The sequence below is a fragment of the Bradyrhizobium sp. S69 genome, assembly GCF_009766005.1.
GTDB lineage: Bacteria > Pseudomonadota > Alphaproteobacteria > Rhizobiales > Xanthobacteraceae > Bradyrhizobium.
Map to the genome: position 1 here is coordinate 20,001 of NZ_LMUK01000012.1, position 56,893 is coordinate 76,893.

Annotated in this window: 52 protein-coding genes and 1 tRNA gene (2 of these 53 only partly in view); 33 read left to right on the forward strand and 20 right to left on the reverse strand. The window is 62.3% G+C overall.

Annotation, left to right across the window (positions count from 1 at the left end; translation table 11 throughout):
• Positions 1-514, reverse strand: partial view of a phytanoyl-CoA dioxygenase family protein gene (locus GSQ88_RS04305; RefSeq protein ID WP_159006155.1) — the 5' portion only. Its footprint begins 287 nt before the window's first position; only the first 514 of its 801 coding nucleotides appear in the window; its start codon is at positions 512-514; its stop codon lies off the left edge, out of view.
• Positions 515-648: 134 nt separating this feature from the next.
• Positions 649-1,323, reverse strand: a complete 675-nt coding sequence (locus GSQ88_RS04310; protein WP_159006156.1) for a GntR family transcriptional regulator — start codon at positions 1,321-1,323, stop codon at positions 649-651.
• Between the two features lie 178 nt (positions 1,324-1,501).
• On the opposite strand from GSQ88_RS04310, the gene GSQ88_RS04315 reads away from it, so the two are divergent.
• Entirely contained in the window at positions 1,502-1,927 is a 426-nt protein-coding gene (locus GSQ88_RS04315) for a cupin domain-containing protein (protein WP_159006157.1), read from the forward strand.
• Positions 1,928-1,943: 16 nt separating this feature from the next.
• Here the strand turns inward: GSQ88_RS04315 and GSQ88_RS04320 are convergent, their stop codons facing one another.
• Positions 1,944-2,756, reverse strand: coding sequence for an alpha/beta fold hydrolase (locus GSQ88_RS04320; RefSeq protein WP_159006158.1), 813 nt, complete (start codon positions 2,754-2,756; stop codon positions 1,944-1,946).
• 21 nt (positions 2,757-2,777) lie between these two features.
• Positions 2,778-3,590: an alpha/beta fold hydrolase gene (locus tag GSQ88_RS04325; protein ID WP_159006159.1), complete on the reverse strand. Its 813-nt coding sequence runs from the start codon at positions 3,588-3,590 to the stop codon at positions 2,778-2,780.
• A gap of 139 nt (positions 3,591-3,729) precedes the next feature.
• On the opposite strand from GSQ88_RS04325, the gene GSQ88_RS04330 reads away from it, so the two are divergent.
• On the forward strand, positions 3,730-4,272 hold the full coding sequence (locus tag GSQ88_RS04330) for a methylated-DNA--[protein]-cysteine S-methyltransferase (protein ID WP_159006160.1): 543 nt from the start codon (positions 3,730-3,732) through the stop codon (positions 4,270-4,272).
• Positions 4,273-4,288: 16 nt separating this feature from the next.
• Here GSQ88_RS04330 and GSQ88_RS04335 read toward each other — a convergent pair whose 3' ends face one another.
• From GSQ88_RS04335 to GSQ88_RS04350, 4 genes are all read right to left on the reverse strand, one after another.
• A complete protein-coding gene (locus tag GSQ88_RS04335) occupies positions 4,289-5,158 on the reverse strand; it encodes an MBL fold metallo-hydrolase (protein WP_159006161.1) in 870 nt (289 codons plus the stop codon).
• Between the two features lie 16 nt (positions 5,159-5,174).
• Positions 5,175-5,789, reverse strand: a complete 615-nt coding sequence (locus GSQ88_RS04340) for a glutathione S-transferase family protein (RefSeq protein ID WP_159006162.1) — start codon at positions 5,787-5,789, stop codon at positions 5,175-5,177.
• Between the two features lie 138 nt (positions 5,790-5,927).
• On the reverse strand, positions 5,928-6,770 hold the full coding sequence (locus GSQ88_RS04345; protein WP_159006163.1) for a fumarylacetoacetate hydrolase family protein: 843 nt from the start codon (positions 6,768-6,770) through the stop codon (positions 5,928-5,930).
• Between the two features lie 65 nt (positions 6,771-6,835).
• Positions 6,836-7,687 (reverse strand): MBL fold metallo-hydrolase, encoded by an 852-nt coding sequence (locus GSQ88_RS04350; RefSeq protein WP_159006164.1) that lies wholly within the window; start codon positions 7,685-7,687, stop codon positions 6,836-6,838.
• A gap of 296 nt (positions 7,688-7,983) precedes the next feature.
• On the opposite strand from GSQ88_RS04350, the gene GSQ88_RS04355 reads away from it, so the two are divergent.
• The 5 genes from GSQ88_RS04355 to GSQ88_RS04375 all read left to right on the forward strand — a co-directional run bounded on the left by GSQ88_RS04355 (position 7,984) and on the right by GSQ88_RS04375 (position 12,906).
• Complete coding sequence (locus GSQ88_RS04355) at positions 7,984-9,018, forward strand: ABC transporter ATP-binding protein (protein ID WP_159006206.1); 1,035 nt, start codon at positions 7,984-7,986, stop codon at positions 9,016-9,018.
• Between the two features lie 17 nt (positions 9,019-9,035).
• Positions 9,036-10,328: an ABC transporter substrate-binding protein gene (locus GSQ88_RS04360; RefSeq protein ID WP_159006165.1), complete on the forward strand. Its 1,293-nt coding sequence runs from the start codon at positions 9,036-9,038 to the stop codon at positions 10,326-10,328.
• 72 nt (positions 10,329-10,400) lie between these two features.
• Entirely contained in the window at positions 10,401-11,282 is an 882-nt protein-coding gene (locus tag GSQ88_RS04365) for an ABC transporter permease (RefSeq protein WP_159006166.1), read from the forward strand.
• 1 nt (position 11,283) lies between these two features.
• A complete protein-coding gene (locus tag GSQ88_RS04370) occupies positions 11,284-12,162 on the forward strand; it encodes an ABC transporter permease (protein WP_159006167.1) in 879 nt (292 codons plus the stop codon).
• Positions 12,163-12,171: 9 nt separating this feature from the next.
• Positions 12,172-12,906 carry an aspartate/glutamate racemase family protein gene (locus GSQ88_RS04375; protein ID WP_159006168.1) on the forward strand — a complete coding sequence of 245 codons (735 nt, stop codon included), beginning with the start codon at positions 12,172-12,174 and terminating at the stop codon, positions 12,904-12,906.
• A gap of 214 nt (positions 12,907-13,120) precedes the next feature.
• Here GSQ88_RS04375 and GSQ88_RS04380 read toward each other — a convergent pair whose 3' ends face one another.
• From GSQ88_RS04380 to GSQ88_RS04395, 4 genes are all read right to left on the reverse strand, one after another.
• Positions 13,121-14,110: an NADPH:quinone reductase gene (locus GSQ88_RS04380; protein WP_159006169.1), complete on the reverse strand. Its 990-nt coding sequence runs from the start codon at positions 14,108-14,110 to the stop codon at positions 13,121-13,123.
• 32 nt (positions 14,111-14,142) lie between these two features.
• Positions 14,143-14,928 carry an SDR family oxidoreductase gene (locus tag GSQ88_RS04385; protein WP_159006170.1) on the reverse strand — a complete coding sequence of 262 codons (786 nt, stop codon included), beginning with the start codon at positions 14,926-14,928 and terminating at the stop codon, positions 14,143-14,145.
• A 311-nt stretch (positions 14,929-15,239) separates the two neighbouring features.
• Positions 15,240-16,847, reverse strand: coding sequence for a GMC family oxidoreductase (locus tag GSQ88_RS04390; protein ID WP_174247912.1), 1,608 nt, complete (start codon positions 16,845-16,847; stop codon positions 15,240-15,242).
• 130 nt (positions 16,848-16,977) lie between these two features.
• The gene (locus tag GSQ88_RS04395) at positions 16,978-18,429 is read right to left on the reverse strand and encodes a coniferyl aldehyde dehydrogenase (protein ID WP_283810665.1); all 1,452 of its coding nucleotides are present in this window, start codon (positions 18,427-18,429) and stop codon (positions 16,978-16,980) included.
• A 350-nt stretch (positions 18,430-18,779) separates the two neighbouring features.
• Here GSQ88_RS04395 and GSQ88_RS04400 point away from each other — a divergent pair.
• Positions 18,780-18,856, forward strand: a tRNA-Met gene (locus GSQ88_RS04400).
• 644 nt (positions 18,857-19,500) lie between these two features.
• Here GSQ88_RS04400 and GSQ88_RS04405 read toward each other — a convergent pair.
• Positions 19,501-20,007, reverse strand: coding sequence for a helix-turn-helix transcriptional regulator (locus tag GSQ88_RS04405; RefSeq protein WP_159006173.1), 507 nt, complete (start codon positions 20,005-20,007; stop codon positions 19,501-19,503).
• Positions 20,008-20,035: 28 nt separating this feature from the next.
• Positions 20,036-23,092, reverse strand: coding sequence for an AAA family ATPase (locus GSQ88_RS04410; protein ID WP_159006174.1), 3,057 nt, complete (start codon positions 23,090-23,092; stop codon positions 20,036-20,038).
• A gap of 503 nt (positions 23,093-23,595) precedes the next feature.
• Between GSQ88_RS04410 and GSQ88_RS04415 the strand changes: the two genes are divergently transcribed.
• From GSQ88_RS04415 to GSQ88_RS04425, 3 genes are read left to right on the forward strand one after another with little or no spacing between them, the layout of a single operon-like run.
• Positions 23,596-23,784 carry a hypothetical protein gene (locus tag GSQ88_RS04415; protein ID WP_159006175.1) on the forward strand — a complete coding sequence of 63 codons (189 nt, stop codon included), beginning with the start codon at positions 23,596-23,598 and terminating at the stop codon, positions 23,782-23,784.
• Between the two features lie 46 nt (positions 23,785-23,830).
• Positions 23,831-24,559 (forward strand): sulfite exporter TauE/SafE family protein, encoded by a 729-nt coding sequence (locus GSQ88_RS04420; RefSeq protein WP_159006176.1) that lies wholly within the window; start codon positions 23,831-23,833, stop codon positions 24,557-24,559.
• Positions 24,450-26,285, forward strand: a complete 1,836-nt coding sequence (locus GSQ88_RS04425; protein WP_210253744.1) for a sugar porter family MFS transporter — start codon at positions 24,450-24,452, stop codon at positions 26,283-26,285. The genes GSQ88_RS04420 and GSQ88_RS04425 overlap by 110 nt, the downstream gene beginning before the upstream one ends.
• A gap of 4 nt (positions 26,286-26,289) precedes the next feature.
• Here GSQ88_RS04425 and GSQ88_RS04430 read toward each other — a convergent pair whose 3' ends face one another.
• Entirely contained in the window at positions 26,290-27,210 is a 921-nt protein-coding gene (locus tag GSQ88_RS04430) for a LysR family transcriptional regulator (protein WP_159006177.1), read from the reverse strand.
• A 154-nt stretch (positions 27,211-27,364) separates the two neighbouring features.
• Here GSQ88_RS04430 and GSQ88_RS04435 point away from each other — a divergent pair, with 154 nt between their 5' ends.
• The 9 genes from GSQ88_RS04435 to GSQ88_RS04475 all read left to right on the forward strand — a co-directional run bounded on the left by GSQ88_RS04435 (position 27,365) and on the right by GSQ88_RS04475 (position 38,669).
• Entirely contained in the window at positions 27,365-27,988 is a 624-nt protein-coding gene (locus GSQ88_RS04435; protein ID WP_159006178.1) for a UbiX family flavin prenyltransferase, read from the forward strand.
• A 43-nt stretch (positions 27,989-28,031) separates the two neighbouring features.
• The gene (locus tag GSQ88_RS04440; RefSeq protein ID WP_159006179.1) at positions 28,032-29,447 is read left to right on the forward strand and encodes a UbiD family decarboxylase; all 1,416 of its coding nucleotides are present in this window, start codon (positions 28,032-28,034) and stop codon (positions 29,445-29,447) included.
• Positions 29,448-29,648: 201 nt separating this feature from the next.
• The gene (locus tag GSQ88_RS04445; RefSeq protein ID WP_159006180.1) at positions 29,649-30,491 is read left to right on the forward strand and encodes an AraC family transcriptional regulator; all 843 of its coding nucleotides are present in this window, start codon (positions 29,649-29,651) and stop codon (positions 30,489-30,491) included.
• Between the two features lie 127 nt (positions 30,492-30,618).
• A complete protein-coding gene (locus tag GSQ88_RS04450) occupies positions 30,619-33,612 on the forward strand; it encodes a xanthine dehydrogenase family protein molybdopterin-binding subunit (protein WP_159006181.1) in 2,994 nt (997 codons plus the stop codon).
• Positions 33,609-34,421 carry an FAD binding domain-containing protein gene (locus GSQ88_RS04455; RefSeq protein ID WP_159006182.1) on the forward strand — a complete coding sequence of 271 codons (813 nt, stop codon included), beginning with the start codon at positions 33,609-33,611 and terminating at the stop codon, positions 34,419-34,421. Before GSQ88_RS04450 ends, GSQ88_RS04455 begins: the two co-directional genes overlap by 4 nt.
• On the forward strand, positions 34,418-34,939 hold the full coding sequence (locus GSQ88_RS04460) for a (2Fe-2S)-binding protein (RefSeq protein ID WP_159006183.1): 522 nt from the start codon (positions 34,418-34,420) through the stop codon (positions 34,937-34,939). The genes GSQ88_RS04455 and GSQ88_RS04460 overlap by 4 nt, the downstream gene beginning before the upstream one ends.
• Positions 34,932-36,479, forward strand: coding sequence for an AMP-binding protein (locus GSQ88_RS04465; protein WP_159006184.1), 1,548 nt, complete (start codon positions 34,932-34,934; stop codon positions 36,477-36,479). Before GSQ88_RS04460 ends, GSQ88_RS04465 begins: the two co-directional genes overlap by 8 nt.
• Positions 36,480-36,498: 19 nt before the next feature.
• The gene (locus GSQ88_RS04470) at positions 36,499-37,305 is read left to right on the forward strand and encodes an enoyl-CoA hydratase/isomerase family protein (RefSeq protein ID WP_159006185.1); all 807 of its coding nucleotides are present in this window, start codon (positions 36,499-36,501) and stop codon (positions 37,303-37,305) included.
• A 32-nt stretch (positions 37,306-37,337) separates the two neighbouring features.
• A complete protein-coding gene (locus tag GSQ88_RS04475; protein ID WP_159006186.1) occupies positions 37,338-38,669 on the forward strand; it encodes an MFS transporter in 1,332 nt (443 codons plus the stop codon).
• A gap of 63 nt (positions 38,670-38,732) precedes the next feature.
• On the opposite strand, the gene GSQ88_RS04480 is transcribed toward GSQ88_RS04475, so the two are convergent.
• Positions 38,733-39,170, reverse strand: coding sequence for a MarR family winged helix-turn-helix transcriptional regulator (locus GSQ88_RS04480; RefSeq protein ID WP_159006187.1), 438 nt, complete (start codon positions 39,168-39,170; stop codon positions 38,733-38,735).
• Positions 39,171-39,386: 216 nt separating this feature from the next.
• On the opposite strand from GSQ88_RS04480, the gene GSQ88_RS04485 reads away from it, so the two are divergent.
• From GSQ88_RS04485 to GSQ88_RS04515, 7 genes are all read left to right on the forward strand, one after another.
• Entirely contained in the window at positions 39,387-40,523 is a 1,137-nt protein-coding gene (locus GSQ88_RS04485) for a substrate-binding domain-containing protein (RefSeq protein ID WP_159006208.1), read from the forward strand.
• 303 nt (positions 40,524-40,826) lie between these two features.
• Positions 40,827-42,344, forward strand: a complete 1,518-nt coding sequence (locus GSQ88_RS04490; protein WP_502706693.1) for an amidase — start codon at positions 40,827-40,829, stop codon at positions 42,342-42,344.
• Between the two features lie 28 nt (positions 42,345-42,372).
• Entirely contained in the window at positions 42,373-43,230 is an 858-nt protein-coding gene (locus GSQ88_RS04495) for a branched-chain amino acid ABC transporter permease (RefSeq protein WP_159006189.1), read from the forward strand.
• A 4-nt stretch (positions 43,231-43,234) separates the two neighbouring features.
• Entirely contained in the window at positions 43,235-44,455 is a 1,221-nt protein-coding gene (locus GSQ88_RS04500) for a substrate-binding protein (protein ID WP_159006190.1), read from the forward strand.
• Positions 44,456-44,674: 219 nt separating this feature from the next.
• Entirely contained in the window at positions 44,675-45,625 is a 951-nt protein-coding gene (locus tag GSQ88_RS04505; protein ID WP_502706694.1) for a branched-chain amino acid ABC transporter permease, read from the forward strand.
• Positions 45,626-45,629: 4 nt separating this feature from the next.
• Positions 45,630-46,364 (forward strand): ABC transporter ATP-binding protein, encoded by a 735-nt coding sequence (locus GSQ88_RS04510; RefSeq protein ID WP_159006192.1) that lies wholly within the window; start codon positions 45,630-45,632, stop codon positions 46,362-46,364.
• Complete coding sequence (locus tag GSQ88_RS04515; protein WP_159006193.1) at positions 46,357-47,058, forward strand: ABC transporter ATP-binding protein; 702 nt, start codon at positions 46,357-46,359, stop codon at positions 47,056-47,058. The genes GSQ88_RS04510 and GSQ88_RS04515 overlap by 8 nt, the downstream gene beginning before the upstream one ends.
• A 213-nt stretch (positions 47,059-47,271) precedes the next feature.
• Here GSQ88_RS04515 and GSQ88_RS04520 read toward each other — a convergent pair whose 3' ends face one another.
• Positions 47,272-47,814 carry a hypothetical protein gene (locus GSQ88_RS04520; RefSeq protein ID WP_210253745.1) on the reverse strand — a complete coding sequence of 181 codons (543 nt, stop codon included), beginning with the start codon at positions 47,812-47,814 and terminating at the stop codon, positions 47,272-47,274.
• Positions 47,815-47,960: 146 nt separating this feature from the next.
• Positions 47,961-48,689, reverse strand: coding sequence for a maleate cis-trans isomerase family protein (locus tag GSQ88_RS04525; RefSeq protein WP_210253746.1), 729 nt, complete (start codon positions 48,687-48,689; stop codon positions 47,961-47,963).
• A 120-nt stretch (positions 48,690-48,809) separates the two neighbouring features.
• Here GSQ88_RS04525 and GSQ88_RS04530 point away from each other — a divergent pair, with 120 nt between their 5' ends.
• The 5 genes from GSQ88_RS04530 (at position 48,810) to GSQ88_RS04550 (ending at position 55,507) form a co-directional block, all read left to right on the forward strand.
• Positions 48,810-49,613: an MBL fold metallo-hydrolase gene (locus tag GSQ88_RS04530; RefSeq protein WP_159006195.1), complete on the forward strand. Its 804-nt coding sequence runs from the start codon at positions 48,810-48,812 to the stop codon at positions 49,611-49,613.
• 202 nt (positions 49,614-49,815) lie between these two features.
• Positions 49,816-50,826: a TRAP transporter substrate-binding protein gene (locus GSQ88_RS04535; RefSeq protein WP_159006196.1), complete on the forward strand. Its 1,011-nt coding sequence runs from the start codon at positions 49,816-49,818 to the stop codon at positions 50,824-50,826.
• Complete coding sequence (locus GSQ88_RS04540) at positions 50,819-52,771, forward strand: TRAP transporter large permease (RefSeq protein WP_174247913.1); 1,953 nt, start codon at positions 50,819-50,821, stop codon at positions 52,769-52,771. Before GSQ88_RS04535 ends, GSQ88_RS04540 begins: the two co-directional genes overlap by 8 nt.
• Before the next feature lie 331 nt (positions 52,772-53,102).
• The gene (locus tag GSQ88_RS04545) at positions 53,103-54,674 is read left to right on the forward strand and encodes a putative bifunctional diguanylate cyclase/phosphodiesterase (RefSeq protein ID WP_159006197.1); all 1,572 of its coding nucleotides are present in this window, start codon (positions 53,103-53,105) and stop codon (positions 54,672-54,674) included.
• The gene (locus GSQ88_RS04550; protein ID WP_159006198.1) at positions 54,674-55,507 is read left to right on the forward strand and encodes a hypothetical protein; all 834 of its coding nucleotides are present in this window, start codon (positions 54,674-54,676) and stop codon (positions 55,505-55,507) included. The genes GSQ88_RS04545 and GSQ88_RS04550 overlap by 1 nt, the downstream gene beginning before the upstream one ends.
• A 71-nt stretch (positions 55,508-55,578) precedes the next feature.
• Here the strand turns inward: GSQ88_RS04550 and GSQ88_RS04555 are convergent, their stop codons facing one another.
• Together GSQ88_RS04555 and GSQ88_RS04560 are read right to left on the reverse strand one after the other, a co-directional pair.
• Complete coding sequence (locus GSQ88_RS04555; protein ID WP_159006199.1) at positions 55,579-55,773, reverse strand: hypothetical protein; 195 nt, start codon at positions 55,771-55,773, stop codon at positions 55,579-55,581.
• Positions 55,770-56,576, reverse strand: a complete 807-nt coding sequence (locus GSQ88_RS04560; protein ID WP_159006200.1) for a transglutaminase-like domain-containing protein — start codon at positions 56,574-56,576, stop codon at positions 55,770-55,772. The genes GSQ88_RS04555 and GSQ88_RS04560 overlap by 4 nt, the downstream gene beginning before the upstream one ends.
• Before the next feature lie 201 nt (positions 56,577-56,777).
• Between GSQ88_RS04560 and GSQ88_RS04565 the strand changes: the two genes are divergently transcribed.
• Positions 56,778-56,893: the start of a hypothetical protein gene (locus GSQ88_RS04565; protein ID WP_159006201.1), read on the forward strand. 154 nt of this gene lie beyond the right edge of the window; only the first 116 of its 270 coding nucleotides appear in the window; it begins with the start codon at positions 56,778-56,780; the stop codon falls past the right edge of the window.

Below are 56,893 nucleotides of genomic sequence, written 5' to 3' on the forward strand. Positions count from 1 at the left end.
CCAGCGTCCACAGCGGATAAGAGGTGGTCGAGAGGTCGTGCGCGGCCTTGAGATCGCCGGCGTGATGGCTCTTCGGCACCAGCATCAGCGGCCCGTTGATCGGCATCACCTCATCGAGGAAGATCGCGATGTTCATCGCCCGCGGCTGCGGCATGCCGTCGTCGCGTTTCCAGGTGCCGTAGTCCTGGTGCCACTGCCAGACGTCGCCGGTGAAGGCCGATTTGGCGTTGATCTTGTACTGGTGCATGTAGACCTTCTCGCCGAACACCTGCTCGACCGGATCGATCATGCGCGGGTGAGCGCCGAGCAGGCCGAACGCCTCGTTGTAGAGATGCGCGGCAAAGGCGGTGCGCGGCGCGCCGCTCTTCTCGCGCCATACCTCGGGGCGCTTGGTGTCGTAGATCCCCTCGGCTTCGCGGGCCAAGAGGTCGACTTCCTCGCGTGAAAACAGCTCCGGCAGAAACAGCCAGCCGTCGCGGTCGAAATCCTCGATCTGTTTTGGGGTCAGTTCCATGCTCGTTCCTCCTTTGGTTTTGCTTCTCTTCCTCATGGTGGGGCGCGCATCTTTGTGCGTCACGAACCATGGGCCGCTTGGTTCACCCTTCGAGACGCCGCTTCGTGGCTTCGCGAGGTGAGGACGTCTATTCGCTATGCCGCTTCGTCAACGCGCTTCAGTCGCTCTTCCGTCATTCGTCCCGCGGCGATCGCATGCGCCAGCGCGGCCTCTTCGGCGGCGTTCGCGTCGCTCGCGAAAATCTTCGCGGCGATGCTCTCATGTTCGGCCCAGGCGTTGGCGCGGTAATCGAGTTCGGCCAGCACGGTCGCCATCGAGCGGCGCATATGCGGCCATTGCGGGCCGATCATCTCTTCGATCGCCGGATTGTCCGCCAGATGATAGATCGCGCGGTGAAAGTCGACGTCGAGCGCGATCAGCTCCTCCAGCGGCGTGCGCTGGTCGATCGCCCGCCCGGCATGCAGCGCCGCCTCGAGTTGCGCGCGTCCCGACGCGTCGGCCTTGGCGCGTTGCGCGGCAAGCCGCGCCGCGAGCGCGTCGATGGCGCCGCGCACCTCATAAAGCTGGCGGATCCGCTGCGGATCGAGCCGCGTCACCTCAAATCCCTTACGACCGCTTTCGGCGACCAGGCCCTGTCGGTGCAACAGATGCAGCGCATGCGAGACCGGCTGGCGGGATACCCCGAGCTTTTCGGCCAGCTCGTTCTGGCGAATGCGATGCCCCGGCGGCAGGCTGCGGTCGGTAATTCCGGCCAGAATCCGCTCGTAGACTTGGTCGATCAGGTTGGGAAGCTGATCCAGGGGCGTCATGGGCCTATCCGGTTAGAATACGGAATTCAGAATTCAAAACCTACCAAATTTACGGATATGGTCAAGCAGCCCGGTTTGACTCCATTCCAGAGATGCCGGCGTTTGCGAATCTGGTCTGGGGGCGCCAGTCTGCGGCGAGGAGGGCCGCGCCGATGCGGCCGAGACGGAGTTCAGGCAGATGAGCGCAAATGACCGGCCCTTGGTCACTAGGCAGGGCCTTGAGGACGGCAACACCGCCCAGTCCGGCGGATTGAAGCTGATCACGGGCGTCGGGCCGCAACATACGCCGGCAACGAAACTCTGGTTCGGAAAGGCTTCCAATCCGCCCGGCTTTCGGTCGTTGCCGCACCATCACGGAGAGGCCGAAACCGGTGCCTATCTGTTGTCCGGCCGCGCCCGGATTTATTTCGGCAAAAACTACAGCGAATATGTCGAGCTGGCGGAGGGCGATTTCATGTTCGTCCCGCCGTTCCTGCCGCATCTCGAAGCCAACATGAGCATCACCGAGGAACTGTGGTGGCTGGCCTGCCGCACGCCTGAAAACATCGTGGTCAACCTGCCCGACGTCGAGGATAGTTCGCTTCCGGGCTATCGCCGGGCATGACGGTGGGGCGCTGCCGTCACCCCTTCAGGAATTCGATCACGATCTCGCAAAATTCCTGCGGCGCCTGCTCGAACATCCAATGTCCGGCGCCTTCGATCATCGCGGTCTTGGCGCCGGGTACCTGGGCTGCGAGCGCGCGCAGCACGGCGGGCAGGCTTCCCTTGGTCGCGGTACCGCCGATGAACAAGGTCGGAACCTTGATCGATTGCGCTTCGGTCTTTGCATAGGGCTTCCGGTTCTCGCCGGCCTGCCCGATCAAGGTGAAGACATTGTCGCGCAACTGCTGCTTGGGCGCGGCGGCAAGACGGCCCCACGCCCCGTCGCCCTCGATCGTCTCGAAGAACAGCTTTAGCGCGCCCTCGACGTCGCCATCGGCCACTTTCGCCGCCCCGGCCGCGAACCGCGCCGCCCGTTGCGCGGCGCCATCGGGAGCCGCGGTTGGATCGAGCGTGGCGTCGAGCTCGCCGCCGGGTTCGGCCAACACCAGCCTGCGCAACAGATCGGGGCGTTGCTGGGCAACCCGAAACGAAATGTGGCCGCCGCGGGAATGCCCCATCAGATCCACTGGCCCGTCGCCCAGCCTTTCGAGGAAACCGATCATATCGGCGACATGCTGCGCCATCAGATAATCGTTGCCGACGCCATCCCAGTGCTCAGGGAAGAAGTGCCGCAGGCTGACCGCGATCACGCGATGTTTTTTCGATAGCGGGCCCATTACTGCCGACCAGGTCCGGAAATCACCCAGCGTGCCATGCACGCAGACCAGCGGCCGGCCTCTCCCGATTTCGAGATAGGCCATGTCGTATCCGTTGACGGGCAAGGTTTGCATCGGATTTTCCGCTAGGCTTCCCTATGACGCGCCGAGAAATTCGAGCACGACCTCGCAAAACTTCTGCGGCGCCTGTTCGAACATCGGGTGCGTGGTGTTGGGGATCATCACGGTTCTGGAGTTGCGAACATGGGTTGCGAGCCCGTGCAGCACCTGCGGCAGCGTTCCCTTGGTTCGGGCGCCGCCGATGAACAGCGTCGGCATTTCGATCGCCTCCGCGTCCGCCTTTGAGAACGGCGGTCGGCGGTCGCGGGCCTGCCCGATCAAGGTGACCGCGTTATCCAGCAATTGCTGTTTCGGCGCCGCCGGCAGCCGGGTCCAGGCGCCGGGCCCTTCGATCGCATCGAAGAAGAATTTCAGCCCGCCCTCGACATCGCCGGCGGCGATCTTTTCGGCCGCGGTCGCGATCCTCGCGGCGAGCGGAGAGGGACCGGGCTTATGGTCCGGATCGAGCGTGGCATCGAGTTCGCCGCCGGGCTCGGCCAGGATAAGCTTGCGCAATAGATCAGGCCGCTGCTGCGCCACCCGAAACGCGATATGGCCGCCGCGGGAATGCCCCATCAGGTCCACCGGGCCGACCTTCAGGTGCTCGATGAAGGCAATGACATCGGCGACGTGCTGCGCGATCGAATAGCTGTCGCCGCTTCCGTCCCACAGCTCGGGAAAGAAGTGCCGCAGGGACACCGCGATGACCCGATGCTGCCCGGATAATGGCCCGAGCACGCAAGACCAGATGCGGAAGTCGCACAGCGAGCCGTGCACGCACAGCAAGGGCGGCCCTTCGCCGACCTCGAGATAGGCCATGTCGTAACCGTTGACGGGAAGGGTTTGCATGGCGGGCGCGGCGTTCGATCCGGGGATTTCACAGGCTTGTTGCGGCCAAATTGCCCCGGAATCCGGGTGGACCGCAACCGCTTTGATACTTAGATTCTAGCGAGGGAAGACCGGCTCAAATCAGGTTTTGGAGCTCGCCATGAACGGGCAATATTTTGCGATTTTCGACACCGCGCTCGGCCGCTGCGGCCTCGCCTGGAGCGAACGCGGTATCAACGCGGTGCAACTGCCGATGGGCGCCGAGGACAAGACCCGCGCCCGGATTCGGCAGCGCTATGGCGACATCACGGAATCGCCGCCCCCCGCCGAGGTGCAGGCGGCGATCGAGGGGATCGTCGAGTTGCTGGCCGGCAAGCCGAAAGACCTGACGGCCGTCGTCCTCGATCTCGACGGCGTTCCCGAATTCAACCGCGGCGTCTACGATATCGCGCGCGCTATACCGCCGGGCAAGACCTTGACCTATGGCGATATCGCCAAGAAACTCGGTGGCGTTGAGCTGTCGCGCGACGTCGGCCAGGCGCTCGGGCGCAATCCCTGTCCGATCGTGGTGCCGTGTCACCGCGTGCTGGCCGCCGGTGGCAAGCCCGGCGGCTTCTCCGCCAATGGCGGCGTGGTGACAAAACTCAAGATGCTGGAGATTGAGGGCGCGGTGGTCAATTACACGCCGAGCCTGTTCGATTAAGCCGCTCCCGGCCTGCCTAGATCGCCTCGCATGAAAATCCGTTGCCCTTGCGACGGATTTTGCCGGTCGAGGGCGAGGGGAAATGCGCGGTGCAGCACAGCGTATCGGTGTCGCAATAGCGATCGAGGAAGCTGCGTCGCGTCGCGGCGGCTTCCGCCTGATCGACGTCGAACTTGGCCGACAATTCCGGGTGATGCGTCTGCAAAGGCGAATGCATCAAATCGCCGGCGAACACGGCGTCATCCTTGCCCTTGCCGAAAGCAAAGGCGACATGGCCGGGCGTGTGACCTGGCGTCGGCAGGATACGGACGTGATCGCCGATCGCGTAGTCGTTGCGCACGATCTCGGCCTTGTTGGCGTTGACGATCGGCAACACGCTGTCGGCGAACGGCGGCACTTCGGCCTTGGCGTTCTGTTCGGTCCAGTAATCGAACTCGCCCTTGCCGAACACGTAACGAGCGTTGGGAAAGGTCGGCACCCAGCGGCCGTTTTCCAGCCGCGTGTTCCAGCCGACATGGTCGACATGCAAATGCGTGCACATCACGAAGTCGATGTCGCCGACCGAAAAGCCGGCGGTCGCCAGCGCGCGCATATAGGTGTCGTCGGTCTTCATATTCCAATTCGGGCGTAGCGGCCGCGGCTTGTCATTGCCGATGCAGCTGTCGATCAGAATGGTGTGATGCGGCGTCTTCACGATGTAGGACTGGAAACAAAGGATCGTCACGTCATTGGCGTCGAGCGCGCCGGCCTTTTGCATCCAGGAGCGGTTTTCCGCCAACAGCTCCGGCGTCAGCGCGGGCAGCATATCCAGCGCCGGTAGGAACGTGGTTTCCTGCTCGATGATGCGATGGATGGTGAAGTCGCCGGCGGTGAGTTTCAGGCTCATGGTAAACTCCTACAATTCAGGCGGCGGGCGGCACCGAGATATTCACCGACGGCCGTTCCAGCATCTTCTGATGGAAGGCGTCGAGTTTTGGATAGGCCTTGTGCCAGCCGCAATCGGGAAAGCGGAAATCGGCATAGCCGAGCACGCAAACCAGGGCGATCTGCGCGATGTCGAACGGCCGCGCCAGCATGTCCGGATGGTTCTCGAAGCGCGCCATGCCCTTCCAGGCCCGGTTCCAGTGATCGTCGGACCAGGCCTGCCACTGCAGGCCCTGCGGCCGCACCATCCGCTCGTAACGGCAGAGCAGCATCGAATCGAGCATGCCCTGCAGCAAGGAGTGATCGCTTTTCACCTTCCAGCGCGTCGGACCGGACGCCGGGATCAGCTTGCCGCCACCGGCGAGTTCGTCGAGATATTCGACGATGACGTAGGAATCCAGCACCACATCGCCATTGTCGAGGATCAGCGCCGGCAGTTTCTTCACCGGATTGATCAGCGAATATTCCTCGTTGGGCTGGCCCGGCGCCACGCTTGCCGGCACGAATTCGATTTTATCGATCAGCCCAAGCTCGATCGCGGCAATGCGCACCTTGCGGGCGAACGGCGAGGCCTGGGAGAAGGTGAGTTTCATGGCGAATGTCCTTGAACTGGCTTTCAACCGTCATTGCGAGGAGCGAAGCGACGAAGCAATCCATTCTTTGTAGCCCAATGGATTGCTTCGCTTCGCTCGCAATGACGTGGCTGGCGTCGAAGCCCGACGCCAGGAGGCTTACGCCTCGATGATCTGCTGGCGCTGTTCGCCGAGACCTTCGATGCCGAGCGTGACGACGTCGCCGACGTTGAGGTATTTCGGCGGCTTCATGCCGGTGCCGACGCCGGGAGGCGTGCCGGTGGTGACGATGTCGCCGGGCAGCAGGGTCATGAACTGCGAGACGTAGGAAATGCACTTCGCCATCGTGAAGATCATGGTCGAGGTCGATCCGGTCTGGCAGCGCTTGCCGTTGACGTCGAGCCACAACGACAGCTTCTGCACGTCGGCGATCTCATCCTTGGTCACGAGCCACGGGCCGAGCGGGCCGAAGGTGTCATGCGACTTGCCCTTGGTCCATTGGCCCAAACGCTCGATCTGGAAGTTGCGCTCGGAGACGTCGTTGCAGACGCAATAGCCGGCGACATGATTGAGCGCGTCGGCCTCGCTGACGTATTTGGCACGGGTGCCGATAATGGCGGCGATTTCGACTTCCCAGTCGAGCTTGGTCGAGCCGCGCGGCTTTTCGACATTGTCGTACGGGCCGCTCAGCGCGGTATTGGCCTTCAGGAAAAAGATCGGCTCTGCCGGGATCGGATTGCCGGTTTCCTTGGCATGGTCGACATAGTTCAGCCCGATCGCGACGAATTTCGAGATGCCGGTGACCGGTGCGCCGATCCGCGGCTTGCCGTCGACGGCAGGAAGCTTGGAGGCGTCGAGGCCGGCCAGCTTGGCCAGCGAGGCCGGTGCATAGGCCTCGCCATTGAGGTCCTTCACATGCGCGGACAAGTCGCGCAATTGACCCGATTTATCGATCAGGCCGGGCTTTTCCTGGCCAAGGTTGCCATAACGTACAAGCTTCATTTTAATCACTCCCTTCGAGGGTTTTCGTTACTTTCGATGCTTCATGGAACAGGGCGGGACGAAATTCAACTGCCCAAAACGACGTATTTGAAGGCGCTGCCGTCACGCTGGATGCGGCCGGCGTTGAAATGGCCGCCGATCACCAGGGTCGGGGTGTCGGCGAAGCGGGCGAACAATTCGCGCCGTGTCACAGCGGATTGAACCGGATCGGAATCGGCGGTGGACGACCAGTCGAGATGGGCCATCTGACAAGGGTGGTGGGCGACATCGCCGGTCAGCAAGCCCTGTTCGCCGTCCGACGTGATGTGAAGGCTCACATGGCCCGGGCTGTGGCCGGGCGTCGATATCAGGGTGATTTCATCGCAGATCCTGGCATCGCCGGCGACCAGGTCAGCCTTGCCGGCATCGACGATCGGCTTCACGGAATCGTTAAATACCGCTGATTTATCGTCCTCGTCGCTGTGGTCGCGCCAGTGCTCATATTCGGTCCTGCCGAAGACATAGCGGGCATTGACAAAAGTCGGCACCCATTTGCCGGCCTCCAGTCTGGTGTTCCAGCCGACATGGTCGACATGCAGATGGGTGCAAAGCACGGTGTCGATGCTGTCGGGTGCAAAGCCCGCCGCGGTCAGCGTATCCAGGAATGGATCCTTCCGGTTATTCCAGGTCGGCACCTTGCGGCCTTCCTTGTCATTGCCGAGCCCGGTATCGACCACGATCCGGCGTGAGGGCGTCTCGATCACCAGCGAATGGATCGACATCTTGAGGCGACCTTCTTCGGTGGCGAAATGCGGAATCAGCCAGGGCAGCCGCTGGATTTCCTCATTGCTGGCGAGCGGCAGGATAAATCGCGTGCTGCCGACCGTCTCCAACTCGACGATCTTGGTGATCCTGACCCTGCCGACATTCCAGTGCATCCGGCGTTTTCCCTGAAGCTTGGTTTGTTGGGGCGGAAGATGCTGGTTTCCGACGCCTCGCGCAATGGATCAGCCCGCGCTCTGGCGCATTGACGGGCATGCAAAACAGGGGTGCTGCGATGCAGAAGCAGCTTTTCAACATCGCCTCAAACACTTCAACTAATCGGCACTGACGAGGTCCTTTTTTGGATCGTCTGGCGCATTCTTTGGCACATCTGTTGCATCTATTTCGCGACGAGTTGCAAGGCGCCAAGATCGCCCGGGCGCTTGGAAAAAGGCATTGCGGATTGGTGCAGATGACGATCAAGGCGGCGCTAGAACTGGTGAAACTGACCAAGAAATACGGCACCGTGACCGCCGTGGATGCTATCGACCTCAAGATACCAGCGGGCTCCTATTGTTGCCTGCTCGGGCCTTCCGGCTGCGGCAAGACATCCACGCTGCGCATGATTGCCGGCCACGAATCCGCGACATCCGGCGATATCATTGTCGGACCGAAGAATGTGACGGACCTGCCGCCCGCTCAGCGAAGCACGGCAATGATGTTCCAGTCCTACGCTCTATTTCCGCATCTGTCCGTCATCGACAACGTTGCCTTTGCCCTGAAAATGAAAGGCGTCGCCAAAGCCGAGCGCCATGCCGAGGCTGGAAAATTGCTGGAACTGGTCGACATGCAGGCCTATTCGGCGCGACTCCCGGGGCAGCTCTCCGGTGGCCAGCAACAGCGGGTGGCGCTTGCACGCGCCTTGATTACCTCACCCCAGATTCTGCTGCTCGACGAGCCGCTTTCGGCGCTCGATCCATTTTTGCGGCTGAGGATGCGAGCCGAACTCAAGAAACTGCAGCGCGAGCTCGGGATTTCCTTCATCCATGTCACGCACGGCCAGGACGAGGCGATGGCGCTGGCCGACATTGTGGTTCTGATGAATAGCGGCCGGATCGAGCAGCAGGGCTCACCGCGAGAAATCTTCAACCATCCCCGAACCGCGTTCACCGCGAAATTCATCGGCGGCCACAACGTCATCGCTATCGGCAACGAGACCTTCGCGGTTCGCGATGATCGTCTCAACCTGAGAAGGCCGGGCGAAGCCGTCAATGGTCCGTCGATCGCCGGCACCGTCAGCGAGATCGAATACCAGGGGACCTATATCCGCGTCGCGATTGCCGCTGACGACGGGACGGATATCTCGGCCCAACTCACTGAAAGTCAGTTCGACGCGACCAACTACGCCGTTGGCGAGCATGTTCTCGCCAGCTGGGACCCGGCGCAGGCGAGCCCCCTGAAGACCAGCAGTTCTGTAGCTATCCCGCCGTCCGACAAGGCGGCTTGACCCCCGAGGAGACGATTATGAGCAATCCTTCGAAATCAAACAGCGGCGTCAGCCGTCGCGCCTTGCTGAAGGGCACCGCCGGAGCGGTGGGTCTCGCGGCGGGTTCGGGTGCCATCACCGGTTTCCCTTATGTCCACTCGGCCGAGCCGAAAGTGTTGCGTTATCTCGGGACCGCGGTGAACGAGGGCGATGAAATCTCGAAGAAATGCCTGGAAGATACCGGCATCAAGATCGAGTACATCACCGCGACAACCGACGACGTGACCAAGCGCGTGATCACCCAGCCAAATTCGTTCGATGTGCTCGATACGGAATATTTCACACTGAAGAAGCTGGTACCATCGGGCAATATTTTTGCGCTCGATGCCAAGAAGATCAAGCAGTTCGACAATATCACCCCGGTCTTCACCAAGGGTCAGTTGCCCAACGGCAAGAAGATCGGCGGCCAGGGCACCGCGCCCTGGAAGGTGCTTTATCTGGAGGGTGCGAACTCCAAGAAGTTCTCGACGACACCGACCGAATTCGTGACGCTGATTCCGACGGTCTACAACGCCGATACGCTCGGTATCCGGCCGGATCTGATCAAGCGGCCGATTACGTCCTGGACCGAACTGCTCAATCCCGAATTCAAGGGCAAGGCCTCGATCCTGAACATCCCCTCGATCGGTATCATGGATGCCGCGATGGTGGTCGAAGCTACCGGCCAGCATACATATGCCGACAAGGGCAACATGACGAAGGCCGAGATTGATCTCACCATGAAGATCATGACCGAAGCCAAGCAGGCCGGCCAGTTCCGCGCGTTCTGGAAGGATTTCAACGAATCCGTCAACCTGATGGCGTCAGGCGAAACCGTGATCCAGTCGATGTGGTCGCCTGCGGTCACCAAAGTGCGCTCGATGGGAATCGCCTGCAAGTTTCAGCCGCTCAAGGAAGGCTATCGCTCGTGGGCATCGGGATTCTGCGTATCAAAGGCAGCTTCGGGTCCGAAGCTCGACTGGGCCTATGAATTCGTGAACTGGTATCTTTCTGGCTGGGCGGGCGCCTATCTCAATCGTCAGGGCTACTACTCGGCTGTTCTTTCCACCGCCAAGGCCAACATGACGGCTGACGAATGGGGCTACTGGATGGAGGGCAAGGCCGCCATCGGCGATATCAAGGCGCCGGACGGCACCATCCTCGAGAAAGCCGGCGCCACGCGTGACGGAGGTTCCTATGACGACCGCATGGGCGCGGTCGCCTGCTGGAACGCTGTCATGGACGAGAACGATTACATGGTGCGCAAGTGGAATGAATTCATCGCCGCTTGATGCGATCTCGGGACTTGCCGGGCCGACGCGCCCGGCAAGTCATGCTCCGATTTGACAGAGATCGGCCTTTTCATGGTTCAAGACCGCAAATCCTTGGTTGCGTGGCTTCAGGCCGCGCCGATGATGCTGATCTTCACGTTGTTTTTTCTGCTGCCGTTGCTGTTCGTGACGATTGTCAGCGCGTGGGACTACAATGAATATGAAATGATCCCCGCCTTTAGTCTGCGCGGCTATACCGATACGTTCGAGGGATGCATCGCCGGGTTGCCGGATCTGTGCACCATCCTGAAGACCTACCTGAAGACATTGAAATTGTGCCTGCTGACCTGGAGCCTGACGCTTCTGATCGGCTTCACGGTGGCGTATTTCCTCGCGTTCCACGTGCGATCCAAAACCTGGCAGATTGTGCTCACTTTGCTCTGCACCATTCCATTCTGGACCTCGAATGTGATCCGCATGATCGCATGGATTCCGCTGCTCGGCCGCAACGGACTGGTCAACAAGGGGCTTGAGGGCATCGGGCTGATCCAGCAACCGGTCGAATGGCTGCTGTTCTCCGAATTCTCCGTCGTGCTGGCCCTTGTGCACCTCTTCACCTTTTTCATGGTGGTGCCGATCTTCAATTCGATGATCCGGATCGACAAGCGGCTGATCGAAGCCGCCTACGACGCCGGGGCCACCGGCTGGCAGACCCTCGTGAACATCATCATTCCGCTGGCAAAGCCGGGAATCGTGATCGGTTCGATCTTCGTGATCACCATCGTGATGGGTGATTTTGTCACCGTCGGCGTGATGGGCGGCGAACAAATCGCATCCGCCGGCAAGATCATCGAGACGCGCCTCAGCGCCTTGCAGTTTCCCGCCGCCGCCGCCAACGCCGTCATCCTGCTCGGCATCACGATCCTGATCATTTCATCGCTGACCCGGATCGTCGATATCCGCAAGGAATTGTGAAATGGGCGAGAAACGGTCCAGATCGTTTTATGTGCTGGCGGCGTTCTTCGGCGCTTACGTGCTGTTTCTCTACGGACCGATGATCGCGATCTACATCCTGTCGTTCCAGGGCCCGGACGGCGGCCTCACTTTCCCGATGAATGGCGTCTCGCTGGTATGGTTCGGCAAGGTGTTCTCGGGGTCGGGCATCGTCGACATCGGCGCGGCTTTCAAGCGATCGCTCGAACTCGGCCTGGTCGTCATGGTGCTGACGGTCGTGCTTTCGGTTTCGGCCGGCATGGCCTTCCGCAAATCCTTCCGTGGCGCGACCTTCCTGTTTTATGTGGCCATTGCGAGCCTGATCATGCCGTCGATCATCACCTCGCTCGGCATCGCGCTGGAATTCCGGTTGCTCGACGATTTCATCATCAAGAGCGGCGCCGACAACTGGACGACGGCGATGGGACTTTTCACGTCAGGCCTCGGCGCGCATCTGACCTGGACCTTGCCGTTCGGGCTTTTGATCATGTTTGCCATCTTCAACCGGTTCGATGGCCGGCTTGAAGAGGCGGCGCGCGATCTCGGCGCCACACCCTGGCAGACATTTCGCCACGTCGTGCTGCCGATCATATTGCCGTCTGTCGTGGGTATCGGCCTGTTCGGCTTTACGTTGTCGTGGGACGAACTCGCGCGTTCCAGCCAGGCCATCGGATCGGTCAATACCTTGCCGCTTGAATTGCAGGGCCTGACCACAACCGTGACCAAGCCGGACATCTATGCACTGGGAACATTGACGAGCGGCGTATCCTTCCTCGTCATTTTCGCAGCATTGGTCGTCATTCTCGCGCTGCAGGCGCGGCAGCGACGCCATGGGTCTGACGCGGGCAAGGGAATGGTGTAGAACCGCTTCATGCGCATTCTCATCGTCAACCCGAATACGACCGCCGCCATGACTGAGAAGATCGGCCGCGCGGCACGCGCCGCCGCGGCCGTGGGCACCGAGATCATCGCAGTCAATCCGCCGGACGGGCCGGTCTCGATCGAAGGCTATTATGACGAGGCGTTTTCGGTGCCTGGGCTACTGGCCGAAATCGCGAAGGGCGACATCTCAGGGGTTTCCGCCCACATCATCGCCTGCTTCGATGACACGGGTCTCGAGGCGGCGCGATGTATTTCGCCGGTGCCCGTCATCGGTATCGGCGAGGCGGCGTTTCATCTGGCCTCGATGCTGGGCCACCGCTTCTCGGTCGTGACGACGCTCTCGCGCTCGATCGCGGCCATCGAGAACAACCTGCTGAAATACGGGTTGGCCGGCCGCTGCGCCAAAGTGCGGGCGTGCGAGGTGCCGGTGCTGTCGCTCGACGATCCCGCGTCGGATGCCGCCGCGCGGATCGGTGCGGAAATCGAGCTCGCCAAACAAGAGGACCGGGCCGAAGCGATCGTTCTGGGGTGTGCCGGCATGGCCGATTTGGCCGCACGTCTGTCGCAGCGTCATGGTCTGCCCGTGCTCGATGGGGTCGCGAGCGCCGTCAAGCTGGCGGAAGCCTTCGGCGCGCTGGGCCTCAAGACCTCAAAGATCGGCGCCTATGCGCCCCCGCGACCGAAACCCTATCTCGGATCGGTTGCATCGTTCTCACCGCGCTAGAGCACGATGATTGTTGATTGAATCGGCCGCGATTTCCCTTCACCTCTCCCGTTGGGAGAGGTCGGCGCATAGCGCCGGGTGAGGGGTTAGGCCTCTCGCTTGGTTAAGAAGCCCTCACCCGATTTGCTTCGCAAATCGACCTCTCCCCGCCGGGGAGAGGTGAAGAAAAGTGCGCGGACAGCGCTAGCTCAATCCGATCTCATCCCGCGCTAGGCTACCGCGCGCAGTCGACAACGACGGTGCCGAGCTTGTCGCCTTTTTCGACCGCCAAGTGCGCCTGCGCGGTGTCCGAGAGCGCGAATTGCGCGGCGATATTGTGGATGCGCGGGCCGCCCGCCAGCCATTTCGAGATATCGGCCTGGGCTGCGGCCAAAAGCTCGGGCGGCAGCGCATAGAGCACCAGGGTCCGCAGGGCGATGCATTTTTCCATCAAGTCACGCATCGCAATCATCGGCGTGCGATTGCCGTTGGTGGCATAGACGGCGATGGTCGAATTCATCGCCATGATCTTCAGCGTGGTGGCGAGATTGCCGCCGAAATCGACGTCGACGACGCGATCGACGCCACGGGTTTCGGTGAACGCCATCACCTTGGCGACGACGTCCTCGGTCCGGTAATTGACGACGAGATCGGCGCCGGCCAGGCGTGCCTCGATATCCTTGGCCGGCGAGCTCACGGTCGCGATCACGCGGGCGCCGCCCCATTTCGCCAGTTGCACGGCATAGTGTCCGACCGCGCCGGCGCCGCCGGTGACCAGAACGGTCTGGCCGGTGATCGGCCCATCGCTGAACAGGCTGCACCACGCCGTCATGCAGGGAATGCCGAGCGTCGCGCCCGCGGCGAAGGAAAGCTCTTCGGGCAGCGGCGTCACTAGATTTTCGGCCAGGGTGATGTACTCGGCCGCGGTGCCGAAGGCGCGGCCGTTGCGCTGGCCGTTGAACAGCCAGACGCGCTGGCCGACGCTGAGCCGCGTGACGCCGTCACCGGTCTGGTCGATAATTCCGGCGCCGTCACTGTTGGGAATCACCCGCGGAAATTCCATCGCGCGATAGCTGCCGGCACGGCGGCCGACATCGGCGGGATTGACGCCGGAGGCCTCCAGCCGCACGCGCACTTCGCCCCGAGCCGCCACAGGCGTCGGCATCTCGCCCACGGTCAATACCGTGGGCGCGGCACCCGTCCGCTCGTACCAGACGGCCTTCATTCACGCCGGGCCTTCACTTACATCACCTTCATTTACATCGTGCCGGGGTAGGCGCCGCCGTCGAGCAGGATGTTCTGGCCGGTGATGAAGCCGGCCTTGGCCCCGCAAAGAAACGCGCACGCGAGCCCGAATTCCTCGGGGTCACCGACGCGGCCCGCAGGGTTGGTCTTGCCGCGCTCGGCGATCATCTGATCAAGGGTCACGCCGCGCTTCTCGGCTTCGGCCTTGGCGACGGCGCCGCGCAGGCGATCGGTGTCGAACGGGCCCGGCAACAGGCCGTTGATGGTGACGTTGTTGATCACCGTCTTGCGCGCAATGCCGGCGACAAAGCCGGTGAGGCCGGAGCGCGCGCCGTTCGACAAGCCGAGCACCTCGATCGGCGCCTTCACCGCGGCGGAGGTGATGTTGACGATGCGGCCGAACTTGCGTGCCATCATGCCGTCCACCGTTGCCTTGATCAGCTCGATCGGCGTCAGCATGTTGGCGTCGATCGCCTTGATCCAGTCGTCGCGGGTCCAGTTGCGGAAATCGCCGGGCGGCGGGCCGCCGGCGTTGTTGATCAGGATATCCGGATCGGGACACGCCTTCAGCGCGGCCTCGCGGCCGGCCGGCGTGGTGATATCGCCGACCACTTCCGTCACCGTGACGCCAGGGCTCAATTTACGGATTTCCGCGGCGGTCTTTGCCAGCGCCTCGGCGCCCCGCGCGGTCAATGTGACATCCACGCCTTCCGCAGCCAGCGCGATTGCGCAGGCGCGTCCCAAACCCTTGCTGGATGCGCATACGATGGCGCGGCGGCCTTTGATCCCAAGATCCACAGTCTCACTCCCATGTCGTCAGATGATTTTTGCAAGCTTTTTGCAAATGTGATGGCGCCATACTAGCCAAGTCGGATGGCCCTGAGTAGTGGCTCCCTGCCGCCCGAAATGCATAGCAGCGGGCGGAACCCGCACGGCGGCGCATTGATCGAGGGGGTCGCCGTCATCCTGAGGAGCGCACTCTTGTGCGCGTCTCGAAGGATGGCCGCACGCACGGTGCTGAACACCATCCTTCGAGGCGCGCCAAAGATGGCGCGCACCTCAGGATGACGGTGGCGTGTGGGGGTGATGGCAGCAGCGCGCGTGGCGCGCTAGCTCGCCCGCATCTCCGCCCGGATCATGTCGGCAGCCTTTTCGCCGATCATGATGGTCGGCGCATTGGTATTGCCGCCGATCAAGGTCGGCATGATCGACGCATCGACCACGCGCAGGCCATCGAGGCCATGGACTTTCAGGGTCGGATCGACCACGGCCATCGGATCGTCCACGCCCATCTTGCAGGTGCCGACCGGGTGATAGACGGTATCGACCCGCGCCCGCAGCAGGGCGCGGATGTCATCGTCGGTGTCGATGCCCGACGTGAACATGTCTTCTTTCTGCAACGCGCGCAGCGCCGGCGTCTCCATCAGGCGTCGCGTGGTCTTGAAACCCGCGACCATCGCTTCGAGATCGTCGACCTCGCCGAGGAAATTCGGATCGATCAGCGGTGCCTGCATCGGGTCGGCATTTTTCAACGTGACGCTGCCGCGGCTCTTCGGCCGCAGCAGGCAGACATGGCAGGAGAAGCCGCTTCCCCAATGGCGTTTGCGGCCGTGGTCGTCGACCATGGCCATCCCGAAATGCAACTGGATATCGGGCACCCCGAGTTCGGGGTGGGTTTTCAGGAAGCCGCCGCACTCGGCGAAATTGGACGTCATCGGCCCGCGGCGTTCGCGTCTATATTGTCCGATCGCGCGAAAAATCCGCGCGATGCCGCCAAACGAGATGCCGGTAAAGTTCGGATCGTCCGAGGTGTAGGCGAAAATGAAATCCGGATGGTCCTGCAAATTTTGTCCGACGCCCGGCAAATGATGGACGCTTTCGATGCCGTGCTTGGCAAGGGCCGCGCTGTCGCCGACGCCGGACAGCATCAGCAATTGCGGGGTCTGGAAGCCGCCGGAGGAGACGATGACTTCGCGGCGGGCGCGGATCTGCTTCAGCTCCTTGCCCTGCCGGTATTCGACACCGACCGCGCGCTTGCCCTCGAACAGGATGCGGGTGGCGTGCGCCCCGGTTTCGACCCGCAGGTTCGATCGCGTCGCCATGAACGGATGAATGTAACCGCGGGCGGCGCTCCAGCGCTCGCCGTTCTTCTGCGTGACCTGATAGATGCCGAGCCCTTCCTGCTCCTCGCCATTGAAATCCTCGCGAACCCGGAACTGCGCCTCACGCGCGGCCTGCAGAAAGGTCTGCTGGATCGGATTTCCCGAGCGCAAGGCATTGACCGCAAGCGGGCCGCCTTTGCCGTGATAGTCGCCGTCAAATTCCGCATTGTCTTCCGAGCGCTTGAAGTAGGGCAGCACATCGGCATAGGACCAGCCGGGATTGCCGAGCGAAGCCCATTGATCGTAGTCGCTGCGGTGGCCGCGGATATAAACCATGGCGTTGATCGCGGAGGAGCCGCCAAGCCCCTTGCCGCGTGGCTGATAGCCGATCCGGCCGTTGAGACCCGGCTGCGGCACGGTATCGAACGCCCAGTTGTTGAGCTTGCCGGCGACCATCAGCACCAGCGCGCCGGGGGTGGTGACCACCCAATTGTCGTTGCTGCCGCCGGCATCCAGCAGCGCGACCGAGGTTTGCGGATCCTCCGAGAGCCGGCTTGCCACCGCGCAGCCGCCGGAGCCTGCGCCCACCACCACGAAATCGAATGTATCCGTCACGCGTGTCCCCCCGGAGTTTTTTTGTTTTTCGTCATTGCGAGGAGCGAAGCGACGAAGCAATCCAGTCTTGCTGTGATGCCCGGATTGCTTCGCTGCGTTCGCAATGACGGTGTGGCGAAGCGTCTCGTCGCTACGACATGAATCGCAGCATCTTCTGCAGCCGCGCGATCTTCGTGCCATAGGGCGGATAGAGATCGGCCAGCCGGTTGAACGGCGAACGATAGAACACCGGCTTCAGCTTGCTGAGATTGTTGAAGCCCCACTCGCCGTGGTAGGCGCCGGTGCCGGACGCGCCGATGCCGCCCATCGGCTGGTTGACTTGCGTGAAATGAAACAGGCAGTCGTTGATAGTGACGCCGCCGGAGACCGTGCGCGCCAGCACCTCGTCGCGCGCCGCCGCATCCTTGCCGAACCAATACAGCGCCAGCGGCCGGTCGTGCCGGTTGATCCAGGACAGCGCTTCGCCCGCGTCCTTGCAGCCTACGATCGGCAGCAGCGGCCCGAAGATCTCCTCCTGCATGATGGTCATGTCGGGCGTGGCGCCGACCACCAGCGTCGGTGGGAATTTGCGTTTGGCCTTCCACGCGGGATCGTCCGGTTTCGCCAGTTGGACGATTTTCGCGCCCTTGGCCGCCGCATCCGCCGCGAGCGCTTCGAGCCGGGCGTAATGCCGGTCGGAGACGATCGAGGTGTAGTCGGAATTGTCGGGGTTGGTGCCGTACATGCCGCGCATCCGGCCGTCGAGCTTGTCGGCGAATTCCTGCACCTTGCCCTCGGGCAGCAGCACATAATCCGGCGCGATGCAGGTCTGGCCGGCATTGAGCAGCTTGGCATAGGCGACACGGGCGGCTGCTTCATCAAGATCGGCGGAGCGATCGATGATCACGGGCGATTTGCCGCCGAGCTCGAGCGTGAGCGGCGTCAGATTGCGCCCCGCGGCTTCCGCCACCAGGCGCCCGATTCGGGTCGAGCCGGTGAAGATCAGATGGTCGAACGGCAACGAGGCAAAGGATTTTGCGATCTCGTCTTCGATGCCGGTGACGGTGATCTCGCCGGCATCGAACTTCGCCGCGATCAGTTCCTGCAACAGCGCAGAAAACCGCGGCACCAGTTCGCTCGGCTTGATCATCACCCGGTTGCCGGCGGCTAGCGCCCCTATCGCCGGCGCCAGGGTCAGCTGCAACGGATAATTCCACGGCGAGATGATGCCGACCACGCCGAGCGGTTGCGGGATCAGGCGATTTTTGGCGGGCATGAATTGCAGCGCGGTTGCGACCCGCCGCGGCGCCATCCATTTCTTCAGGTGCTTGGTGGCGTGCTTGATTTCGACCAGCACGAACAGCGTCTCGGCGATCGCGGTCTCGACCTGCGAGCGATGGCCGAAATCGGCCGAGATCGCCGCCTCGAAACGGGATTCATTATCTTGGACGAGCGCGCGCAGCCGTGACAACCGGTCCAGCCGCGCGGCCAGATCGGGCGCGGGCTGGGCCCGCGACAGCTCGAACATCCGCTCAAAGGCGTCCGCCACGGCGCGCTGCGCCGGGCTTATCAGGGGCTGATCCATCGGCGTTTCCCTTGGAATTTTCTTGGGGCCAAGGCTGGGCCTTTGTTCCGCTTCTGGCAAGGGCCGGGCTGCGTGGACAAAACGCGTCAAAACAACACCCCGAAAGCCCGGTTTCGGCCCGTCGGAACCGATCGCGCGCCCGCGGGTCGATTTGGCGGGATAAGGGGCGGGCCAGGCGTCATAAAATCGATAAAAGATCGCCCACAGGCCTTTCCAAAGCCATCTTGCATTGGTACATACCGCTCGCACCCAAGGGCGTTTGCCCGGGTTGCCTTCTCAGGAAGCCTCCGGACGGGATTGATCGGCGCCCCCAGGCGTTGGCGGTTCGTTTCAGCACCGGGTTTTCTGGAAGGCGTGCAACGGTTTATCGCGGGGTGGAGCAGCCCGGTAGCTCGTCAGGCTCATAACCTGAAGGTCACAGGTTCAAATCCTGTCCCCGCAACCAAGATTGACCCGGTAGATCAGGCTCAGGCCTCGTCTGCCGGGTTTTTTCGTGGGCGAAGGCCTTCACGAGACGACTGCGGCGGGTTTAATTCCCCATTGGCACTTGGCCATGATCAATCGTCGATGCGGGCGTCGCGAAAGTTGAGTGCACTGGACTGCACCCCGTAACTCCTCACCGTAACTCCGTATCCCTCGTGTCGTGCAACATTCAGGAAGATGCGGTATCGCTCAGCGCGGTCGGGCTGAGAAATGAACTGCCCTGTACGAAATACCGTATCGGGATCATGAATTGCTTGATTGGGATGGTGTACGACGAGCATTGACGGGCCGAACGTATGTTTTGAGCTAGTCTAACGAACGACCGCGTGTTTCAGGTGTGAGAAAGAGATGTGTTGCGATCGTGAGGACGCAGATACCCATCACGTAGTAGGCGATCAGAGCCGGACTACCGCGTTGGTTAAGCCATGTGGATACGGCAGGAGCCGTCCCGCCAAAAAGGGCGGCACAGACCGCATAGGGAATCCCAACACCGGTTTTCAACAAAATCGAGCCATAGCGGACGTCGCACTCGCTTTGGCCGATTTCGACTCATGACCCAAAGCGGACACATGTCAGGCAAAATCGCCTCCGGCTCAAAGCCACAGGCTATGCCGCGTCTAGGCCGAGCAACCAACGGCTCATCGTCCCAAAACCAGCCTCACCGGAAAACCTGACATCGGCGAGTTCGTCGCGCTCGAACGCATCGCGCAATTCCGTCGGAGACATGGCATAGGCATCGCGAAAGGCGCGGCTGAATACCGAGACGTTGCCAAAACCGCAGCGGGAAGCGATGGCGCCGACGCGTTGGTCGGCGTCAGCCGGGTCGATGAGCATCCGATAAGCGAGCGTGAGCCGACGCTGAAGGATGTGGTGGCTGACGCCGCCCATCGGTTCAAAGGCCCGATAAAGTTTCGCGCGCGAGATACCAAGCTGCCGGCATATGAACTCCGGCCTCAGATCCATGTTGTAAAGGTGCGCCTCGATAAAGCGCCGCAGCGCGTGCAGCGATGTGGCGGACTCGGTCCGAGCAATGGTGTCACGGCCGCTGGCCGACGATCCCGCGAAAGCGGCGATGAGTGCTTGCTGCCGTTCCTTTCGCTGCCGCGCGGCCATCGGCAGAGCTCAGCGACGGCGCTTCCGGCTAAGCGAGCCGCGAAGGCAGCGAGGTCATCGCTTCCAGTTGCGCTGTTCGCGCTGCCAACACAGCGAGCAAGCTTTTGTGCAGGCGATCCTCGGGTTCGAAATTTTGCGCGAGCCTTCGGACGGTCTCGACAAATCGCAAGCGATACGTCGCTGCCCTGTCGACGTCTCCGTACTTCGCGAAGATCTCGGCGGCCGTGCGGTACACGCGCCAGGAAGCGATCGGGAAGTCGGCATTGTCGACGATCTCGAGCGCGCGGGACAGCTGCACCTGAGCCTCCGCTGAATCACCCAAGCCAAGCGCCGTACGCGCGAGCAGTCCGTGGGCCTGGGCCAGGTGATTCAGATCTGGAGCCGATGCCACATAGTCGTGGAGCTGGCGTGCACAGCTCTGAGCCTGCGTAAAGTCGTCAACCTGCAAGTAATATTCGCCGAGGCAATGATACACCTGCGTCGCAGCGGTAAATTCGATGTCGATGCCTTCTTCAAGCCTGCGGCGCTCAATATCGTCAAATTGCCTGCGAGCTCCCGACGGATCGTTCAGGCCGACATAGGCCTTCGCAAGGACGGCCCGCTTGTGGAAATACGTCGACTGATCGCCGACCAGCAGACTATCGTCGACGCTTTCGCAGAGCTCCCGGGCTCCATCAAAATCCATCGCTTCGACGTGCAGCCACGCAAGCGTCAGCCGGCACAATGCGCTGCTGGGGCCGTTCGCGTTCCTGACGGCCAGTTCGAGGCCGGCCGTGATTTCACGGCGCAATTCGCGCCATTCGCCCAGATGAATGAGCGCGATTGATTCAAGAACGTTGAACAGAACAAAAGTGTAAACGTCGCCAGCCAAGCGCGCCAATCGCTTTCCTTCCGTGCCGGCGCGGCGGCACTCCTGGTACCGCGACCTCCAGCAATCAACGATGCCGGATATTCCATTGCGTCTGATCAAGATGCCATAGTTCGTGGCACTCGCACTCAGCTCGATCGCCCTGTCGCAGAGCGCGGCGTCCTGTTTGCGCCAGCCGTTGAGGAACAGGTTGACGCTCGCGCTGCTGCCCTGGACGAGAGCCTTGAATGTGTCGTCCGCAAGGGCCTGGCTTCGCGACAATACGTCTTCAGCGGCCTCAAGGCAGGCGTGGCGATCCACGCGCAAGCAGAGACTGCTCACAGCCGTGAGGCCGTTGAGCTGTTGCTTGATCTCGCCCGCCTGTTCGGCGCAGGCAATCATGTCTCGTAGGTCACGGATGGAGCCGACGAGGTCGCCGCACGAGCGAAGAGCCCAGCTTCGCTGCCGCAGAAGCGCGACCCGGACCGGGAATTCCTCGGCAGCATTGAAACGATCAAGTATGCCAAGCGCGCGAGTGAGATAGCTTGCGGCCTCCGCATGGCCGAGGCGTTCCGTCGAGCTCTCTGCCGCTTCCCGGAGGTAGCGCAACGCGCTCGGAAATTCGCGACCCTGCTCAAAGTGAAGTGCGAGCGCGGGCGCTATTTCAGGGGTATGGCCGGCATGCGCCTCCTCCAGCCTCTTGCCCAAGCGCTTGTGCGTTTGGGTTCGGTGCCCCGGCGACAGATTCTGGTAAATGATATTCTGATAGAGAATGTGACGGAAAGCGTAGGATCCCGAATATGTTCCATCGGGCCACTCGGAAACCCCCGAACGAACGAGGATATGATCCTTCCGGATCAACGCTTCGATGTCCCGTTCAACATCGATTGCATCATCGGACAGGCCGGCTGCAACGAGAGCGGCGGAAAAATCTTCGCCGGCAACGCTGGCGACATCGAGCAGACGTCGTTCGTTGTCGGTGAGGCGGTCGAGCTCATAACCGATCATGTTCAAGAGGCTGTCGGGAATGCGATCTCGAGCAAATGCCGCCTGCGAAGACAGGCGCCATCGGCCGTCGATTTCGACGATCGACTCCTGGTCAATGAGGTGTTGGAGCAGCGAGGCAACGAACAGAGGGTGCCCCAGCGTCCGCTCGAATACCGGCTTTGACAGGCTCGAGGCCAATTCCGCGTCGTCGAAGCGCAATGCGAGATAGCGCTCGACCTCCGAGTGCGACAATCGATCGAGGCGCAATTCGCTGCAACATCCATGAATCTCGAGATCACGATGCAGGCGACGGATCGGATGCCCGTCCGCGGCGCTGTCGGCTGGACGATAGGAGCAAAGGGCCAGCACGCGCGCCGTGCCGTTTCCGCGCGCGAAGCGAGACACCACGTCAAGCGTCGCGAAGTCGCTCCAATGCAGATCTTCGAGAACGAGGACCCACGGGCGGCCGGCGCTCAGCGCTTCCAGAAGATCGCAAAACTCCCGCAGCATCCGCTCGCGCGTCGCACCGAACACTTCATCCTGGAAGGCTGCGCGTTCCGATGCGTCGATGGCACCCGGCAATTGCAATATCCAGGTGGGCGCGTGGGCGCGAACGGCCGAAATCAGTTCCGGGCCGTTCGCCCGATAGCGGTTCACCAGCGCATCGATGAGTGGCAGGAAGACTTCGTCCGTTCCAAACCGTTCGGTGCAGCGCCCATAGAGCAGGTCGAAGCCCTGTTCCGTCAATCGCTCGATCGCCTTGGCGATGAAGGCCGTCTTGCCGATCCCGGCTTCTCCCGTGACAAAGGCCATTTGCCGTTGACCGGACAATGCGTGCCGCGTCATCCGGTCGATCGTCTCGAAGGGGGCTGTCCGGCCGACCACCAGGCTGGATATCTTCTCGACCTTCGGAGGTGCGACTGCGCTCTCGAGCTTCTTGGCTGCTTCGCGCACGGTGCCGATGAAGCGCACGCCTTTGCGCGGCAAGGTCTTGATCAGTCGCTGCGCCTCGCCGGAATCGCCTATTCCCGTGCGGGCTGCGTTGATGCGGGTCGTGAGCGCTGACTCCGAGACGATGCGGCCGCCCCAAATTGCACCGATCAGATCGTCCTTGGTCACCACCCGGGCTCGGTGCCGGATCAGATACTCGAGGAGGTCGAAAACCTGAGGTTGCAACGGAATCGGAGATCCGTCACGGCGCAATTCCCGCTGGTCGGTGTCGAGAACGAGATCGTCAAATAAATACAGCAAAACAATGCCTTCGCAGGAGGGGCGAGGTGGATATTCAACCGGCACGCGGGCCTGAAATCAAGGACACCCTTCAAAAATCAAGGAAACGATAAGGACACGTTAAGCTCGCGCTAAAGCGTGGCCCGGCGTCCCGTTCGATACTTCCAGCCGCATCCAGTCACTCACATAAGGTGTTCGTGTCATGCGCATGGAAGAAAAGGCACGGGGTCTCACTAGCGTGCTCTATGGGTTGTTGTTTCACAAGATGTTTCAGTCGATCGCGACATCCTTCGTACCGTTGTTTGACAGCAGAGCTTCAACCAGGAGTGATGCGTCATTTTCAGTGAATTCATTGGCGGCCTCCGAGAGTTCTTCTCGAAAGGAAAGCTCGCTTGGGCGCCTCCTTCAGGCGCTGCATTATTCGCGACGGCTGCAGGCAGAGTGCACCTTTCGACAGTATCGTCACCTGATCGACAATAGGTGGCACCAGTTTGACTTTCGGTCAGATGTTGGAGGACGTGACAATGTCGCTCAGTGAAAAGTCGTCCGACCGCGAACTTCAGATTTCGGCACCAAGCGAGAATTGGCTGCTGGCAACGATCGCCATCTGCTTTGTCATTCTGCACATCCTTGCGGCCACGATATTGATCTCCGCGGGCCAGAGCGACACCGGGGCAGCGCCCGAGCCGCCCGGACTGTCGTCCGGGGACTAATCGCCAGGCCGTTATTCCAGATCTTATCCACCGGGAGAGTTCGCTCATGGGCGACGTTGCGTCGTTTTGGCTGCTCAGTATCGCCGTATTTTGCGGCGGCTTCGTCTCGGGCCTCGCGGGCTTTGCCTTTTCGGCGGTGGCCGGCGCGATTCTCCTGCACGTTCTCCCACCACTGGAGGCGGTCCCGCTGATGATGGCCTGCAGCATCACCGTGCAGGCCACGAATCTTTGGGCGTTGAGAAAAAGTATCTGCTGGAAGCAGAGCTCGGTATTGGTCGGCGGCGGATTGCTTGGCGTTCCGATCGCCGTCTGGTTGCTGCAAGCTGCAGACACGCGGATATTCAGAGAGAGCTTTGGTTTCGCCATCGCCTGTTATGCAGCTTACACGTTATTCCGGCCGGTGCTTTCTCGTCGCCTGCAGATGAATGTGGGACGCAATGCATTAATCGGCTTCGGCGGCGGCTTTGTCGGCGGGTTAACGGCAATGCCGGGTGCAATACCGACCATATGGTGTGACATCCACGGCGTGCCGAAAACTGAGCAGCGCGGGCTGGTTCAGCCGTTCATTGCTGCTATGCAGATTTTCGCGCTGGTGCTGATGCTGTTACAAAATGATTTGTCTTCGAAGGTCTTGGTTGATTTCGTCGCCAGTATTCCGGCACTGCTTGCCGGCGCGGCGTTGGGGATTTTCGCTTTTCGCTCCGTCAATGAAGCGTCGTTCCGGCGGATCATTCTCACCATGTTGCTATTTTCTGGATTGCTGCTGGTCTTGTAGTTACGCCAGTCGCGCCTCTGACCGCACCGCGATGTCTCTGGGGGCGGCTATGGCGATGTCCGTAGCCAAAGTTGTTAAAACCAGAGCAGTATCAATGGATTGCTGTGGTTTTGGCGCTGGCATCGATTGCAGCAACGCTAATGACTTGCTTGCAAAAATAGCGCGCTTTCGCGCCGTCACAACACGAAGCCGAGCCCAGAAGTGCTACACTACTGTTCCAAATGCTGCGGTCACCCGTATTGGCTGCGGCGTCATCCAACGACGCCATCGGTCAACGCGCCCCATGTCGACCATCGATAGCAAGAGCCCCGCTGCGCCCGGATCACCGCCGGACGGCATCGCCATCGGCAGGATCGCGCTTGTCGCCGCGTCAGCGGCGATGGGCGGTTTCCTGTTCGGCTTCGATACCGCCGTCATCAATGGCGCGGTCGATGCCATCAAGGTGTGGTCGGGTGCGGCCTCCTGGTTGCTTGGCTTCGCGGTGGCCGGCGCTCTTCTGGGATCCGCGGTCGGTGCCTGGTTCGCAGGTCCGTTTGCTGATCGCTACGGGCGAATTGCCGTCATGGAAATCGCTGCGGCCATTTTTTTCGTAAGCTCGATCGGTACGGGTCTCGCCTGGAATATCGAGGCGTTGAGCGTATTCCGTTTTGTCGGCGGCACCGCCATCGGCGCGGCGAGCGTGATCGCGCCGGCTTATATCGCGGAGGTGTCGCCGGCTTCCTATCGGGGACGTCTTGGCTCGCTTCAGCAACTGGCGATCGTCACCGGGATATTCGTCGCGCTGCTGGGTGACTATTCATTAGCCACCGCGGCCGGCGGCGCCGAAAAACCACTATGGTTCGGGATGCAGGCCTGGCGGTGGATGTTCATCGCCGCGGCGATTCCTTCCGCCATCTATGCCTGCCTCGCCACCATGATTCCGGAATCGCCGCGCTATTTGGTGCTCAAGAAGCAACTGGCAGAAGCGGCCGAGGTGCTGCGCCGCTTCGGCGGCAATCGGTCGCCGGTCGAGCAGAAGATCCACGAGATCGAGGAAAGCGTCGGCGACGACCGGAGGCGCAGCCTGCGCGATCTGGCCGGCCCCAGCTTCGGCCTGCTCCCCGTGGTGTGGACCGGTATCCTGTTGTCGGTGTTCCAGCAATTCGTCGGCATCAATGTCATCTTCTACTATTCCGCAACCCTCTGGCATGCGGTCGGCTTCACGCAGGGCGACGCCCTGGCCATCACGGTCATCACCTCCGTGACCAATATTATCGTGACCCTGGTTGCGATTGCGCTGGTCGATCGAATAGGGCGCAAGCCACTGCTGATCATCGGTTCGCTGGGCATGGCATTGACCTTGGGCGTCATGAGCTGGATTTTCGGCACCGCGCCAACCGTGATGGTCGCGGGCATCGCCGAACCGCAGCTTGGTGCCGCGGCCGGCGTGGTCGCGGTCATTGCCGCCAACCTTTATGTGGTGTTTTTCGGCGTGAGCTGGGGGCCGGTGGTGTGGGTGCTGCTCGGTGAAATGTTCAACAATCGCATCCGCGCTTATGCGCTTGCCGTCGCCGCGGCGGCGCAATGGATCGCCAATTACATCGTCTCGCAGACCTTTCCGGCGCTCGCAGGCATCAGCCTCGGCCTCGCCTATGGCACGTATACGCTGATGGCGCTGCTGTCGTTTGTATTCGTGCTCGCGAAGGTCAAGGAGACCCGTGGACTTGAACTGGAAGAGATGATCTAGACGTTCAGCGCCGGACCAGCCGCGAGGCCGACGCTGCGGCTTGGGTCAAATCCGCGGCGATGATGTCCATCACCGCCGACATCGCGGCCGTGACGTTGCGCCTCGGATTTGTCACGGAGGCTACCGAGCGGACGATCGCCGGGTTGCGCAGCCGCCGGGCTTTGATGCGGTTCGCGGCCAGCGCCGATTGCAGCGCGATGCCGGGCAGCACGGTGAACAGATTGGTGGTCGCGACCACCTCGCAAATCGCCGACAGGGTGTCGATCTCGAGCCGGGGTTTCAGGCTGAAGCCCGCCTCGGTCGCGGCGTCGTCCAGGATGCGCCGCAGCCCGTGACGGCGCGACGGGATCACGATGTCGAGGCTTTCGATCCGGTCGAACGATACGACCTTCGGCAACGCCACTTTATTCGAGGCGCCGTAAGCCAGCATCATCTCTTCATCCAGAATATGACGCGCGGTCGGCGGCAGCCGCGGCGCCGGCGTATTGACGATGGCGATGTCGAGCTGCCCGGTCGCGACCCACTCCAGCATGGTCTCCGAATAGCCCTCGCAGACCAGAAGATGGATCTGGGGATATTTGGCGGCGATCGCAGCCGACGACACCGGCAGCGTGCTCTGCGCCGCCGAGGTGATCATTCCGATGTTGACCCGGCCCGACACCTCGCCATCGAGTTGCGCGATCTCGTCGCGGACGCGGTCGATGTCGACGATGATCGGCGCAATGCGCTGGGCCAGCGCCTCGCCGGCGGAGGTCAGCGACATGCCGCGGGAGCCGCGATAGAACAGCTTCTTGTCGAGCGACTTTTCGAGCTTTGCGATCTGCATGCTCAGCGCCGGCTGAACGATATTGAGCTGGCGCGCCGCGCGCGTGACGTTGCCCTCCTGCGCGAGGCAGAGGAAATATTGCATCTGCTTGAGATCCATGCCGCTTGCCTCATTCCCGCACCGCGATCAGCCATCATTATTGATGATGGTTTGGATAAAAATCAATTATTTGTTCTGATGTCGTCTGCCGCCTAGTTTGACCTGCTGCTGAGCGTCGCGCGTTGGGTGCGTTGCAACAGGAACCGGTGCGCCAATGAACTCCCTTGAGCCCGTTCCACGTCGCCTGATCGTCGGGATTTCCGGGGCGTCGGGGGTTATGTACGGGGTCCGGTTGCTGCAACTGCTGCGCAATGCCGGCGTCGAGACCCATCTGGTGATGTCGGCGACGGCGGAGATCACATTCGCCTACGAGACCACGCTCAAGATCGCGGATGTGAAGGCAATGGCCCACACCCACCATCGTATCGACGACATGGCGGCTTCGATTTCGAGCGGATCGTTCCGCACCGCGGGCATGATCATCGCGCCATGTTCGGTGCGTTCGATGTCCGAAATCGCGACCGGCGTCACCACGACATTGCTGACGCGGGCCGCCGACGTGACATTAAAGGAGCGGCGGCGGCTGCTGCTGATGGTGCGCGAAAGCCCGCTGCATACCGGCCATCTCAGGAACATGACGGCACTGTCTGAAATGGGCGCGATCATCGCGCCGCCGGTCCCGGCTTTTTATGCCAAGCCGGACAGCCTCGCGGACATGGTCGATCACACCGTGGGTCGCGCGCTCGATTTGTTCGATATCGACGTCGGCGTGGTCAGCCGCTGGGGCGAGCAGCCGGAGTTGCGCAGCCGCCCGGTCAAGCGTGACGAGATCTCCTGACCGGATTTGCGACGACGAATGCAAAAGCGCCACGGAGAACAGCATGGAAGCCCCTATAACGGCGCCGACGGCGGGTCACAACGCCAGTCCCGACTTGCGCAGCTGGTTGCAGCAGCTCGTTGCAACGGACAGGCTCGCGGTTGCCCGCGACGGCGTTTCGCTGATCGATGAAGTGGCGGCGGTTTCGAAAAAGCTCGAGCTGGAGCAGGCCGTGCTGTTTCCGAAGCCGGGTGGGCACCACATTCCCGTGGTGGCAAATCTGTTTGCCGATCGGAGCTGGATCGCGGATTCGCTTCAGGTTCCGACCGACCAGTTGCTAGCCCGGTTCCAGCACGCCGTTCGCCATCCGCTGCCTTGGGTCGAGGTCACCACCGCGCCGGTGCAGGAAATTGTTCATCGCGAGGTCGATCTGCTCCGGCAATTGCCGATCCCGAAACACAATGAACATGACAGCGGTCCCTATATTACCGCCGCGCTTCTGATCGCGCGCAATCCGAACACCGGCATTCAGAACGTTTCGATCCATCGCTGCCAGGTCAGCGGTCCCGACCGCATCGGTGTCCTGTTGCTGCCGCGGCATACCAAACATTATTTCCGGATGGCCGAGGAAGCCGGCGAGGCGCTGGAGATTGCGCTGGTGATCGGGGTACATCCCGCCTGCATCCTGGCGTCGCAGGCGATCGCCGCGCTCGATTGCGACGAGATGGAAATCGCCGGCGCGCTGCTCGGCCAGGCCGTCGACATGGTGAAATGCCGCACCAACCGGGTTCGCGTACCCGCGCATGCGGAGATCGTGATCGAGGGCCGCATCCTGCCAAAGATCCGCGAGCCCGAGGGTCCGTTCGGCGAGTTTCCGCAATATTACGGCCCGCGCGCCGATCGTGAAGTGATTCAGGTCGACGCCATTACGCACCGTCGTCATCCGATTTTTCACACCATCGTGGGCGGCGGGGTCGAGCATTTGCTGCTCGGAGCCATTCCGCGCGAAGCAACCCTGCTGGACCATTTGCAACGCAGCTTTCCCTCGGTGCGCGACGTGCGTCTGACCCGCGGCGGGACCTGCCGTTATCATCTGGCGGTCAAGATCGAGAAGGCCAGCGCCGGCGAGCCCAAGAACATCATCATGGGCGCATTCGGCGGCCATTATGACCTCAAGCAGGTCGTGGTGGTCGACATGGACGTCGATATCGACGATCCCCACGAAATCGAATGGGCGATTGCGACCCGGTTCCAGGCCGACCGTGACCTCATCGTGGTTTCCGGCGCCCAGGGCTCGAAGCTCGATCCGTCTTCGGCCGACGGCGTCAGCGCCAAAATGGGAATTGACGCGACCAAGCCGCTGGCAACCGAGCCGATGGAGTTCAAGCGCATCCACGTCAAGGGCGTCGAAGACGTCGATCTGGCCCACCAGCTCCGGGACGATCCGGCGGCGGCCTTTTTGCGGACGGTGACCGGATGAGCTAAGGTTGCGGTCTGTATGCTAAGAAATTACCTGCTGGAGACCGCAGGAGACTGCAAAAACTAGCTGCAAAAAAGCACACTGGCCGAAGCCAGGAGATGAAATCGGGAAACGGGATTGACGGCCGCGCGCCGAAGCCAAGCGATTGATCTATCGATCGACGGCGGGCGCGAACCGGAGATCGCTACGGGAGAGATTGCGATGTCGACAGCGCTGAGGATTGCGCACGGCGCCTTTGGCAGGGTCGCGCTTTTGGATATGGACCGGCCGCTGGTGCGCCACGCCCACCCGCACTGCCATGTGCTGCTGAAGGTGGAGGGAGCGGACACCGCGTTTGTCGTCGGCGACACGGTCTATCCGCTCACCGATGACACCGCGGTGCTGGTCAATGGCTGGCAGCCGCATTCCTACGTCCACGATCCGGTCAAGCCGCGCACGGTCATCCTGGCGCTGTATATCGAGCCGGAATGGCTGATGGCCTTTCGGCCGGGCTGGGCCGCGAGCGGCGCACCCGGCTTTTTCAGCCATCCATCCGGGGGCGTAAGCCCGCGGATTCGCAGCCTTTCGATGGATCTGGCGGCGGACATGATGGCGCGACCGCAGGCACGCGCCGCGCATGAAGTCGCATTGTCCGATTTGATGATCGCGGTGATCGAGCGTTTCACGCCGTGGCGCAGTTTCCCGGCGTCGATCCGGGAAACCAACGCCCGGTTGGGCGATTGGCGCATTCGTCGTGTCACAGCCTCGATGCGGGCCGCGACCAGGCGCGACGCCGGGCTCGATGCCTATGCCAAGGAAGCCGGATTATCGCGCGCGCATTTTTTCCGGCTGTTCGAATCCACCGTCGGTGTGCCGCCAAGGGTTTATTTGAACGTGGTGCGGATGGAGCAGGCGGTCGGCGCGGTGCTGACGCAGAGCGCGAACGTCTGCGATATCAGCGGCCAGCTCGGCTTTGCCGAGCCTGCGCATTTCACGCGGTTTTTCCGCAACCATTCCGGCGTCAGCCCCAGTGAATTCCGCAGCGTGTCGCGGTTCGCCAATTGATGCTGCGCCGCACAAGCGGACGATCAAATGAGACGGGATGGTAAGTCCTGAGATCGGCCGGTATGGCCGCTTCCGACGGAGTGGGCCGAAGATAGCTTCCTGAAAACGCGCAGGGAGTATCTTCTGGATGGCGGACGCCGCTGGCCATCTGCTTGACCATCACGAAGCGGGATCGACGTGGGTCGGAAAGTCTATTCCGCGCGTCGAAGACGCCTCGCTATTGTCCGGGCGCGGCCGCTTCATCGATGACCTCGGCGTCCGGCCCGGCACGCTCCATGCCGCGATCCTGCGCTCGCCGCACGCGCACGCGGACATCGTCTCGATCGATATCTCGGCGGCCAAACAATCGCCCGGCGTCGTCGCGGTGCTCACTGGCGAGGATGTGACGTCGCTCACCACGAGCCTCGTCGTCGGGGTCAAGGCGCCGGTGGAATGCTGGCCGATCGCGGTCGGACGCGTGCGCTATGTCGGTGAACCGGTCGCCGTGATCGTTGCGACCGATCGTTACCTGGCCGAAGACGCCGCCGATCTGATCGACGTGCAGTATCGGCCGCGTCCCGTGGTGTGCGATCCGCTGGCGGCGTTGAGTCCGGATGCGCCGGTCCTGCATGACGGATTCAAGGGCAATGTCGCCAGCGACCGGACGTTTCGTTATGGCGATCCGGAGCAGGCCTTTGCGTCGGCGGCGCATCGCATCAGCATCGATATCCGCTATCCGCGCAACTCCTGCACGCCGATCGAAACCTACGGCGTGGTCGCGGACTATGATGCCGGCGAAGACGCCTATGACGTGCTCTCCAATTTCCAGGGCCCCTTCAGCATCCATGCGGTGCTGTCGCGCGCGTTACGGGTGCCCGGCAATCGTCTGCGTTTGCGCACGCCGCCGGATTCCGGCGGCAGCTTCGGCGTCAAGCAGGGGGTTTTTCCTTATATCGTTCTGATTGCCGCGGCGGCGCGCGCGGCCGACCGCCCGGTCAAATGGATCGAAGACCGGCTCGAGCATTTGACCGCATCGGTTTCGGCCACCAATCGCGCCACCACGCTCAGCGCCGCAGTGAGCGACGATGGCAGGATACTCGCGCTCGACTGGGATCAGGTCGAAGATTGCGGCGCGCATTTAAGGGCGCCGGAGCCCGCGACCTTGTATCGGATGCATGGCAACCTGACCGGGGCCTATGACATCCGCCATCTCAAGGTCCGCAATCGCGTCGTCGTCACCAACAAGACGCCGACCGGCCTTAATCGCGGCTTCGGCGGCCCGCAGGTCTATTTCGCGCTCGAGCGCCTGGTGCAGCGCATCGCGGTCGAACTCAATCTCGACCCGCTGGATGTGATCCGGCGCAATTTGGTTGCCGCCGGCGCCTTTCCGTATCGCACCGCGAGCGGGGCGCTGTTGGATTCCGGGGACTATCAGGAAGCGATCCGGCGCGGTGTCGTCGAAGGCGGGCTTGCGGCACTCAAAGCGCGCCGCGATGCCGCGCGCGCGCAGGGCAGGCTCTACGGCATCGGCTACACCGCGGTGGTCGAGCCGAGCGTGTCCAACATGGGCTACATCACGACCGTGCTGACACCGGCCGAGCGCCGCAAGGCCGGTCCGAAAAACGGCGCCCAGGCCACGGCGACGATCTCGATCGACCCGGTCGGCAGTGTCAGCGTGCATGTCTCCTCGGTGCCGCAGGGGCAGGGCCATCGCACCGTATTGTCGCAGGTGGTGGCCGACGTATTCGGCCTCACGCCGTCCGACATCAGGGTCAACACCGAGCTCGACACCACCAAGGACGCCTGGTCGATCGCCTCGGGCAATTACGCCAGCCGGTTCGCACCCGCCGTGGCCGGCACCGCCAAGCTCGCCGCCGAACGCATCGCGCAGCGGCTGGCGTGCATCGCCGCGAGCCAGTTGAACACGGAAGTCGACGATATCGCGTTCGTCGCGGGCCATGTCGGATCGAAGCGCAATCCGGACAACAAGGTCTCGTTCTCGCGTCTTGCGGGTTTGAGCCATTGGTCGCCCGGCGCGCTGCCCGACGGTGTCGGGCAAACCATTCGCGAAACCGTGTTCTGGACCCCGCCCGAACTGACCGCGCCTGACGATGCCGATCATATCAACTCGTCGCTCTGCCACGGCTTCATTTTCGATTTCTGCGGTGTCGAGATCGACCGCGTTACGCTGCAAACCCGCATCGATCGCTATGTCACCATGCATGATTGCGGCACGATCCTGCACCCCGCGATGGTCGATGGCCAGATTCGCGGCGGCTTCGCGCAGGCGCTGGGCGCCGCGCTCTACGAGGAATTTGCCTACGCGCCGGACGGCAGTTTCCTGACCGGAACCTTTGCCGATTATCTGCTGCCGACCACCATGGAGGTGCCTGATCCGCTGATCCTCCATATGCAGACGCCGTCGCCATTCACGCCGCTGGGCGCCAAGGGCGTCGGCGAGGGCAATTGCATGTCGACGCCGGTCTGCATCGCCAATGCGGTCGCGGACGCGCTCGCCACCAAAGACATCGACCTGCCGCTGGTGCCGGCGAAACTCGCGGACATCGTGCGCGGGGCCGAGCCTGCTCCACCGGCGGGCCGGGCCGCGGACACGAAGCGCACCGGTGACCGCAGTCTGCGCGGCGAAGGGCAAGCCACGGTTGCGGCATCCGCCGAGCGCGTCTGGGCCATGTTGCTGGATCCCGCGACGCTACAGGCCGTGATTCCCGGATGCCACCACGTCGAAAAACTTTCCGATACGCATTTCCGGGCCGAAGTGACATTGGGCATCGGTCCCGTGAAGGGACGGTATCGCGCCGAGGTGAGATTATCCGATCTCGACCCGCCGCATGCGGTGACGCTTGGCGGCTCGGCGGAAGGCGGGCTCGGATTCGGTGGCGGCGAGGGACGCATTACGCTTGCTCCGACCGCAAGCGGCGGCACCTCGATCCACTACGTCTACGAAGCCGCGATCGGCGGCAAGGTGGCCAGCATCGGAGGCCGCCTGCTCGACGGCGCCGCCCGCGTCATCATTGGGCAGTTTTTTGCGTCGCTGGCGCGCCAGGCGGGCGGTGCTGCACCGAACCGATCGCGCGGGTCCTTTGTCGCGAAGCTGCGCCGTCTGTTCGGAGGCGGCCGATGAAGCCCGCCGCGTTCGACTATGTGCGCGCCGAAACGCTCGACGAGGCGTTGGAGGTGCTGCGCCAGGAGGGAAGCGACGCCCGCATCATCGCCGGCGGGCAGTCGCTGATGGCGATGCTCAACATGCGGCTGGCAAGACCCAGGACGCTGATCGACATCATGCGCCTTCCTGAATTGGCGCGGATCGATGCCAAAGGTGACACGATCGTGGTGGGCGCGGGCGTGCGGCAGGCCGCGTTGCTGGCGTGGCCGGAGCTCGGCCGCAGCCTGCAACTGGTCGCGCTGGCGCTGCCGTGGACGGGGCATGCCCAGACGCGGAGCAGGGGCACCGTCTGCGGATCAATCGCGCATGCCGATCCGAGCGCGGAATTGCCGCTGGTCCTGCAAGCGCTCGGCGGCGAGGTCCATCTGCGCAGCGCCAAACGGCGCCGCCGCGTCGCGGCACGGGAGTTCTTTGCCGGCATGATGACGACGGTCCGCGCGGAAGACGAATTGATCGAAGCCGTCTCGTTTCCAGCCGCCCAACAACGCTGTGCCTTTCGTGAAGTGGCCCGCCGTCACGGCGATTTTGCCATCGTCGCCGCGGCGGCGGTGCAAACCGCCGCAGGGGTGCGCCTCGCGGTCGGCGGCGTCGCCGATATGCCGGTGGCGCGGGATTTTCCGCGCCTCGAAGGCAGCGCGCTCGACGAAGCCTTGAATGCGTTCGCCTACGAGCTCGACGCGCGTGATGATGTTCATGCCACCGCGCGGTATCGCCGCGACCTGGTGCGCCTGATCGGCCGCGATCTGGTGCGGGAGGTGCTGCCATGAGCCGATTGCAGGCAGGCCGCCGCCATCCCGTCCGCTTCTCGCTGAACGGCAAGCCATGTACCGGCGAGGCCGAACCGCGGCTGCTGTTGACCGATTTCCTGCGGCATCAGATCGGAATGACCGGCACCCATGTCGGCTGCGAGCATGGCGTCTGCGGCGCCTGCACCGTCAGCATCGACGGCAGCCCGGCGCGGGCCTGCCTCACGCTGGCCGCGCAGGTCGACGGCTGCGAGGTGCGCACTGTGGAAAGCCTGGCGCCGTCCGCGGGCCGTCTCGGCATCCTGCAAGCGGCGTTCAAGCGCAACCATGCGCTTCAGTGCGGCTTCTGCACCGCCGGCATCCTGATGTCGCTCGATTGTTTGCTGCGCGATCACCCGCGACCGGACGAGGCGACGATTCGCGATTTTCTGAGCGGCCATCTTTGCCGATGCACCGGATATGCGCCGATCATACGCGCGGCGCTGGAGGCGGCGGCGGAAATGGCGGGCGACGTGAGCAGAGAGACGACCCATGCTTGATCTTGGAACCGGCTTTGTTGCCAGCGTGGCGCGCGATCCCGATGCGCTGGCAATCGTCGATGGCAGCGTTCGCCTGACGTACGCGCAATGGTATGCGCGGATTTCGTCGCTGGTCGCTTCGCTTGAAAGCATCGGCTTGAAGCCCGGCGATCATCTCGTCAGCGTGCTGCAAAACTGCGAAGCGGCCGCGACCCTGCATTGGGCCTGTCAGTTGGCGGGCATCATCATCACGCCGGTGAATTGGCGCGCCAAGGCCGACGAACTCGATTTCTGCCTCGAAAACTCCGAGGCGCGCGCCATCGTGTATCAGGCCGCGTCCGCGCCGGCGGTTGAGGCATCGACGCATCCGCCGGCGCTGCCGTGCATCTGCGTCGGCGACAATGCTGTGGCCGGCGCCCTGGCATTCGACGCGATGGTGGCGGAGGTCGCGGCCGAGGCTGTGCCCCGTGCCGGCGCCGACGCCTGGTCGGTCATGCTCTATACCTCCGGAACCACGTCGCGGCCAAAGGGCGTGCCGCGGCGTCATCGCGCGGAGCGAGCTGCCGGCATCGCCCACGTCGCGCAGAACCTCTATCGGCGCGGCGAACGAACGCTCGGCGTGATGCCGCTGTATCACACCATGGGTGTCCGCTCGCTGATCGCGATGTCGCTGATCGGCGGGACGTTTGTCTGTTTGCCGCGCTACGACGCCAGCCAGGCGCTCGCGTTGATCGAGGCGGAGGCGATCACCAATCTCTATCTGGTGCCGACGCTTTACCACGATCTGGTCCACGCCCGGGAGTTCGCGTCGGCCGACGTCTCAAGCGTCCGCAAACTCGGCTTCGCCGGGGCTTCGATGACCGACGGGTTGCTGAAGAAGCTGAACGATGCGTTCCGGCCCGATCTGTTCGTCAACCATTACGGCAGTTCGGAAATCTACACCTTCACGATCGATCAGAACGCGCCTGCCAAGCCGGGATCGGCGGGCAAGGCCGGAATCAATCAGCAAATACGCGTGGTCAGGCTGAACGCCACGTCGGCGGCGGAACTCGCCAAGCCCCATGAGGAGGGCGAGGTCATCGCGCTGCTCGCGGGCGACGAGTCGTTCGAGGGCTACTGGCGGCGTCCCGACGCCGACGCTAAAGCGCTGCGCGACGGCTGGTATTTCACCGGCGACACCGGTTTTGTCGACGCCGACGGCGACCTGTTCGTTACCGGCCGGGTCGACGACATGATCATCAGCGGCGGCGAAAACATCTCGCCGGTCGAAATCGAAAGCTGCTTGTCGCTGCATCCGGCGGTGCTCGAAGTCGCTGTCGTCGGTCTTGCCGATGAGCGATGGGGCAAGGTGGTCACGGCGTTTGTGAAGCGCCGCGGGCCAGTCAGTGAACAGGATCTCGAACAGTTTTGCCGGATCTCGGGCCTGGCGAATTTCAAGCGGCCGCGGCGCTTCGTCTTTGTCGATGCGTTGCCGAAATCCCCGGTCGGAAAACTACTGCGCCGCCTGTTGGTCGCAGGCGACTACCAACACGAAAATGTGCCGCCCTCAAGCGCGGCCTAACACCCTGAAAGGAAATGACATGGCTTCATCCTACGCTTTTGCGGATTCCCGACTCGGCAAGCTCGACGGTTTCGAGGTCGAGATCGACGAGGCGCGGGAACGCGCCGACATCATTCTCAACCGGCCGCCCTACAATGTCGTCTCGATGCCGCAGCGCGATCAATTGCGGCTGGTGTTCGAGACGCTCGACGAGGATGATCGGGTCCGCATCATCGTCATCAGGTCGGTCGGCGAACATTTTTCCTCAGGCGGCAATATCGGTGGCTTCATGGAAGCTACGCCGGAGAAGGTCTCCAAGCTCGCCTGGAATATCGCCTCGCCGACACGCTGCGCCAAGCCGGTGATCGTTGCCAATCGCGGCTATTGCTTCGGGGTCGGCTTCGAACTGTCGCTGGCCTGCGATTTCCGCATCGCCTCCGAGACGACGCTGTACGCGCTGCCCGAGCAGAAGCTCGGCCAGATCCCGGGATCGGGCGGCTCGGCGCGGTTGCAGAAGATGATCGGCATCACCCGGACCAAGGACATCGTGATGCGCTCGAAGCGGATTCCCGCCAAGCAGGCCTTCGATTGGGGCATCGCGACCGAATGCGTGCCGGATGCCGAGCTTGAGAAGGCCACCGACAAATTGGTCGACGAGCTTCGTACCTTTGCGCCGCTGGCGCAGCGCACCGCCAAGAAGCTTCTGAACGACACCGAAGACTCGATGCTGACGGTCGCGATCGAACTCGAAGGCCACTGCTACAGCCGGTTGCGTCAATCGGAGGATTTCAAGGAGGGCGTCGAGGCCTTCAACCAGAAGCGCCCGCCAAAATTCATCGGGCGCTAGATTCATGTGGGGCAAAACGGGGGAGGAATGAAATGACAACGCTGAATATTGAGGCCGTTGAAACGGCGCCGCCGGTCGCAGCCAAACAAATGCGAAATGCGATGGTGGCGTCGGTTCTCGGATGGTCGCTCGATCTGTTCGATCTGTTTATTCTATTGTACGTGGCGCCGACGGTGGGAGCGTTATTCTTCCCATCCAGCGTCCCGACATTGTCATTGGCCGCCGTGTACGCCTCGTTCGCGGTGACGCTGTTGATGCGCCCGGTGGGCTCCGCGATCTTCGGTCACTATGCGGATGTCCATGGACGCAAGGGCGCGATGCTGGTCGCCATCGTCGGTGTCGGCATCAGCACCGCCGCGTTCGGCCTACTGCCGACCATCGCCCAAGCGGGCTTCATCGCGCCGGTCCTGTTCCTGCTATTGCGTCTGGTGCAGGGCATCTTCGTCGGCGGGGTGGTGGCTTCGACCCACACCATCGGCACCGAATCGATCAAACCAGCCTGGCGCGGCGCGATGTCCGGGCTGATCGGCGGCGGCGGCGCCGGCATCGGATCGTTGCTGGCGTCGTTCGTCTTTCTCGTGACGTCGTCGATATTCCCCGGCGATGCGTTCGCGGTGTGGGGCTGGCGCTGCATGTTCTTTTCCGGACTGCTGAGCTCGTTGCTCGGCTGGTTCATTTTCCGCAATCTCGAGGAATCGCCGTTTTTCAAGGAGCAGCAGAAGCAGAAAGCGGCCGGCACCTTCCAGGCGCCGCGGGCGCCGGTGAAGGTGCTGTTTTCAAGCGAGCATCGGAACACTTTGTTGCTCAATCTGCTGATCACCTTCGGCGGCGGCGCCGGCTATTATTTGACCTCCGGCTATCTTCCGTCGTTTCTCAAGGTGGTGAACGGCGTTCCAAACAACGTCTCATCGCTCATTTTGATGAGCGCGAGCCTGGCGGCACTGGTCTCGGCCGTTCTGGTCGGGGCGCTCAGCGATTTCATCGGCCGCAAGAAGACGTTCCTGCTGGTCGGGGTCTGCATGCTGGTGCTGCTGCCGCTGTGTTATCTGAACATGGCCAAGACGACCGACACCAGCACGATCGCGTTCTATGCGCTGGCGATCGCCTTCCTCGGCAATGCCGGCTATGCGCCGGTGCTGATCTTTCTCAACGAGCGCTTTCCGACCGCGATCCGTGCCAGCGGCACTGGTTTATCCTGGAACATCGGCTTCGCGCTCGGCGGCATGATGCCGACATTCGTTTCGCTGGCGAGCGCCGGACCGGCGCAGATTCCAATGTCGCTGTCGATTTTCGTCGCGGTTATTTTTACCATCTACCTGATCGGCGCGGTGCTGATCCCGGAAACCAAAGGCGATTTTCGCTGATCGTACGACCGGCGGCGGCGATGCCCGCCGCCGGGCTCTCGCAGGCCGGTTGAATACGCGCGTTCAGTTCGCTTTTTCGATCAGGCTTTCCAGCAGCCGTTTCAATTCGGCCGTCGCCTTGTTGCCGTAACTTTCGGCGATGTGCGACTCCTGGCTCAGCGCCAGCGAATTCAGGCGCTGGGTCAGCGCCTTTCCGCGTTCGGAGCTGAACATCAGCACCTTGCGCCGGTCGTCGGAATCCTGGACGCGGTAAACCAGCGAATCCGACACCATGCGATCGACCATCTTGGTCAGGGTCGGATGATTGAGCAGCACCGCTTCCGCAAGTTCCCCCATCGAATGGCCCTTGCCGTCCGAAAGGACTTTCAGGATGCGCCACTGTTCCACCGGCACGCCTTCGGTCCGAAAGCGGGCGTCAAGCTGCCGATTGATCTCCCGGTTCGCCTGCGCGAGCAGATAAGCGAGGTGTTCCGTGATGGGTTTGCTGGGCGATCTGGCCAAGGGTCTGAACTTTGAGAATGGGTGTTGGGTGAATATTGGGCTCTCTTGCCAGTTCTATATGCATGCGAATCGTTGAATATTCAATATTTTCCAGTACGATATTTTTGTTGCCGATCACCTTGCCGATGGTACTGTGATAGCCGCCGGACGTCACAAAGCCAAAAGGAGAGCGAATTGCTCTCGCCCACGCATATCGGAAAGTTCGGCGGGCCGTCGATGCCGCCGGAATGGCTGCTGAAGGGATTCTCGGCGTCGGGCGCCGGGACGTCGGCGCAGTCACCGCGCCCGCTCCGTGAACGTGGCGATCGCGGCAAGCTGCGGATTGCCAATTTTGTCGGGCTGTCGGGTCCATCGGGAATCTGGGGCCCGGCCTCGATCAATAGCTCGCTGCTGGCGGCTTCCGAAATCAATCGCCGCGGCGGCATTCTCGGCCGCGAAATCGAGATCGCGTTCCATGACACCGGCGGCGATATCGACGACGTGACGCAGACCGCATCCGACCTTGTCGCGTCGGAGGGCGCCGACATCATTACGGGCTCCCATATCAGCGCGGTTAGGGTGGCGCTGCGCAAGGTGATCGCCGGACATATTCCTTACCTCTATACGCCGGTATATGAGGGCGGCGAGCGAACGCCCGGCGTCATGGCGATCGGCGAGACGCCGGGAATGCAATGGCGTCCGGCGATCGAGTGGCTCGCCAACACCAAACGCGCGCAGCGATGGTATCTGATCGGCAGCGACTATGTCTGGCCGTGGCTCTCCCACAAGTCGATCAAGAAGTACATCAAGGATGCCGGCGGGTGTGTGCTCGGCGAGGAGTTTGTGCCGATCGGCGAACACGACCACAGCCGCCAATTGGCGCGGATTCGGGCCGCGAAGCCCGACGTGGTTCTGATCACCTTGATCGGCGCCGACAGTATCTTCTTCAACCGCGCCTTTGCCGAGCAGGGGCTCGGCTCCCGGATGCTCCGTCTGGCCGGCGCGATGGACGAGACGGTGCTGCTTGGGATCGGCGCCGACAACACCGAAGGCCTGTACTGCGCGTCCGGCTATTTCATCGACATGGCCACGCGCGCCAACGACATCTTCCGCGACCAATATCAGGCGTCGTTCGGCCGCCACGCGCCTCCGCTTGGCTCCATCGGGCAGTCGAACTACGAGGGTTTGCGGTTTTTGGAGACGGTCGCGTCGCGCGCGGGTTCGCTGGCGATCAAGCCGCTGCTCTCGGCTGCCGCCAATGTCGACTATCAGGGCGCGCGAGGCCGGATCGACATTCGCCGCGGTAACGCCCGCATGCCGATCTATCTCGCCGCGGCCAACGGGCTCGATTTCCGGCTGATCAAGCAATTCTGACGGCCCGCCAAGATCGCTCCTCAGGGATGAGGAAGATTTACGGACCTCATCCTGAGGAGCTTGCGAAGCAAGCGTCTCGAAGGATGGAGGCAACACATGGACTCGCGGCCATCCTTCGAGACGCGGCGAAGACGCCGCTCCTCAGGATGAGGTCGGTGCCGCTGCGGCGCAACCATCGCGAGATGCCTGATCGCAAAATAATACTTGAAAAGGAAAACATTTCCGTTTCTAGTGATGTCGGCAACGTCGCCGTTTTGCCGAAAGGCCTTGCGCGACAGCCATCCGGAAACAGGAGAAGTCACCGTGCCAGCAGTAGCGCTACCAACCCCAGATCAATTGCGCGACGTTGCAGACGCCTGCGGTCTGGCCTTGACCGACGAGGACGTCAGCTCTTTCCGCGGATTGATGCAGGGTTCGATCGATGCCTACAACGTCGTCGCTGCGATGCCGGACGAAGTCCCGGTCGTCAAATATCCGCGGACCCCGGGCTATCGGCCGGGCCCTGAGGAAAACCCGCGCAATGCCTGGTACCGGAAGGCCACCGTCAAAGGCGCCGCAAGCGGCAAGCTCAAGGGTAAGGTCGTAGCCCTCAAGGACAATATCATGCTGGCCGGCGTGCCCATGATGAACGGGTCCGCGACGCTCGAGGGCTACGTGCCGGATTTCGACGCGACCATCGTCACGCGCATGCTCGACGCCGGCGCGGAAATCGCCGGCAAGGTGCATTGCGAGTCGTTCTGCATCTCCGGCGGCAGTCATACCAATTCGACCGGTCCGGTGCATAACCCGCACAAAATGGGGTTTTCCGCCGGTGGTTCGTCCTCCGGAAGCGGGGTCGTGGTCTCGCTTGGCGAGGTCGACATGGCAATCGGCGGCGACCAGGGCGGCTCGATCCGCATGCCCGCATCGTTCTGCGGCATCTACGGCATGAAGCCGACCTGGGGTCTGGTGCCCTATACCGGCGTCATGCCGATTGAAATTTACGTCGATCACACCGGGCCGATGACCGCCAACGTCGCCGACAACGCCCTGCTACTCGAAGTGCTGGCGGGCGATGACGGCTATGATCCGCGCATCAAGGCGCCCGAGGTGAAGGAATATACCAAGGCGCTTGGCGCTGGCGTCAAGGGCATGAAGATCGCCATCGTCAAGGAAGGCTACGAACAGGTCGGCGCGGAAGCCGCGGTCAACGAAAGCGTCAAGGAAGCGGCGAAGCGGTTTGCCTCCCTGGGCGCGTTGGTCGAAGAGGTTTCGATCCCGATGCATCTGGTGGCGCCGGCGATCTGGACGCCGATCGGAGCCGAGGGCATCGCCCAGACCATGATGTTCGGCGACGGCTACGGCCTGAGCCGTTCGGACTTGTATTCGACCTCCTTGATGGAGTTTCATCGCGGCTGGCGCGGCCAGGCTGACTCGCTGTCGGAGACGACAAAACTGTTCCTGATGCTCGGCACCTACATCAACAACAATTTCGGCCCACGCTACTACGGCAAGGCCGTGAACATCTCGCGTCGCCTGACCGCGACCTATGACAAGGTGCTTGCGAACTATGATCTGTTGTTGATGCCGACGACGCCGATGAAGGCAACGCCGTTGCCGGCGCCAGGGGCTTCCCGAGAAGAGGTGGTCCAGCGCGCCTTCGAGATGATCACCAACACCGCGCCGTTCGATATCACGCACCATCCGGCGATGTCGCTGCCGTGCGGCATGGTGGACGGGCTGCCCGTGGGCCTGATGCTGATCGGCCGGCATTTCGACGAGCCGACGATCTATCGCGCCGCGCACGCGTTCGAACAGTCCGCCGACTGGAAAACCATGTAAGCGGGAGACGAGTTACCGGTGATGCCGCATGGCTAATCTCTTTGTCGCATTGTTCGAGATCATGAGTTTCGGCGCGATCGTCGTTCTGGTCGTGCTGGGGCTCGGCATTATCGCCAGCATGATGGGGATCTTCAACTTCGCGCAGGGAGAATTTGTTCTGCTCGGCGCTTACATCACCTATGTCGTGCACAATGCCGGAGCGCCGGTCTGGATCGGAATGGCGGTCGCGCCGTTCGCGGTCGGCGCGCTGGGGTTCGTGCTGGAGCGCCTGGTGGTGCGCCGGTTCTACGCCGCGCCGATCGTGGCGATGCTCGGAACCTACGCGCTCGGGCTGATCATCCGCGAAATCGTGCGCGGCCTGATCGGCGGGCTGTATATCTCGGTGCCGGAACCGGTGGGCGGGTCGGTCAATCTCGGCGCCATGCATTTTTCGTCATGGCGGCTTGTGATCATCCTGATCACCGGATTGGTGATGGTCGCAAGCTATCTCTTGCTGTCGCGTACCGCGTTCGGATTGCGGATCCGGGCGTCGCTGGAAAATCCGGCGCTCGCCCGGGCATCGGGCATTTCCACCAACGCGATCTACGGGGCGACCTTTGCATTCGGCGCGGCTCTGGCGGGTCTTGCCGGGGCGCTGATTGTGCCGGTGTTCTCGCTATTCGCAGATCTCGGCCTTCGCTTTCTCATTCAGGGGTTTGTCGCCGTGATGGTCGGCGGCGTCGGGTCCTTTGCCGGGCCGGTGGCCGGCGCTGGCGTCATCGGAACGCTTTCGGCGGCGCTGCCGTGGGTGATTCCGCCTGTGATCGCCGATGTCCTCGTGTTCGTTATCGCAATCGTCTTCATCAAATTCCGGCCGCAAGGCCTGGTTTCAGGAAAAGGGGTTTAGTCCGATGTCCAGCGAGCTCAACCAACAGAGCCGGCGGCGCTTTCTCTCCAATTTTGCCTTCGCAAGCACGGCGCTTGCGACCGGCGTCGGAAGCTGGGTCATCCGTCCCGAATGGGCGAACGCGGCCGCTGACCCGATCAAGGTCGGCATCGCCACCGATTTGACCGGTCCGATCGGCTACGCCGGCAACGCCGACGCCAACGTGGCGAAAATGGTGGTGAAAGAAATCAACGATGCCGGCGGATTGCTTGGCCGGCCGCTGGAGCTGTTCATCGAGGACACCGCATCGAACGAATCGGTGGCGGTTGGCAATGTCCGCAAGCTGATCCAGCGCGACAAGGTCGACCTCGTGCTCGGTGGCATCACCAGTTCGATGCGCAACGCGATCAAGGACGTGATCGTCGCCCGCGGCAAGACGCTCTATATCTATCCGCAGCTTTACGAGGGCAAGGAATGTACGCCGTATCTGTTCTGTACCGGGCCCACGCCGGCGCAGCAGTGCGATGAATTCATTCCCTGGCTGATCAAGAACGGCGGTAAGAAATTCGCATTGCCGAGCGCCAACTATGTCTGGCCGCATACGCTCAATGTCTATGCGCGCAAGGTGATCGAGGCCAATGGCGGCGAGGTGGTGTTTGAAGAATATTATCCGCTCGACCAGATCGATTTCAGCGCCACCGTCAACCGGATCATCTCCAACAAGGTGGATGTGGTGTTCAATACCGTGATTCCGCCGGGCGTCGGGCCGTTCTTCAAGCAGCTTTACGAGGCAGGCTTCCTCAAGAATGGCGGCCGGCTCGCCTGCGTCTATTACGACGAGAACACGCTGAGCATCAATCAGCCGGCCGAGATCGAGGGATTGGCGAGCTGCCTGGATTATTTCAAGGCACTGACTCCGGAAGACCCGGTCAGCGCCAAGATCCAGGCCGGCTACGACAAGCAGTTTCCGGGCACGTTCCTGTTCGCGGCGGGAAGTGCGGCGACCGGAACCTATCGCGGCCTCAAGCTGTGGGAAGCCGCGGTCAAGGAGGCCGGCAAGGTCGACCGTGACGCGGTCGCCGCAGCCCTTGATCACGCCAAGATCGCCGAAGGCCCCGGCGGACCGGCCGAAATGGTTCCCGGCGAGCGGCATTGCAAAATGAAAATGTACACCGCCGTCGCCAAAGGCGGTAATTACGAGATCGTCGCGCGCAGTGCCGGCCTCGTCGAACCAAAGGAATGCTGAGCGTCTCGCGGCTAGAGCATGATGAGATGAGCTTAGAGCGAGTTGTATCGAGAACGGCTCCTGCTCCCCTCCCCCTTGCGGGGAGGGAGAAAGCTGCGGCAGGCGGCGTGGTGGTTCCTGAGCTCATGTGCTGGCAATTGGATGACTGAAACGACGCCGATTGAATTGAGACTTCCCGTTCGTGTTGGTCGTTCTCGCCGCTGGCAGGTGCTGCCGGTGATGGAGGCCGCGGTGCTCGTCATCGCGGCGCTGCTGCCGCTCGTGCTGCAGGATTATCTGACGATCTATGCCACGCGGGTCCTGATCCTCTGCCTGTTCGCGCTCTCGTTCGATCTGGTGTGGGGCTACGCCGGAATCATGAGCTTCGGACAGGCGGTGTTCTTCGGTTCGGCCGGATACGGCGTAGCGTTGATTACCCGCGATCTCGGCGTGACGTCGATGCTGATCGTGTTGCCGGCGGGGCTGTTGATCGGGCTCACCTTCGCTCTTCTGCTCGGGGGATTCCTGCTGCTGGGCCGGCATCAATCGAGCGTGATCTTCGTCTCCTTAGGGACGCTGACCGGTTCCTACGCGTTCGATCGGCTGGCGCGCGGCTGGTACTATCTCGGCGGCCAGAACGGCATCCCCTCGATTCCGCCGATGAGCCTCGGCAGCTACGATCTGGACGAGGGCCCGGTGTTCTATTATTTCGCGCTTGGAATCCTGGTGCTGGTCTATCTGTTGTGCCGCTTCCTGGTGGGATCGCAGTTCGGATTGGCGCTTGCCGGCCTGCGCGAGAATGAGCAGCGCATCGCGTTTTTCGGCTATCGGGTGCAGCGCCTCAAGGCGATCATCTTCTCGGTCGCGGGCGCCATCGCCGGCCTCGCCGGCAGCCTTTATGCTTTCCACGAAGGTTTTGTCTGGCCCAACATGCTGGGCGTCGTGATGTCCACGCAGGTCGTGCTCTATGTGCTGTTCGGCGGCGCCGGCACCTTGATCGGGGCGGTGATCGGCACCGTCGTGATCGAGGCCGTCAGCTTCTGGCTGTCGAACAGCTATCAGGACATCTGGCCGATCATCCTCGGCGTATTGCTGCTATTGGTCATCCTGTTTCGTCCCGCCGGGCTGATCAGCCTGATCGTCAGCGAGCGCGAACGCGTCGGCGGTTTCGGCCGTCCGCCAAAGGCCTGACATCATGGCCCTGCTCGAGGCGCGTGGCGTCACCAAGATCTTCGGCAAACTGACGGCCTTGAACGGCGCCGAACTCACCGTCGCGGAGAACGAATTTCACGGCCTGATCGGGCCGAACGGCTCCGGCAAGAGCACCTTGATGAAATGCATCGCCGGTGCGGAAACCCCGACCACCGGCACGGTGAAGTTTGGCGGTCGCGATATCACGCAATTTCCGCCTTCGGAGCGAACCCGCGCCGGCATGAGCCTGAAGTTTCAGATCACCAGCGTGCTGCCGGCCTTGACGCTGTACGACAACGTCCTGCTGGCGTTGCAAGCGCAGGCCTCGCTGCCGAGCCTGGTGTTTTCGCGGACCCGCGGCATCCTGCACGACCGTGTCATGGCGATGCTCGAACAATTTCGCCTGGTCGATCATGCGGCGGAGCCGGCCTCGGCGCTTTCGCATGGCCAGCAGCAATGGCTGGAAATCGCCATGGCGCTGGCGCCCGATCCGAAACTGCTGCTGCTGGATGAGCCGACCGGCGGCATGAGCCTGGAAGAGCGGCGCGTTACCGGTGAGCTGTTGCAGCCGATCAAGAAGCGTTGCTCGCTGGTCATCGTCGAGCACGACCTCGACTTCATTCGCGATATCTGCGATCGGCTGACGGTGCTCGATCAAGGCAGCGTGCTCGATTGCGGCTCGGTCGCGCAGATCCAGTCCAGCGCCAAGGTCCAGGAGGTCTATCTCCGCCGTGCCTGACGACAATTACCTTGATATCCGCGATCTCGACGCCGGTTATGGCCGCAGCCAGGTTCTGTTCGGCGTCAGCATCAATGTGCCATGGCGAGGCGGCGTCGCCATCCTGGGCCGCAACGGCGCCGGCAAGACGACCTTGATGAAGGCGATCGTCGGCGAACTGCCGTTGCTGGGTGGCTCCATCACGCTCGACGCCCGCGATGTCGGGCGGCTGCCGACCGAACAGCGCATTCGCCTCGGGTTCGGATATGTCCCGCAGGAGCATTCGGTGTTCGGCCGGCTTTCGGTGCGGGACAATCTTGCGGTGGGTGCGCTCACCAATCGTGACAGCCAGGCCGTCAACCGGATACTGGAAATATTTCCGAAGCTCGGTCAGCGCATGGACCAGGTGGCGGGCACGCTATCGGGCGGCGAACGCAAGATGCTCGCGATCGGACGCGCGCTATTGTCAGACCCGCGGGTGCTGTTGCTGGACGAACCGACCGAAGGCGTCTGGATCGGTGTCATCGAAGAAATCACCGAGCGATTGATCCTGCTGGCAAAGGATATTGCCGTTGTCATCGTCGAGCAGCATCTCGATCTCGCGCTCAGGGTTGCCGATCGCGCCTATGTGCTGGATCGCGGCAGGGTCGCGCTGACGGGATCGGCGCAGGAGGTCCGTGCCGATCCAAAGCTGCTGCAATATCTCGCGCCGTGAGGCCCTTGGAGCATGATGAGATCGGGTTGAGCCGGATTGTCGGCGCGCTTGACTTCACCTCTCCCCGTCGGGGAGAGGTCGATTTGCTCCCGGCGATGCGGAGCATCGTCCGGTGCAAATCGGGTGAGGGGGCTTATCCGCGAGTCAGAACCCGATGCAAGAGCCCCTCACCCCAACCCTCTCCCCGCGAGAGCGGGGCGAGGGAGAAGAGCCTCAGCGCCGCTCGCGCCGCGCCGTGGTTGCCGTAGCCGCAAGATAAGTCTGGCGGTTGAGACAATCCGGTCGCTTCGGCGCAGTTTGGCGCACCGCGTCTCGCGCGGCACAGCTCCATCGCATCGCGAGTTGCCACGTCTCCAGCGAGGTAAACCAATCCTTGACCGCCGAATATTTCCGATAGCCCCAGGCGAATGCCGGGATCGACATCAGCTTGTCGCGGCTGACGCTGAACAGCCTTTCGATCAGCACAATCTTGAGAATTTCCGCGCTGGCCAGCAGCACCAGTCCCAACAAAGCGTGGCCCGTCCCGACCAGATAGGCCGCTGCCGGCTTGGCCGGCTCAAGGATGACCAGCGGGACAACAAACAATAGAAGCGTGGGGTAGGGCCGCAGCGATAAGACCCAGCGATGAATCCGGGCAAAGGCCCAATGCGCGCCGATCCACCGGGAGAGCGGCACCGCCACGGTCGCAAACACAGCGTCCAACAGAAAATAGAGGATGGCGATCGTAAAGACGATCACGTTCCCGATACGTTTCACGCCAGCACCCTAAGATTTCTCCATCTATGAGAAGGCACAAACCGCCGCGAAGTTCACACGGCGGGTGCCAAATTTTCCATTTTGGCGTGGAACCAATGCGAGAACGGATCACAACTGTGATTTGTGTCACGTTTGTGGCGGGTTTGTCAGAAATCGCCGCTCAGCAATCGCCCGTAGCCGGAGAATGGATGGCGGATACCGGCGGTTCGCAGAGCGTGCCACATCATGGCGGACGCCGCTGATATCACCGGCTTGCCGGTATCGTCTTCCAGCACCTGCAACGCATCGAGCGTCGGCATGCCCACGCCGCTGAGGAAAATCGCCTCCGCGTCGGGACGATCGACCTGCCGGGCAATGGCATAGGCGCGCTCGCTGTTTTCCTCATAGATGTTCCTGACATTGTCGAGATGGCCGGAATTGACGACGGTCACGCCGCATTTTTCCAGATGCAGCCTGCCCAGCGCGGTCATGTCGGCGGAGTAGGGCGTTGCATAGGCGATGCGCCGAACCCCAAGCGCCTTGAAAGCCGCCAATACGCTGCCGAACGCGGTGACGAACCGGGCGTTGCCGAGTGCTTCCATCGCCGTGACGAGGGCTGCTTCGCGCGCCTCGCCGAGCGTATAACTGGTCGCGGTATGCGCCAGGACGATGACGCTGGGACCGACCATCGAGAGCAGCCGAACGCAAGCCGGGATGCTTTCGACCTGGCTGCGGTTGCGTTCCTCCTGGCCGGCATGCGTGCCGGCCGGACCCTCGGCGCTCATGCGCGTGAAGTGCAGCGATACCCCCGGCGGGGTCAATTCGGCCATTTCCGGTTCAACCGTGGGATTGCCCGGAGGCACCAGAAATCCGATTCTTGCGCGCCATCCCTTCATGATGCCGGTCCAATCATGCTTGCCGTCCTGCCCTGAACTATTCTCTTATGCCCATGATCCCGTTTCGCGGCCGCGCCGTCAAATCGCGATGCGCGAGACAACAAGCCGGAGCAACGTCCCATGCCGTTCTGGACCTGCGAACAATGCGGCGCCCAATTTCCTGATAGCAGCGCGCCGCCGCGATCGTGCCCGATTTGCGAGGATGAGCGGCAATTCGTCAACTGGAACGGCCAAGCCTGGCTGTCGCGCGAGGATCTGTCGAAGAGCCACCGGGTGCTGTGGCGCGACGATCTCGGCATCCCCGGTCTTGGCGTCGAGCCTCCATTCGCGATCAGGCAACGCGCGCTGTTGCTGCGGGAGCCCGATGGCTGCGTGATGTGGGATTGCATTCCGCTGGCGACCAACGAGGCCATCGCATACGTCCGGTCGCTCGGCGGCCTGAAGGCGATCGCAATCTCGCACCCGCATTTTTATGGCGCGGTCGCCGATTGGAGCGAGGCGTTCGGCGGCATTCCCGTGTATCTGCATGGCGACGATCGCGCCTGGATCACCCGGCCACATCCCTCCATCGTGCCGTGGTATGGCGAAAGCTGCCGGCTTTCCAACGACATTCTGATTTTGCGCGCCGGGGGGCATTTTGCCGGCGGCACCCTGTTGCACTGGCGCGCGGGCGCCGAAGGGCGCGGCGCGCTGTTGACCGGCGATATCGCGACGGTCTCGATGGACCGGCGTTCGGTCAGCTTCATGTACAGCTATCCGAACAATATCCCGCAGAACGCCCAGTCCGTTCGCCGGATCGCGGGCGTGGTCGAGCCCCTGGCGTTCGACCGGATCTACGGCGCCTGGTGGGATCGCAACATCGCCACCGATGCCAAGGCCGCGTTCAACGCCTCGGTCCGGCGCTATCTCTCGGCGATATCTTGAAGGCTAAATCTTTGAGGACCAAGCGCGCCCCAAGGGTGTGTCGAGGGTGTGCGCGCAACGGACGCGGCGCGTCGACCAAGATACAATAGGCATGGGGCAAAACTCATGGTACTGGGCGTGCCGGCGCACGGGTAAATCGTGCCAATAACGCGCAAGAACGCCAATAGCGCACAAGAACAATGGCCGTCAGGGAGAAAACATCATGATCGAACGCCGCAGGCTCCTGAAGATCGGCGCGTCCGGGATCGCGGCGTCGGTGGCGATGCCGTTTGTCGGCCGGACCGGATGGGCCGCGGCGCCGACCCACACGCTCAAGCTGACCTTTGCCGATACCCAGGCCCATCCGCTGTATGATGTGCTCAAGCGCTTTGCCGATGACGTCGGAAAGCGCACTTCGGGCGCTATCGAGATCCAGGTCTTCAGCATCGGGCAGCTCGGCAGCGGCACCAATATCCTGACCGGCCTGCAGACCGGCATCATCGATTTTTGCGCGCATACGTCGGGCTTCATCGATACCATCTTTCCGAAATTCCAGGTCGTCGATTTGCCGTTCCTGTTCTCGGATTCCGCCTCGGCCGAAAGACTGCTCGATGGACCGACCGGCGCCAAGCTGCTCGACATGCTGCCGACCAAGGGCATCTATGGTCTGGGCTATGGCCATTGGGGATGGCGCGTGGTGTCGACGATCGACCGCAAATGCCCCGAGCCGGAGGCGATGAAGGGATTGAAGATCCGGGTGCAGCCCGGCGCGATCTTTGCGTCGACCTTCAAGGCGTTGGGCGCAAGCCCGGTCGCGATCGATCTGACCGAAGTCTATCTGGCGCTGTCGCAGCGGGTGATCGACGCCGTCGAGACGCCGATGATCTCGCTGGCCGCGACCAAGCACGACGAGATCGTCAACACCATCAACATGACCAATCAGGTTTACAATGTCGGCGTGATGATGGCGAGCAAGTCCAAGTTCGACGCGCTGCCCAAGGACGCGCAACAGGCGATCCGCGACGCCAGCGTCAACCTCACCAAGGACTGGCGCACCACGGTCGCGGCCAAGAGCGACGAGATTGCCCAGCGCTACAAGACCAAAGGCATGAACTTCGTCGAGGTCAACCGCGAGCATTATCTCAAAGCCACCGAAAGCGTTTACCCGCAGTTCAAGGACATCATCGGCGCCGAGCTTTACGATGCGGTCCTGAAGGAAGCCGGGCATGCCTGATACGCTGGCGATGCTTTCCGACGGCGAGCTTGCTCAGGAACTAGACCATGTGCCCGGATCGACCGATCCGGGCGCAGCCGTATTGAGGCGCGGCCCAATCGCGGATCGGATCCGCGGCGTGCTGAACGGACTGGATGTCGGCTTTCGCGCGATCCTGGTGATCGCGCTGGTGATCCAGCTCGCGATTGTGCTGACCGGCATCGTTTCGCGCTTCTGGTTCGACGAATCGCTGCTATGGGCCGATGAAGCTGCAAAGCTGTTTCTGTCGCTGACCGCGTTTGTCGGCGGCGCGCTGGCGTTTCGCGCCCGCCATCACACCACCGTCGAATTCCTGACCGGGCGCTTTTCGCCGCGATGGCGGGCGTCAGTCGCGGTCGGGATCGACGCGCTGATCCTGGTCGCAGCGACCGTGGTGGGATATGTATCGCTCGACCTGTTGTCGATTTCGGCGACGTCGAACACGCCGATCCTCGACATCAACGCGGCATGGCTGGTGTTGCCGCTGACGGTCGGGATGGCGCTGGTGGCGTTGTTTGCGATCGAGCGGCTGGTTTATTTCCATGCGCTGAGCGTTGTCGTTCCGGCCTTGGTGATGGTCGCGCTGCTGGTCGGAATCGTCTATGCGATCAGCGTTGTGCCGTCGCTGCATTTCGATAATGGCACGGCCCTTGCGGTGATGCTGGTCGCGTTCCTGCTGGCGGTGCTGCTGGGGCTTCCGGTCAGCTATGCGATGCTGCTGGGCTCGCTGATGTTCCTGTTGATCTCAGGCGTGGCGCCGCTGATCGCCGCGGCGCAGAATACCTTCGATGGCACCGGCAATTTCGTGCTGCTGACCCTGCCGTTCTTTATCTGGGCCGGTCTCATTATGGAGAAAGGCGGCATCAGCCTGCGCCTGGTGCGCTTTGCGATGACGCTGGTCGGCCACATGCGCGGCGGCCTGTTGCAGGTCGCGGTGCTGACGATCTACATGGTGTCGGGCATTTCCGGCTCGAAGATCGCCGATGTGGTCGCGGTCGGATCGGTGCTGCGTCGCGAGCTGAAGAAACAGGGCTACCGACCCGAGCAGGGCGCCGCGGTGCTGGCGTCCTCGGCGGCGATGTCGGAGACCATCCCGCCGAGCCTTGCGATGCTGGTGCTGGGATCGGTGGCGCCGATTTCGATCGGCACTCTCTTCATCGCCGGCCTGCTGCCGGCGGCGGTCATCGCGTCGCTGCTGATGGTCCTGAACTATGTGCTGTCGCGGCGCGACAATATGGCATCAGTGCCGCGTGCCACCGCGGCGGAATTGCTGCGCGCCACCGGCGGCGCGGTGCTGCCGTTGGTGATGCCGGTGATCATGGTGATCGGCATCCGGTTCGGCGTAGCTACGCCCACCGAAGTGTCGAGCGTGGCCGTGCTCTATGGATTGATCCTGGCGTTCGCGATCTATCGCGCGGTCGGCCTCAAGACGCTCTACCAGATCGCGGTGGAATCCTGCCTGCTGGCGGGCATGGTGCTGTTCATCATCGCGGCGGCGTTCTCGTTCGCCTGGACGCTGACCGCGGCCAATCTGCCGGCCAACCTCGCGATGGTGCTGCATTCGATCGGCGACAACCGTATCGTCTTCACACTCGGATCCATCGTGCTGCTGATCGTGGTGGGATCGCTGCTGGAAGGGCTGCCGGCGCTGATCATCCTGGGGCCGCTGTTGATGCCGATGGCAAGCCAGTACGGCATCGACATCATCCACTACAGCATGATCATGATCCTGGCGATGGGCGTCGGGATCTTCATCCCGCCGATCGGCATCGGCTTCTATGTTTCCTGCACGGTGTCGGAGAGCCGCCTGGAGGCCACCAGCAAAGCGATGCTGCCCTATCTGGCGGTGCTGATCATCGGCGTGCTGGTGGTGGCCTTTGTGCCCTGGTTCACGCTCGCGGTGCCGCGGCTGGTGCAGGGGCATTAGCGCGTGCGCCAATAAAGCCGACCGAGACGTAGCGGAACTTGCGAGCCGGACTCGGCATGCCTGTTGACGTCCATAGCTGACGTGGACATTCGAGCAATGTCCGCTTAGCGCCGACGCGGACATTGCCGTGAAGTCGGCTTTCGACCCAAAAGCGGATATCAAATCAGTTCAGCTTCTTATGCTCGTTCAGTTTTGCCCGCGGCGCGTTACCCATGGCTAACCATCTTCTTGGAAGGTTCTTCCTGCACCCCGGGAATTGTGTTTCGGCAACCTTTCGCAACCTCCGTGCGGTACCATTTCCGATACTACTGGTTGCATGCGAGGCGAGCCCATGTCTGGACTGCGGCGGAACAAATCAGCGCATCTGGGCGCGGTGGCCGCGGAGTCATATCCTGGGGCCGAAAACGATGCGCCTCTGATTGCCCGGACAAGTTCCGAGGTCGAGCGCCTGCGCAGCGTTGTTGCGCAGTTGATGCATACCGCGGCGCACGATCCGCTGACCGGGCTTCTCACCCGCAAACTGCTGCTCGAACGGCTTGACGAGGAACTCGCACGCGACGCCGCCGACGGCTCGAAAATCGCGGTTCTGTTCGTCGATCTCGACAATTTCAAACTGGTGAACGACTCACTCGGCCACGGAAGCGGCGACGAGGTGCTGTCTGAAATGGCCCGGCGCCTCAGTGGCTGTATCGGATCGGACGACACCGCGAGCCGGTTCGGCGGCGACGAGATGGTTGTCCTGCATCCGCGGGCGACCGACGGCTCTGAAGTAGCTCTGGGCACGCGCATACTGACCGCGTTGGCCGAACCGGTCTTCGTCTCCGGCAAGGAGGTCGTGGTGTCGGCGAGCGTCGGGGTCGCGTTATGCACGCCCGGCATGAAATCCGCCGCGCAATTGCTGCGCGAGGCGGACACCGCACTCTATGCCGCCAAGGACCGCGGCCGTGCACGGCTGGAGCCGTTCAGCGACGAGCTGTACGAGCGAGCCGAGAAACGCATGCAAATCGAGTCGGATTTGCGGGCGGCGCTGCGCGAGCAGCAGCTCTTTGTGGAGTATCAGCCGCAGGTCCGCCTGAGGGACGGGCGCGTCGTCGGCGTGGAGGCGCTGGTCCGCTGGAAGCATCCAAAGTTCGGCATCGTCCCGCCCGCCGACTTCATTCCCGTCGCCGAAGACTGCGGGCTCATTATTGGCATCGGGCGGCTGGTGCTGCAGAAATCCTGCCGCCAGCTTGCCGACTGGACCAAACTGACGCCGGGCCGATCGCTCGCCATGACCGTCAACGTGTCGCCCCGCCAACTTTCGGACCCTGCCTTTTTCACCGAGCTTCGGCAGGTTCTCGCCGACACCGGCATCGATCCTACGGCGTTGTGCCTGGAGATCACCGAAAGCGCGATGATGAGCGCGCCTGCGGAGGTCATCCGGTTACTCGACCAGATCACGCAGCTCGGAATCTATATCGCGATCGATGATTTCGGCACCGAGCACTCCTCGTTGTCTCGGCTGCGCGACATGCCGGCCGAAGTCCTGAAGATCGACCGGAGCTTCGTTGACGGCTTGGGCAGCGAAACTGGCGATACGGCGATCGTTTCATCGATCCTCAGTCTGGCTTACGCCATGGGCAAACACACCATCGCCGAAGGCGTGGAAAAGCGTGAGCAGGCCGCGCTTCTGCTCCGCATGGGTTGCGAGGTCGCCCAGGGCTATTTCTTTTCGCGGCCCGTTGCAGCCGAACAGATCCCGCCGCTGCTGACCGGTGCGCTTTGGCAAGCCCGTTCGCCACGGACGCAACATAGCGCGCCTCTCACCGAGGCGCAGGTTCGACGTGGCCATCGCTATTTCATCGACGAGTTCCTCGATCACATCGGCGCCCCGATGGGGACCAAGGCCCCCGGCGCATCATGATGTCCCTGGTCATTGGCATCGGTAGTTTGATGATCGGGCTTGCTTACGCGGGCCTTGGCTCGCTATCGGCCTGGGAAACGATCAGCCTGCACCGATACCGCGGCTGGTCGCGCTTCGGCATCGGCTTCTCGCTGATGGCTGCAAGCTGCGGTCCGCATCATCTGGTACATGGCTGGCACGTACTCCAGGGCGAGCCTATTTCCTATCCGATGTTCGCCGCCACCCTGATCGGGTTGCCGGCCGGACTCATATTCGTCTTGCTGCGCTTCGAGACGGTGTTGGGCGGGCAGGGTGATCGGTGGGTCGCGGTCTCGGCGCACCGGGCGATGTTGCTGGTCGGGGCCTTCACGCTCGTCGCGGGTGTGTTGGCTGCCTGGACCTTCGCGCAGCCGGGCGCCGACTTCGCGTTCCAGTTTCTCTGCACGTCGGCCGGCCTTGCGGACCGTGGCACGGGAGGCGGGATCGATTACGGCTCGGTTACGTTCCTCGCCAACATGTTTGTTGTGATCGCCTACGGCATGGTTGGCTGCTATCTGGCCGACCGCCAGGTGCGCAGCTATCTCGTCAATGGCGGCTGGTCGCTATCAGGCGTAGCACTGACGGGGGTGTTCTTCACGTGCGCCCAGATGCATTTCATCGATGCCACGACGCAGGGCAGCGGTTCGCTGCTCTTCTTCGACCTGATAGGCATCCCCGCCTCTATTTATTTCCTATGGGTCGTCAAACAGGTGCACAACGACTCCGTGATGGACTGGAACCGTCGTCCGCTGGTCGGCGCCGCCGCGACGCCGGCACGCCCGTCACCATGGAGCGGCGAGAGAACGCAGCATTGACCGGCAGGTGCCTGATCTTCTTTCTGCGCGAAAGAACCACGCGGACAAGAACGCGCTCCGAACTGGAGTAATTATTTGCCCGCCGCGAGACGGCGAACGCCGGATGCGGTCAGGCCGAGTTCTCCGAGCCGTCGCACCGCATAGCCCACCGCGACAAGACGCTCCCAGTGCAATTGCGGAATTTCGCGCTGGGCGTCGCCGTTGCCGACCTCGCGCAGGGAATCAAATTCTTCCGGACTTAGATCGACGGGGCGATCATTCGTCATGGGGTCTCATCCGTCCAGACTTTGAAGCTGACCAATGTATTCGGTCCGAACGTCTGGGTGATCGGGACATCGGAAGCATCGCGTCCCTGTGCGATCAGGACACGGCCGATCCGCGGAACATTGTTTCGCGGGTCGAACATCTGCCAGCGTCCGCCGATATAGGCTTCGAACCAGCCGGCAAAATCTCCCACCGCCCAGGGTTTCGGCGTGCCGATATCGCTGAGATATCCGGTGCAGTAGCGGGCCGGAATATTCATGCAGCGGCAGAACGTAATGGCGAGGTGGGCATAGTCGCGGCAGACACCCTTGCCCTCATTGTAGACCTCCCACGCCGTCATGGTGGCGCGAGCGTGCTGATAACCGAACGCGATGTGGCGATGAACGAAATCGCAGATCGCTTGCACGCGCGGCCAGCCCGGCTGCGTGTTCTCGAACAGCTTCCACGCGATGTCGGACAGCCGATCGGTTTCGCAGTAGCGGCTGCCGAGCAGATAGACGAGGGTGTCCGCCGGCAAGGTTTCCACCGCATGCTGAACGGCTGACTTGACCACCGGATCGGGCAGGCCGCTGTCGCGAACCACGCCGTCGGCTGCCAGGCGCATGGGACCGCTCGGCGCCACGATCCGGCTGCACCAATTGCCGAATACATCGCGGTAAGGCTCGATCGGTACCGAAGGGCTGGTGGTCAAATGATCGGGGACGATGATGTCGGACGCGCGCGTAAAATGCGTCCCCAACACCATGATCATTGGCGTCGGTTGCGGGAACTCGTACAGCATTTCGAATCCGACACGAATCTTCATTCGAAATACGCTCCCGGTTATATCGGAAAATGGCTACGAAAGCCGTCCAACACAAGGCCAGCGGCCTTATTCGGCCAAATGTATCAGGTCAAATGCGCACATGGCGCCAGAAAGCGATGGCTAATTGCCTCGAAAGCGCGCACGGTGCGGGATGTTTCCACATTCTGATGTCCCGTCGCGCCGAAACGCCGGTCGGTCGATATGACCACGCGCTCGCGTCGGGAAACGGTTCACTTCAAGCATCCTTTCCGGATTAAGGGCATCGATCGCCAGCTGTTGCCCGGCGCCTATGAGGTCGTCACCGACGAGGAGATGAT

Excerpts from the sequence above, each read along its gene's own strand:
- GSQ88_RS04310 (WP_159006156.1), bottom strand. The coding sequence starts at position 1,323 with ATGACGCCCCTGGATCAGCTTCCCAACCTGATCGACCAAGTCTACGAG.
- GSQ88_RS04315 (WP_159006157.1), top strand. The coding sequence starts at position 1,502 with ATGAGCGCAAATGACCGGCCCTTGGTCACTAGGCAGGGCCTTGAGGAC.
- GSQ88_RS04320 (WP_159006158.1), bottom strand. The coding sequence starts at position 2,756 with ATGCAAACCTTGCCCGTCAACGGATACGACATGGCCTATCTCGAAATC.
- GSQ88_RS04325 (WP_159006159.1), bottom strand. The coding sequence starts at position 3,590 with ATGCAAACCCTTCCCGTCAACGGTTACGACATGGCCTATCTCGAGGTC.
- GSQ88_RS04330 (WP_159006160.1), top strand. The coding sequence starts at position 3,730 with ATGAACGGGCAATATTTTGCGATTTTCGACACCGCGCTCGGCCGCTGC.
- GSQ88_RS04335 (WP_159006161.1), bottom strand. The coding sequence starts at position 5,158 with ATGAGCCTGAAACTCACCGCCGGCGACTTCACCATCCATCGCATCATC.
- GSQ88_RS04340 (WP_159006162.1), bottom strand. The coding sequence starts at position 5,789 with ATGAAACTCACCTTCTCCCAGGCCTCGCCGTTCGCCCGCAAGGTGCGC.
- GSQ88_RS04345 (WP_159006163.1), bottom strand. The coding sequence starts at position 6,770 with ATGAAGCTTGTACGTTATGGCAACCTTGGCCAGGAAAAGCCCGGCCTG.
- GSQ88_RS04350 (WP_159006164.1), bottom strand. The coding sequence starts at position 7,687 with ATGCACTGGAATGTCGGCAGGGTCAGGATCACCAAGATCGTCGAGTTG.
- GSQ88_RS04355 (WP_159006206.1), top strand. The coding sequence starts at position 7,984 with ATGACGATCAAGGCGGCGCTAGAACTGGTGAAACTGACCAAGAAATAC.
- GSQ88_RS04360 (WP_159006165.1), top strand. The coding sequence starts at position 9,036 with ATGAGCAATCCTTCGAAATCAAACAGCGGCGTCAGCCGTCGCGCCTTG.
- GSQ88_RS04365 (WP_159006166.1), top strand. The coding sequence starts at position 10,401 with ATGGTTCAAGACCGCAAATCCTTGGTTGCGTGGCTTCAGGCCGCGCCG.
- GSQ88_RS04370 (WP_159006167.1), top strand. The coding sequence starts at position 11,284 with ATGGGCGAGAAACGGTCCAGATCGTTTTATGTGCTGGCGGCGTTCTTC.
- GSQ88_RS04375 (WP_159006168.1), top strand. The coding sequence starts at position 12,172 with ATGCGCATTCTCATCGTCAACCCGAATACGACCGCCGCCATGACTGAG.
- GSQ88_RS04380 (WP_159006169.1), bottom strand. The coding sequence starts at position 14,110 with ATGAAGGCCGTCTGGTACGAGCGGACGGGTGCCGCGCCCACGGTATTG.
- GSQ88_RS04405 (WP_159006173.1), bottom strand. The coding sequence starts at position 20,007 with ATGGCCGCGCGGCAGCGAAAGGAACGGCAGCAAGCACTCATCGCCGCT.
- GSQ88_RS04415 (WP_159006175.1), top strand. The coding sequence starts at position 23,596 with ATGTCGCTCAGTGAAAAGTCGTCCGACCGCGAACTTCAGATTTCGGCA.
- GSQ88_RS04420 (WP_159006176.1), top strand. The coding sequence starts at position 23,831 with ATGGGCGACGTTGCGTCGTTTTGGCTGCTCAGTATCGCCGTATTTTGC.
- GSQ88_RS04430 (WP_159006177.1), bottom strand. The coding sequence starts at position 27,210 with ATGGATCTCAAGCAGATGCAATATTTCCTCTGCCTCGCGCAGGAGGGC.
- GSQ88_RS04435 (WP_159006178.1), top strand. The coding sequence starts at position 27,365 with ATGAACTCCCTTGAGCCCGTTCCACGTCGCCTGATCGTCGGGATTTCC.
- GSQ88_RS04440 (WP_159006179.1), top strand. The coding sequence starts at position 28,032 with ATGGAAGCCCCTATAACGGCGCCGACGGCGGGTCACAACGCCAGTCCC.
- GSQ88_RS04445 (WP_159006180.1), top strand. The coding sequence starts at position 29,649 with ATGTCGACAGCGCTGAGGATTGCGCACGGCGCCTTTGGCAGGGTCGCG.
- GSQ88_RS04450 (WP_159006181.1), top strand. The coding sequence starts at position 30,619 with ATGGCGGACGCCGCTGGCCATCTGCTTGACCATCACGAAGCGGGATCG.
- GSQ88_RS04455 (WP_159006182.1), top strand. The coding sequence starts at position 33,609 with ATGAAGCCCGCCGCGTTCGACTATGTGCGCGCCGAAACGCTCGACGAG.
- GSQ88_RS04460 (WP_159006183.1), top strand. The coding sequence starts at position 34,418 with ATGAGCCGATTGCAGGCAGGCCGCCGCCATCCCGTCCGCTTCTCGCTG.
- GSQ88_RS04465 (WP_159006184.1), top strand. The coding sequence starts at position 34,932 with ATGCTTGATCTTGGAACCGGCTTTGTTGCCAGCGTGGCGCGCGATCCC.
- GSQ88_RS04470 (WP_159006185.1), top strand. The coding sequence starts at position 36,499 with ATGGCTTCATCCTACGCTTTTGCGGATTCCCGACTCGGCAAGCTCGAC.
- GSQ88_RS04475 (WP_159006186.1), top strand. The coding sequence starts at position 37,338 with ATGACAACGCTGAATATTGAGGCCGTTGAAACGGCGCCGCCGGTCGCA.
- GSQ88_RS04485 (WP_159006208.1), top strand. The coding sequence starts at position 39,387 with ATGCCGCCGGAATGGCTGCTGAAGGGATTCTCGGCGTCGGGCGCCGGG.
- GSQ88_RS04495 (WP_159006189.1), top strand. The coding sequence starts at position 42,373 with ATGGCTAATCTCTTTGTCGCATTGTTCGAGATCATGAGTTTCGGCGCG.
- GSQ88_RS04500 (WP_159006190.1), top strand. The coding sequence starts at position 43,235 with ATGTCCAGCGAGCTCAACCAACAGAGCCGGCGGCGCTTTCTCTCCAAT.
- GSQ88_RS04505 (WP_502706694.1), top strand. The coding sequence starts at position 44,675 with ATGGAGGCCGCGGTGCTCGTCATCGCGGCGCTGCTGCCGCTCGTGCTG.
- GSQ88_RS04510 (WP_159006192.1), top strand. The coding sequence starts at position 45,630 with ATGGCCCTGCTCGAGGCGCGTGGCGTCACCAAGATCTTCGGCAAACTG.
- GSQ88_RS04525 (WP_210253746.1), bottom strand. The coding sequence starts at position 48,689 with ATGAAGGGATGGCGCGCAAGAATCGGATTTCTGGTGCCTCCGGGCAAT.
- GSQ88_RS04530 (WP_159006195.1), top strand. The coding sequence starts at position 48,810 with ATGCCGTTCTGGACCTGCGAACAATGCGGCGCCCAATTTCCTGATAGC.
- GSQ88_RS04535 (WP_159006196.1), top strand. The coding sequence starts at position 49,816 with ATGATCGAACGCCGCAGGCTCCTGAAGATCGGCGCGTCCGGGATCGCG.
- GSQ88_RS04540 (WP_174247913.1), top strand. The coding sequence starts at position 50,819 with ATGCCTGATACGCTGGCGATGCTTTCCGACGGCGAGCTTGCTCAGGAA.
- GSQ88_RS04545 (WP_159006197.1), top strand. The coding sequence starts at position 53,103 with ATGTCTGGACTGCGGCGGAACAAATCAGCGCATCTGGGCGCGGTGGCC.
- GSQ88_RS04550 (WP_159006198.1), top strand. The coding sequence starts at position 54,674 with ATGTCCCTGGTCATTGGCATCGGTAGTTTGATGATCGGGCTTGCTTAC.
- GSQ88_RS04555 (WP_159006199.1), bottom strand. The coding sequence starts at position 55,773 with ATGACGAATGATCGCCCCGTCGATCTAAGTCCGGAAGAATTTGATTCC.
- GSQ88_RS04560 (WP_159006200.1), bottom strand. The coding sequence starts at position 56,576 with ATGAAGATTCGTGTCGGATTCGAAATGCTGTACGAGTTCCCGCAACCG.